This is a genomic window from Runella limosa DSM 17973 (assembly GCF_000482465.1).
GTDB lineage: Bacteria > Bacteroidota > Bacteroidia > Cytophagales > Spirosomataceae > Runella > Runella limosa.
Genome location: NZ_KI519422.1, coordinates 1 through 57,671 on the forward strand (window position 1 = coordinate 1; position 57,671 = coordinate 57,671).

46 protein-coding genes (1 of these 46 running past the window's edge) are annotated in these 57,671 nt (G+C 45.0%); 24 read left to right on the forward strand and 22 right to left on the reverse strand.

Going from position 1 to position 57,671, the window contains the following annotated elements; translation table 11 throughout:
* Positions 1 to 292 (forward strand): transposase (locus tag K339_RS0117900; protein ID WP_028524823.1); only part of this gene is annotated, 292 nt, incomplete at its 5' end.
* A gap of 97 nt (positions 293 to 389) precedes the next feature.
* Here K339_RS0117900 and pheS read toward each other — a convergent pair.
* The 7 genes from pheS to K339_RS0117935 form a co-directional block, all read right to left on the reverse strand.
* A complete protein-coding gene (gene pheS / locus K339_RS0117905; protein ID WP_028524824.1) occupies positions 390 to 1,430 on the reverse strand; it encodes a phenylalanine--tRNA ligase subunit alpha in 1,041 nt (346 codons plus the stop codon).
* Positions 1,431 to 1,476: 46 nt separating this feature from the next.
* Positions 1,477 to 3,087, reverse strand: a complete 1,611-nt coding sequence (locus K339_RS0117910; protein ID WP_028524825.1) for an amidohydrolase family protein — start codon at positions 3,085 to 3,087, stop codon at positions 1,477 to 1,479.
* A 79-nt stretch (positions 3,088 to 3,166) separates the two neighbouring features.
* Positions 3,167 to 3,529 (reverse strand): ribosome hibernation-promoting factor, HPF/YfiA family, encoded by a 363-nt coding sequence (hpf, locus tag K339_RS0117915; RefSeq protein ID WP_310586641.1) that lies wholly within the window; start codon positions 3,527 to 3,529, stop codon positions 3,167 to 3,169.
* A 198-nt stretch (positions 3,530 to 3,727) separates the two neighbouring features.
* Positions 3,728 to 4,564 (reverse strand): 5-dehydro-4-deoxy-D-glucuronate isomerase, encoded by an 837-nt coding sequence (gene kduI, locus K339_RS0117920; protein ID WP_183974395.1) that lies wholly within the window; start codon positions 4,562 to 4,564, stop codon positions 3,728 to 3,730.
* A 9-nt stretch (positions 4,565 to 4,573) separates the two neighbouring features.
* Complete coding sequence (locus tag K339_RS0117925) at positions 4,574 to 5,635, reverse strand: NAD-dependent epimerase/dehydratase family protein (protein WP_028524828.1); 1,062 nt, start codon at positions 5,633 to 5,635, stop codon at positions 4,574 to 4,576.
* A gap of 2 nt (positions 5,636 to 5,637) precedes the next feature.
* Positions 5,638 to 7,593: a KUP/HAK/KT family potassium transporter gene (locus tag K339_RS0117930; RefSeq protein WP_028524829.1), complete on the reverse strand. Its 1,956-nt coding sequence runs from the start codon at positions 7,591 to 7,593 to the stop codon at positions 5,638 to 5,640.
* Positions 7,594 to 7,821: 228 nt separating this feature from the next.
* Entirely contained in the window at positions 7,822 to 9,273 is a 1,452-nt protein-coding gene (locus K339_RS0117935) for an NADH-quinone oxidoreductase subunit N (protein WP_028524830.1), read from the reverse strand.
* Positions 9,274 to 9,312: 39 nt separating this feature from the next.
* Here K339_RS0117935 and K339_RS0117940 point away from each other — a divergent pair, with 39 nt between their 5' ends.
* On the forward strand, positions 9,313 to 9,954 hold the full coding sequence (locus K339_RS0117940; protein ID WP_157607647.1) for a hypothetical protein: 642 nt from the start codon (positions 9,313 to 9,315) through the stop codon (positions 9,952 to 9,954).
* A gap of 77 nt (positions 9,955 to 10,031) precedes the next feature.
* Here the strand turns inward: K339_RS0117940 and K339_RS0117945 are convergent, their stop codons facing one another.
* Positions 10,032 to 11,219 (reverse strand): phosphoglycerate kinase, encoded by a 1,188-nt coding sequence (locus K339_RS0117945; protein ID WP_028524832.1) that lies wholly within the window; start codon positions 11,217 to 11,219, stop codon positions 10,032 to 10,034.
* A gap of 191 nt (positions 11,220 to 11,410) precedes the next feature.
* Here K339_RS0117945 and K339_RS34060 point away from each other — a divergent pair, with 191 nt between their 5' ends.
* The 7 genes from K339_RS34060 to K339_RS0117980 all read left to right on the forward strand — a co-directional run bounded on the left by K339_RS34060 (position 11,411) and on the right by K339_RS0117980 (position 23,686).
* Complete coding sequence (locus K339_RS34060; protein ID WP_084332262.1) at positions 11,411 to 12,109, forward strand: RNA polymerase sigma-70 factor; 699 nt, start codon at positions 11,411 to 11,413, stop codon at positions 12,107 to 12,109.
* Positions 12,106 to 13,113 carry a FecR family protein gene (locus K339_RS0117955; protein WP_028524833.1) on the forward strand — a complete coding sequence of 336 codons (1,008 nt, stop codon included), beginning with the start codon at positions 12,106 to 12,108 and terminating at the stop codon, positions 13,111 to 13,113. The genes K339_RS34060 and K339_RS0117955 overlap by 4 nt, the downstream gene beginning before the upstream one ends.
* A 36-nt stretch (positions 13,114 to 13,149) precedes the next feature.
* Positions 13,150 to 16,647 (forward strand): SusC/RagA family TonB-linked outer membrane protein, encoded by a 3,498-nt coding sequence (locus K339_RS34065; protein ID WP_051398093.1) that lies wholly within the window; start codon positions 13,150 to 13,152, stop codon positions 16,645 to 16,647.
* Positions 16,648 to 16,659: 12 nt separating this feature from the next.
* Complete coding sequence (locus K339_RS0117965) at positions 16,660 to 18,123, forward strand: RagB/SusD family nutrient uptake outer membrane protein (RefSeq protein ID WP_028524834.1); 1,464 nt, start codon at positions 16,660 to 16,662, stop codon at positions 18,121 to 18,123.
* 133 nt (positions 18,124 to 18,256) lie between these two features.
* Complete coding sequence (locus tag K339_RS0117970; protein ID WP_028524835.1) at positions 18,257 to 19,315, forward strand: cellulase family glycosylhydrolase; 1,059 nt, start codon at positions 18,257 to 18,259, stop codon at positions 19,313 to 19,315.
* Between the two features lie 8 nt (positions 19,316 to 19,323).
* Entirely contained in the window at positions 19,324 to 21,030 is a 1,707-nt protein-coding gene (locus K339_RS0117975; protein WP_028524836.1) for an arylsulfatase, read from the forward strand.
* A 157-nt stretch (positions 21,031 to 21,187) separates the two neighbouring features.
* Positions 21,188 to 23,686 (forward strand): glutaminase family protein, encoded by a 2,499-nt coding sequence (locus K339_RS0117980; RefSeq protein ID WP_037301042.1) that lies wholly within the window; start codon positions 21,188 to 21,190, stop codon positions 23,684 to 23,686.
* Positions 23,687 to 23,841: 155 nt separating this feature from the next.
* Here the strand turns inward: K339_RS0117980 and K339_RS0117985 are convergent, their stop codons facing one another.
* The 6 genes from K339_RS0117985 to K339_RS0118010 all read right to left on the reverse strand — a co-directional run bounded on the left by K339_RS0117985 (position 23,842) and on the right by K339_RS0118010 (position 32,170).
* Positions 23,842 to 27,870 (reverse strand): PIN domain-containing protein, encoded by a 4,029-nt coding sequence (locus K339_RS0117985; protein WP_028524838.1) that lies wholly within the window; start codon positions 27,868 to 27,870, stop codon positions 23,842 to 23,844.
* On the reverse strand, positions 27,867 to 28,916 hold the full coding sequence (locus K339_RS0117990; protein WP_028524839.1) for a ComEC/Rec2 family competence protein: 1,050 nt from the start codon (positions 28,914 to 28,916) through the stop codon (positions 27,867 to 27,869). The genes K339_RS0117985 and K339_RS0117990 overlap by 4 nt, the downstream gene beginning before the upstream one ends.
* 91 nt (positions 28,917 to 29,007) lie before the next feature.
* Positions 29,008 to 29,346, reverse strand: a complete 339-nt coding sequence (locus K339_RS0117995; RefSeq protein ID WP_028524840.1) for a HigA family addiction module antitoxin — start codon at positions 29,344 to 29,346, stop codon at positions 29,008 to 29,010.
* Positions 29,346 to 29,645, reverse strand: coding sequence for a type II toxin-antitoxin system RelE/ParE family toxin (locus K339_RS0118000; RefSeq protein WP_028524841.1), 300 nt, complete (start codon positions 29,643 to 29,645; stop codon positions 29,346 to 29,348). The genes K339_RS0117995 and K339_RS0118000 overlap by 1 nt, the downstream gene beginning before the upstream one ends.
* 122 nt (positions 29,646 to 29,767) lie before the next feature.
* The gene (locus K339_RS0118005) at positions 29,768 to 30,373 is read right to left on the reverse strand and encodes an NAD(P)H-dependent oxidoreductase (RefSeq protein WP_028524842.1); all 606 of its coding nucleotides are present in this window, start codon (positions 30,371 to 30,373) and stop codon (positions 29,768 to 29,770) included.
* Positions 30,374 to 30,541: 168 nt separating this feature from the next.
* Positions 30,542 to 32,170 carry an NADP-dependent glyceraldehyde-3-phosphate dehydrogenase gene (locus tag K339_RS0118010; RefSeq protein ID WP_028524843.1) on the reverse strand — a complete coding sequence of 543 codons (1,629 nt, stop codon included), beginning with the start codon at positions 32,168 to 32,170 and terminating at the stop codon, positions 30,542 to 30,544.
* 119 nt (positions 32,171 to 32,289) lie between these two features.
* On the opposite strand from K339_RS0118010, the gene K339_RS0118015 reads away from it, so the two are divergent.
* Positions 32,290 to 33,192, forward strand: a complete 903-nt coding sequence (locus tag K339_RS0118015) for a LysR family transcriptional regulator (RefSeq protein WP_028524844.1) — start codon at positions 32,290 to 32,292, stop codon at positions 33,190 to 33,192.
* Positions 33,193 to 33,262: 70 nt separating this feature from the next.
* Entirely contained in the window at positions 33,263 to 33,985 is a 723-nt protein-coding gene (locus tag K339_RS0118020) for an RluA family pseudouridine synthase (protein ID WP_028524845.1), read from the forward strand.
* A 191-nt stretch (positions 33,986 to 34,176) separates the two neighbouring features.
* On the opposite strand, the gene glyA is transcribed toward K339_RS0118020, so the two are convergent.
* Positions 34,177 to 35,463 (reverse strand): serine hydroxymethyltransferase, encoded by a 1,287-nt coding sequence (gene glyA / locus K339_RS0118025; protein ID WP_028524846.1) that lies wholly within the window; start codon positions 35,461 to 35,463, stop codon positions 34,177 to 34,179.
* Between the two features lie 129 nt (positions 35,464 to 35,592).
* On the reverse strand, positions 35,593 to 36,168 hold the full coding sequence (gene rnhB / locus K339_RS0118035; protein WP_028524847.1) for a ribonuclease HII: 576 nt from the start codon (positions 36,166 to 36,168) through the stop codon (positions 35,593 to 35,595).
* Between the two features lie 75 nt (positions 36,169 to 36,243).
* Here rnhB and K339_RS0118040 point away from each other — a divergent pair, with 75 nt between their 5' ends.
* The 8 genes from K339_RS0118040 (at position 36,244) to K339_RS0118075 (ending at position 44,749) form a co-directional block, all read left to right on the forward strand.
* Complete coding sequence (locus tag K339_RS0118040; RefSeq protein ID WP_028524848.1) at positions 36,244 to 37,020, forward strand: polysaccharide biosynthesis/export family protein; 777 nt, start codon at positions 36,244 to 36,246, stop codon at positions 37,018 to 37,020.
* A gap of 6 nt (positions 37,021 to 37,026) precedes the next feature.
* Entirely contained in the window at positions 37,027 to 37,767 is a 741-nt protein-coding gene (locus K339_RS34070) for a tyrosine-protein phosphatase (protein ID WP_051398094.1), read from the forward strand.
* 24 nt (positions 37,768 to 37,791) lie between these two features.
* Entirely contained in the window at positions 37,792 to 40,236 is a 2,445-nt protein-coding gene (locus K339_RS0118050; protein WP_028524849.1) for a GumC family protein, read from the forward strand.
* A gap of 176 nt (positions 40,237 to 40,412) precedes the next feature.
* Positions 40,413 to 41,108, forward strand: a complete 696-nt coding sequence (locus tag K339_RS0118055; RefSeq protein WP_028524850.1) for a tetratricopeptide repeat protein — start codon at positions 40,413 to 40,415, stop codon at positions 41,106 to 41,108.
* Between the two features lie 107 nt (positions 41,109 to 41,215).
* On the forward strand, positions 41,216 to 42,130 hold the full coding sequence (locus K339_RS0118060; protein ID WP_028524851.1) for a PfkB family carbohydrate kinase: 915 nt from the start codon (positions 41,216 to 41,218) through the stop codon (positions 42,128 to 42,130).
* 26 nt (positions 42,131 to 42,156) lie between these two features.
* On the forward strand, positions 42,157 to 43,137 hold the full coding sequence (gene hemB / locus K339_RS0118065; protein WP_028524852.1) for a porphobilinogen synthase: 981 nt from the start codon (positions 42,157 to 42,159) through the stop codon (positions 43,135 to 43,137).
* A 105-nt stretch (positions 43,138 to 43,242) separates the two neighbouring features.
* Positions 43,243 to 44,181 (forward strand): fasciclin domain-containing protein, encoded by a 939-nt coding sequence (locus tag K339_RS36080; RefSeq protein ID WP_028524853.1) that lies wholly within the window; start codon positions 43,243 to 43,245, stop codon positions 44,179 to 44,181.
* Positions 44,182 to 44,242: 61 nt separating this feature from the next.
* Positions 44,243 to 44,749 carry a hypothetical protein gene (locus K339_RS0118075; protein ID WP_028524854.1) on the forward strand — a complete coding sequence of 169 codons (507 nt, stop codon included), beginning with the start codon at positions 44,243 to 44,245 and terminating at the stop codon, positions 44,747 to 44,749.
* A gap of 78 nt (positions 44,750 to 44,827) precedes the next feature.
* Here K339_RS0118075 and K339_RS0118080 read toward each other — a convergent pair whose 3' ends face one another.
* From K339_RS0118080 to K339_RS0118090, 3 genes are all read right to left on the reverse strand, one after another.
* The gene (locus tag K339_RS0118080; protein ID WP_028524855.1) at positions 44,828 to 46,435 is read right to left on the reverse strand and encodes an ArnT family glycosyltransferase; all 1,608 of its coding nucleotides are present in this window, start codon (positions 46,433 to 46,435) and stop codon (positions 44,828 to 44,830) included.
* 139 nt (positions 46,436 to 46,574) lie between these two features.
* Positions 46,575 to 48,875 carry a penicillin-binding protein 1C gene (gene pbpC / locus K339_RS0118085; RefSeq protein WP_157607649.1) on the reverse strand — a complete coding sequence of 767 codons (2,301 nt, stop codon included), beginning with the start codon at positions 48,873 to 48,875 and terminating at the stop codon, positions 46,575 to 46,577.
* 65 nt (positions 48,876 to 48,940) lie between these two features.
* Complete coding sequence (locus K339_RS0118090; RefSeq protein WP_028524857.1) at positions 48,941 to 49,243, reverse strand: DUF4286 family protein; 303 nt, start codon at positions 49,241 to 49,243, stop codon at positions 48,941 to 48,943.
* A gap of 156 nt (positions 49,244 to 49,399) precedes the next feature.
* Here K339_RS0118090 and K339_RS0118095 point away from each other — a divergent pair, with 156 nt between their 5' ends.
* Positions 49,400 to 50,116, forward strand: coding sequence for an AlbA family DNA-binding domain-containing protein (locus K339_RS0118095; protein WP_028524858.1), 717 nt, complete (start codon positions 49,400 to 49,402; stop codon positions 50,114 to 50,116).
* A gap of 224 nt (positions 50,117 to 50,340) precedes the next feature.
* Here K339_RS0118095 and K339_RS0118100 read toward each other — a convergent pair whose 3' ends face one another.
* Both K339_RS0118100 and K339_RS0118105 read right to left on the reverse strand, forming a co-directional pair.
* A complete protein-coding gene (locus tag K339_RS0118100; RefSeq protein WP_028524859.1) occupies positions 50,341 to 52,032 on the reverse strand; it encodes an amino acid permease in 1,692 nt (563 codons plus the stop codon).
* 73 nt (positions 52,033 to 52,105) lie between these two features.
* Positions 52,106 to 52,735 (reverse strand): TIGR04282 family arsenosugar biosynthesis glycosyltransferase, encoded by a 630-nt coding sequence (locus tag K339_RS0118105; RefSeq protein ID WP_028524860.1) that lies wholly within the window; start codon positions 52,733 to 52,735, stop codon positions 52,106 to 52,108.
* Positions 52,736 to 52,809: 74 nt separating this feature from the next.
* On the opposite strand from K339_RS0118105, the gene K339_RS0118110 reads away from it, so the two are divergent.
* The 4 genes from K339_RS0118110 (at position 52,810) to K339_RS0118125 (ending at position 57,622) form a co-directional block, all read left to right on the forward strand.
* Positions 52,810 to 54,759, forward strand: coding sequence for a DUF3857 domain-containing protein (locus K339_RS0118110; protein WP_084332254.1), 1,950 nt, complete (start codon positions 52,810 to 52,812; stop codon positions 54,757 to 54,759).
* A 58-nt stretch (positions 54,760 to 54,817) separates the two neighbouring features.
* Positions 54,818 to 55,366, forward strand: a complete 549-nt coding sequence (locus K339_RS34080; RefSeq protein ID WP_084332255.1) for an SPOR domain-containing protein — start codon at positions 54,818 to 54,820, stop codon at positions 55,364 to 55,366.
* A gap of 97 nt (positions 55,367 to 55,463) precedes the next feature.
* Positions 55,464 to 56,579, forward strand: a complete 1,116-nt coding sequence (gmd, locus tag K339_RS0118120; protein ID WP_028524863.1) for a GDP-mannose 4,6-dehydratase — start codon at positions 55,464 to 55,466, stop codon at positions 56,577 to 56,579.
* A gap of 107 nt (positions 56,580 to 56,686) precedes the next feature.
* Complete coding sequence (locus K339_RS0118125; protein WP_028524864.1) at positions 56,687 to 57,622, forward strand: Rpn family recombination-promoting nuclease/putative transposase; 936 nt, start codon at positions 56,687 to 56,689, stop codon at positions 57,620 to 57,622.
* 47 nt (positions 57,623 to 57,669) lie between these two features.
* On the opposite strand, the gene rlmB is transcribed toward K339_RS0118125, so the two are convergent.
* On the reverse strand, positions 57,670 to 57,671 hold a 2-nt sliver of the coding sequence (gene rlmB, locus K339_RS0118130; protein WP_028524865.1) for a 23S rRNA (guanosine(2251)-2'-O)-methyltransferase RlmB. 787 nt of this gene lie beyond the right edge of the window; a 2-nt sliver of its 789-nt coding sequence is all that appears in the window; its start codon lies off the right edge, out of view; the stop codon is cut by the window's right edge — 2 of its three bases fall inside, at positions 57,670 to 57,671.

Below are 57,671 nucleotides of genomic sequence, written 5' to 3' on the forward strand. Positions count from 1 at the left end.
ACTTGTGCCAACAACCAAGCAGTCAGGAACTTCCCTAAAAAGTAGAGGCAGATTAGTTAACACTGCTTGCAAACAACTCAGGTCTATTCTCTTTTGTGCAGCTCAATCAGCAGCCAAATTTAACTTGGATTGTAAAGAACTTTATACAAGACTACTGGCTAAAGGGAAATCCAAAAAAGCCGCTAAAATGGCTGTTGCCCACAAATTGATTAGACAGGCTTTCGCTATCGTCAAAAACAATGCTGTATTTCAAAATGACTTTCAGGCTAGCAAAATTGCGCTCGCAAAATAATAGTTGCCTTGTGCTTTGTTTTTTAACACAGTTCATAACCCGACCAATGTTTTGTGTCGAGAGTTGCTCACAACCCGACCGAAAGCAATCAATCTTTTTAAACTCCCTCAAACTGACGCAAGAAACGAACGTCGTTTTCAGAATAAAGACGAAGGTCGCGAACGCCGTAACGAAGCTGGGCAATGCGCTCAACGCCCATCCCAAACGCAAAACCTGTGTATTCTTCGGGGTCGATGCCGCAGTTGGCCAATACGTTTGGGTCAACCATGCCACTTCCCGCAATTTCTACCCAGCCTGTCCCTTTTGAGAGCCGATACGTTTCTTCGGTGTCCGTTCCTAACCAAATGTCAATTTCGGCGCTAGGTTCGGTAAAAGGGAAAAATGAAGGACGCAGACGAATCTTCACGTCTTTGTCGAACATCTCTTTTGAAAAATGGTAGAGCGTATCTTTTAAATCTTTGAAACTTACGTTTTTGTCAATATAAAGCCCTTCAACTTGGTGGAAGAAGCAGTGAGCACGGGCCGAGATGGCTTCGTTGCGATACACCCGCCCTGGCATAATAGCGCGGATAGGTGGTTTTTGACGCTCCATCATCCGAATTTGAACGTTGGACGTGTGCGTACGCAACAGCATATCTTGGGTAGGGTCTTCCGCATTTTTTGCCACAAAAAACGTATCCTGCATTTCGCGCGCAGGGTGGTTTTCGGGGAAATTCAATGCGGTGAAGTTGTACCAGTCTGACTCGATTTCGGGGCCATCGGCTACGCTAAAGCCCATGCGCTCGAAGATTTCGATGATTTTGGCGCGTGCCAACGTCAGCGGGTGAATGCTGCCTAGTTGGTTTGAAGCAACGGGTAGGGTTAAATCAATGGCTGGGCCAGCATTGCCACCGTCGTTTGACTCGAATTCTGCTTGAATGGCCGTAAAACGGTCAGTAGCAAAGTTTTTGAGGGCATTTAATTCTTGCCCTACCGCACGACGGGCTTCTTTTGGGATGTCTTTGAGTCCTTCAAACAAGGCTTCGACCGCCCCTTTCCGACCTACAAATCGCTGGCGGTATTGTTCTAACTGCTCTTTGGTAGCAACTTCAAACTGCTCAATTTCTTGATATATCTCTTTGACGCGTTCTGTTAGCATGGGGGTGATTTGTGACTTTAATAGGTGCAAAGTTAAACATTCTTCCCTATTTATTGCTACCCGATACTTTGCCCGCTTTTTGGGGAATACCAGGCTGGGTGATTTCAAAATTCTCCTCTTTTTTAGCGTCAGCCACAATCTTACGAACATCAGCCAAAAGCTTTTTGGCGTCATAGACAATGCCATCTTTGACGGTATATTTTACGCCACCCGCACGAACCACCTCGTTTTTGTCGTTCAGACGAATTGCGCCTGTGCCGTAAAGGACTTTCAAGTTGGCCAGCGGATTTTCTTCGGTAATGACAAAGTCGGCCAATTTCCCAATTTCAACCGAACCAATTTCTTTGTCCATTCCCAGTGCTTCTGCTCCTTTGATGGTTGCTGCCCGAACGACCTCCATCGGGTGGAAACCTGCTTCACGGAGGAGTTCTAGCTCGCGGATGTACGCAAAACCGTACAGTTGGTAAATAAAGCCCGAATCAGAACCCGTCGTGACGCGTCCACCTCGGTTTTTGTATTCGTTGATAAACGCCATCCACAACCGATAGTTTTCTTTCCACGCTACTTCTTGTTCCGTGCCCCAATTGTGCCAATACGACCCGTGCGAAATGCGGCTTGGACCATAAAACCGCCAAAGCGACGGCAGGGTATATTCGTCGTGCCACTCGGCGCGGCGGGCGAGCATGAGCTCACGGTTGGCTTCGTAGATGTTGAAGGTAGGGTCGAGGGTAAAGTCCAATTTTAACAATTCTTCCATCACGTAATTCCAACGCTCTGAGCCTGGTTTAGCGGCTTGTTTCCACAGTTTTCCTGCTTCTTCAAAACGATTTTGCTCGTTGTTGTAATTGTAGTCGGAAGGGTAATTTTGAACGGTTTTGTCGTCAAAAAGGGCTTCGGGGAGGCCGTACCAGTGTTCCATACTGGTCAAGCCTGCTTTGGCCGTCGCCAGTACGTTCATGCGCGCTACTTCGGTTTGGGCGTGGTGGCACGCCGAGCCAAGGCCGAGTTTTTTGTTTTCTTCCAAAGCCGCTTTAAATACATCGGGTTCGGCTCCAAAAAACTTGATACCATCGGCACCCTTTTGAGCATTTTGACGTACCCATTCGCGGGCCTGTTCGGGGGTCGTGATGAAATCTTTCGCGCCTTGTCCAAACACCGTGTAAGCCTTAATGCGAGGCGCGGTAATTAAGTTTTTGTTGCTTTTTTCTTTTTGGTCGAGTACCCAATCAAGACCATTACCACACGACGGGTCGCGGACGGTAGTGACACCGTGGGCCATCCAAAGTTTAAAAACGTATTCGGCATTAGCACCTTGCTGCACGCCACCGATGTGTCCGTGCATATCCACAAAACCAGGCATCAGGTACATGCCTCGGCAGTTGAGTTCTTTGTCGGTAGAGCTTGCTTTGATGCCGTCTTGGGCGGGCATACCTGGGTAGCCTGCTTGGCGAATTTGGGCAATTCGGTTGTTTTCAACCAAAATATCCATGGGGCCGATTGGCGGTGAACCTGTGCTATTGATGATGGTAACGCCCCGAATAATAAGGCGTTTGTGAGGGCCATCACCTTCGGCGCGGTTGGGGGCTTTTTGGACTTGGGCCAAGAGCCCAAACATTTGAAAGCAAAGAAGAGAGGTTAGGAGAAGTTTATTTTTCATATAGTGTCAAAAAGGTTGATGAGTAAAAATTAAAAAAGAGCGAGGACCGGATCCTCGCTCTTTTTTGTGAAAATCTGACTTATACTTCGTCGATTTCTATTTCTTCTTCTACTTCTGTGCCGCTTTGGGCATCTTTGATGGTTTTATTTTCTACCTCTTGGCGTTTCTCTTTGAACTTCTTGATTTGGCTTTTGAGGGCTTCAAGGGCGAGGTCGGTGGCTTCTTCAAATGATTTGCCCTTTTCTTTGACAAATAGCTCACCGCTAGGTACTTTAATTTTTACTTCTAGGATTTTATCTTTGACTTTACTGCTTTCGCTTTTATCTAATCGGAGATAGACTTCTCCTCCTGTTATTCGGTCATAGAACGTTTCGAGTTTTTCAAGTTTTTTCTGAATGAATTCGAGCAGTTTTGGATCTGCGTCGAAGTGGATAGCGTGCATTTGCAGTCTCATAATTTTACGCTTTAAGTTTAACAATCATTTGCAACCGCATTCGTGGATTTGAAAAGGGTAAAAAATAGCGGTCTGTCACAAACAGACCGCTATTTTCAGGACTTCGGTCCACCTGTTACGATTGTGAGTCTAAACTGTGTATTTATTTTGAGAAAATCAAGGACTACGGCTACTTTTTTTGAAATTTTATTTCAACTCGCTCAGGGCCAACGTATCCATATCGGTATAGACATAGTTCTCTCCAGCCATTGCCCACAAGAAAGAATAACTCGTTGTACCAGCACCCGCGTGAATCGACCACGGAGGTGAAATGATGGCTTGCTCGTTGGCAACCAATAAGTGCCGCGTCTCGGTAGGTTCGCCCATAAAATGGAAAACGCGGTGGGCGTCATCTAAGTCAAAGTAAACGTAGATTTCGGTACGGCGGTCGTGGACGTGCGGCGGCATGGTGTTCCACACGCTGCTGTATTTCATGGAGGTCATGCCCATCACCAACTGACAACTTTCGAGGCCATCGGCATGGATGTATTTATAAATGGTACGGGTATTGGCCGTTTCGGGTGAGCCCATATCGGCTGGGCTTGCATCGGCGGCTTTCATCATGGCCGTGGGTACGGCGCGGTGAGCGGGTGTCGAAACGAGGATAAACTTAGCTGGAAATTCAGGGTCAAGGCTTTTGAAAGTGACGGTTTTATTGCCTTTGCCAACGTACAAGCAGTCACGTTTTTGGAGCGTAAACAACTCATCTTCGACCATCACAAAGCCATCGCCACCGATGTTAAGAATGCCCAATTCGCGACGTTCCAAAAAATAGTCGGAGCGAAGTTCGTCGTAGGTTGGCAATTTGTGCAACTGCCCGACGGGCTTAATTCCGCCCACAATCATGCGGTCGTAGTGAGAATATACAAAATGGAACTGGTCGGGAACGAACATTTTTTCCATCAAAAACTCTTCCCGAATACGTTGAGTCGTGTAATTTTTAAAATCGACGGGATTGGTCGTATGGCGTACCTGAATGTGCATGAGTAAAGGTTATTTTAAAATTGGTTCTAAGGCTTTGTTGTTTTGGTCGAGCCATTCGGTGATTTCTTCTACAATTTGGCGAACTCCAATTTCTGGTTTCCAACCCGTCAGACGAGTCACTTTGCTGTTGTCTGTAATGTACATACGAATGTCAGCCGTGCGAGTCTCGGGTACTTGTTTGATTGGAATGGTTTTGCCCGTTACTTCCTGACAAATTTGGGTTAATTCTTGCAACGACGTGCTGCTTTCTACGCCACCACCCGCGTTCAAAATTTCGCCATTTACTTGGTCGATGTTGTGCAATTGCCAGTCAATCAAACGGTACAAATCTGCCACGTGGAGCATATCGCGGGTTTGTTTTCCCGTACCACCGTAGCCAAAATACCCGAGTTGTTGTTCCCAATAGTGTTTGGCAATCCAAAGTACCATCACACCTTGATCGACTTTTCCCATTTGCCAAGGTCCAGTGATGACCCCACAACGGTTGATGATGGTACGAAGGCCATAAAACTCGTTGTATTCTTGAATCAAAAGCTCCGAAGCGAGTTTAGTGGTGCCGTACAACGAACGCGCGCCGTCGAGCGGGAAATCTTCGGCAATTCCCTTAGACGATACACCTTTTACGGGTTGGTCGTCGGTGAGAGAAAAGCGCGTTTCTTCTTCCACAAAATTCAACGTTTCAATCGTTTTGATGGGATAGACGCGGCTCGTTGAAAGGAATATAAAATCAGCTTTGTGCTTGAGGGCGTAGTTGAGGCAGTTGACCGTCCCGAACAAATTGGTATTGATGAGGTAGTCGGGTGTTCCGTCAAGCCCTGCCAATACCGAAGGCTCGGCCGATGCTTCGATGACCGCATCGACGGCGGGTAGTGAGTCAAAGTCTTCTTTGCTACGAATGTCTCCGTGGACATACGTGATGCCCGCTTGGGTCAATCGAGAAACGTTGAGTTCTGAACCTTTTCTTTTTAAATTATCTAAGCAAAAGATTTCGTACGATGGGTAATTGGTTTTTAGCGCAATGGCCAACGATGAGCCTACAAAACCAGCTCCACCTGTGATTAATATTTTCATTTTTAACTATAAATACGTTTTAATTTGATGTTCTCGGCTGGACGAATAATGAGCGGTACTTTTTCGATTTTTACCGCACTACTGTCAAGTCCAAACCACTTGTCTTCGCTGGTTGTAAAGCCTTTGATAAAGAAATATGCCTTCATAATGGCTTGTTCAAACAGCGGAAGTTCGTTTTCGAACGACAAGAACTTCTCTAATACTACAAACCGAAAATCGCCGATAACATTGTGTCGGTTGAGCGATTCGTAGCGGCTTGTAATGTCCACTTCCTTGTTTTTGACCATTTCTTCAATCACTTTTTTGAAGTAAAGGTTTACCCGTTGTTCGATGCGGAACCCTAGGCGGAAGTTTACCCGAATGACGTCGTCAGGCTCGATGACATTTACTTTGTACTCCATTGTATATGGGTCATCGGTGGTATCGACGTGGACAAACCAGTAAATATCGGCGCGTTTGGGGCGTTTTTGGAAGATAGAATAAATCACTTTCGACTCTATTTCCGACATCCGAGAAGCGTTGCTCATAAAAATGAGGTGAGTAGCGTATTTAGGAATCGAAATGTCGCGACTAAGTTCTTTGAGTGAATCTACGTAATCGTTGAGTTTGACGTATTCGGTCAAGCGAAGTTTGATGTAAAACGCACGGTACCAAACAAACATCAACCCTGCAATTGTGGCACCGATAACGAGCGATACCCAACCTCCGTGCATGAATTTTACGAGGTTGGCTATTAAAAATGAGCCCTCAATGGCAATGTATATCCCCATAAATATAACAACGCCCCACATTTGGAATTTTTTGGCGTAGAGGTAATAGGACATTAAAATCGTGGTCATCAACATGGTCAGGGTAATGGCAAGACCATAGGCCGCTTCCATCGCCGATGATTCTTTGAAATACAGCACCACGCCAACGCAGCCCAACCACAATAACAAGTTGACGCTTGGGACGTATAATTGGCCTTTTTGAAGACTTGGGTAGCGCAACCGAACTTTAGGCCAAAAGTTGAGACGAATGGCTTCGCTCACGAGCGTAAACGAGCCCGAAATCAAGGCTTGGCTGGCAATGATAGCTGCCGAAGTTGCAATCGCAATCCCTGGAAGAAGAAACCAGTCAGGCATGAGTTCGTAGATAGGACGGCGTCCGTCCAACGACTCGCCCGCGTGTGAAAGCAACCAAGAACCTTGACCGAAATATTGGAGAATCAAGCAAAGTTTAACAAACACCCAACTCACACGAATGTTGGCACGGCCACAGTGACCTAGGTCAGAATAGAGGGCTTCAGCCCCCGTCGTACACAAAAATACGGCTCCTAACAGCCAAAATCCTTCGGGTTTTTCAAACAAAAGCTGATACGCATAGTAGGGGTTGACAGCCCGTAAGATAGTCCAATCTTTGGCAATCCAGATAATGCCGAACGTCCCGAGCATCGAAAACCAAATAAACATAATGGGACCAAAAGCGCCACCTACTTTATTGGATCCAAAGACCTGTACCAAAAATAAGGCAGTTATAATCCCTATGACGATGGGAATAGTCTGAATATTAGGATAAATAATGCGTAACCCTTCAATGGCGGAAGATACCGAAATAGGTGGTGTGATAATACCATCGGCCAAGAGAGCTGCTCCCCCAATAATAGCGGGGACGGTGAGCCACTTGGCATGACGACGCACCAAGGCATACAACGCAAAAATTCCCCCTTCACCACGGTTGTCGGCGCGAAGGATAAGTATTACGTATTTGATGGTGGTTTGGAGCGTAAGCGTCCAAAAAACGCAAGAAAGGGCTCCCAAAACCGTTTGAGGCGATATGATAGGATCTTCCTTAAAAATGCTGTCCATCACGTACAGCGGAGAAGTACCAATGTCGCCGTAGATAATCCCAAAAGCAATCAATAACCCAGCCGCTGAAGCTTTGTCAAGGTGGTGGTGATGCCCGTTATTACTTTCCATGAAAAAAATATTGTGAATGAATGATTGGAAACACTATCTGTAAGAGTGATATCGATGAATGAAGACCAAATACATGGAGATGTCCTAAAGCGTAGTTTATCAGTGGGTTTTTAAAAAATCGGACAAATATAAAGGTCTGTAACATCCGTTGTTCTCGGAAGGCCAAAATTATTCGTCATACCTACTAAAACCAAGGTAAATACCTGCTAAAAGTCATAAAATCACGCCCTAAAGCTGCTTTATCCATAGCATTAGCCAGTCAGTTTTTAGAAAAAGCGCAACGATAAGCACCGTCAACGCTACTACCAAGGCCGTTCCAGCAGGCTTTGGGCTCTCGTGGTTAGCTTCGGGTGCCTCCTTGAAAAACAGATAAAAGGGTATTTTGAAGTAATAGACCAAGGAAATGACGGCGTTGAGTAGCCCTACTACCAAGAGCGTGGTAAGCAACGAAGAAGGGGCGGTGGTATTGGCTTCCCAAAGGGCAGAAAAGACCAAGAGTTTGGAGGTAAAGCCCGCCGTGGGAGGTAAGCCTACCAAAGCCACCATGACTACGACAAAACAAACGGCAAGCACGGGCAGTTGTGCCCCTTTGCCTGACAAGGAAAGAAGCGTTGGGCGGCCAGAACTCACCAAGTCAACCAATAAGAACGCAGCGAGGTTGGTCAAGACATAAATAACAATATAAAACGTAGCACTTTCAAAACCTGCTTGGCTGAAAGCCACCACGCCTACGAGTGCAAAACCCGCTTGCGCAATGCCTGAATAAGCCAAGAGTCGCTTGAGGTCGTTTTGCCAAAGTGCCGACAAATTTCCTAGCAAAATGCTACTGAGTGCCAAAATGGCTATGAGTTGCTGGAAATCGGCAGGGAGCGCGCTCAACAAACGCATCAATAAGAGCAACGCAGCGGCTTTGGGGGCGGTTGACAAAAAAGCAACAATAGGTGTAGGGGCTCCTTCGTACACATCGGGTGCCCACACGTGAAAGGGAACCAAGGAGAGTTTGAAAAGAACGCCACCAAGCGTCAGAAAACCAACAATCAATATAATGACGGGGTGGTTTTGGGCAAGATGATTGGCAAAAACTTCGCTTGTGAGGTCGAGTGAGCCCGTCATTCCGTATAGAAATGAAAGGCCATACAGCATAATGCCCGAGCTCAATGCGCCAAAAAGTAAGTATTTAATCCCTCCTTCGGCGGCGAACTTACCTTTGCCAAGGCTCGCCAACAAGTAGGAACCAATCGAGACAAGTTCAATCGACAAGTAGAGGCTAAGGCCATTGATGGCCATGGTCATAAAACAAAGCCCCAGTACAATGGCGAGTAGAATGGCGTAAAACTCAGGCGGTAATTGGGCGTGAGTGACGCGTATATGCAGAAGAACAAAAAGGGTCGTGATGAGTACAAGCCCCTTGAAAAAAACAGCCTTGGTGTCAAGATAAAGCAGGTGGTGAAATAAATAGCCTTCGGGGGCGTTCCATTGGAGAACGACCAACAGCAGCCCCGCCAAACTCAGTCCAAACGCTGAAAACCACAAAACAGTGGATGTCTGCTGCGACCAACGCGTTAGTTTCAACACTAACTCGGCCGTAACCAACAGCAGAAAGGCAAAAGCCAGCCATGTTTCGGGCACAACCCGTGGAAGACTTTCGATGATATGGAGTAAATGCTCTTTGAGTTGCAAGGTCGTTCGATTAATTTGCCAGCAAAAGTACAATTCAACATGAAAAAGTCATTACTCTGTCTCGGATTGATTTTAGCGACCATCGCTGCCCATGCCCAAGGAATGTTCATTCAGGACATCAACGGGCGTCCTATTTTTGAAAACGGCTATACCGAAATCGAAGGCTCGCCTTACCTGAAAGATGAGTGGGCGAGAGGAACGGTGAAGGCCAAACACAATGGCAAAACCTACGAGTTGGCCAAAATGCGGTACGACACGTACAAAGACGAACTGGAGTACGAAGAGAACCAAAAATCGTATCGATTTAGCAGTGAGATTACCGAATTTGTCACCACAGATGGGGTTTTTCGTAACAATTTCCCTGTCTATGAGTCACTTTCTGGCCGTAATTTTTACCAAGTACTTTCCGACGGAAAAGTGAAGTTGTTGAAGCGAACAGTGACAAAAATACAGACTGAAAAGCTGTATAGCTCGGCCACAACGACGAAGCGTTTTGCCAAAGAAGAGTTTTTGTATTTGTTTAAAGACGGAGCAATTATTCGCCTTAAAAAAGATAAGAAGGCGTTATTAGAAGCCCTCAGCGATAAACAAGCCGATTTGGAGGCGTTTATCAAAGAACAAAAAATTAAATTCTCGAAAGAAGAAGATTTTTTGCGCGTGATTGAGCGCTACGAGCAGTAAAATAACTTAGGCGTCGGAGACGCAAAGCCATGCCCGCCCCGACAGTATGTCGGGGCGAGAAAAAGCAAACAAAATAATTAAGCCAATGCTGCTACTCCAGGAAGTACTTTTCCTTCCATGTATTCGAGCAAAGCACCACCACCCGTTGAAACGTAGCTTACGCGGTCGCCATAGCCAGCGTTGTTGATGGCAGAAGCAGAGTCACCGCCACCGATGAGCGAAAACGCATCGTTTTGCTCGGTAGCTTGTACGACGGCTTCAGCGATGGCGTTGGTGCCTGTCGCAAAGTTCGGGAATTCAAATACGCCCATTGGGCCGTTCCAAAGAATCGTTTTAGAATTACGAACGGTTTCTTCAAACAAGGTGATGGTTTCGGGGCCAATGTCCAAACCTTCCCATCCATCTTCGATTTCTCCCGTTTTTACGATTTGGCGATTTGCGTCGTTTGAGAAAGCATCCGCGCAAACGTTGTCCAAAGGCATCAATATGTTTACGCCTTTTTCTTTGGCTTTTGCCAAAATTTCCAAGGCTAATTCTTGCTTATCGGCTTCCAAAAGCGATTTGCCAATCTTCCCACCCAAGGCTTTGGTAAAAGTATAAGTCATACCACCGCCGATGATAAGGTTATCCACTTTGTCTAATAAGCGCTCAATGATGAGGATTTTGTCCGAAATTTTGGCGCCTCCCATGATGGCCGTAAATGGACGTTCGGCTTGTTCTAACACGCGTTGTGCGTTGTCGATTTCGGCTTGCATGACGTAGCCACACACGCGGTCTTCAAAAAACTGACCGATAACGGCCGTCGAAGCGTGGGCGCGGTGGGCAGTTCCGAACGCGTCGTTTACCCAAACATCGCCTAGTTTTGAAAGTTTTTCGGCAAACTCAACGTCGCCTTTTTCTTCTTGTTTGTAAAAACGAAGGTTTTCCAACAACAATACTTCGCCTGGCTGAAGCGCCGCTGCTTGTTCGGTTGCCGAAGTACCGATGCAATCGTCAGCAAATTTGACAGAGACACCCAAAATCACCGAAAGTGGATTGATAAGGTGTTTGAGCGAATATTTTTCGGTCGGGCCATCTTTCGGGCGACCTAAGTGCGACATCAAAATGCAAGAACCGCCGTCTGCCAAAATCTTACGAATGGTAGGTAGCGTAGCTTGAATACGAGTGTCGTCAGTAATTTCAAATTTTTCGTTGAGAGGCACGTTGAAGTCAACGCGAATGAGGGCACGTTTGCCCGTAAAATTGTACGAATCTACGGTTTTCATAGGATTCAAGTGGGTTGAAAGATTGTTTTTCAGGGCAAAAATAGTTTTTTCGCTCTATTAACCCTAGTAAAAGGCCATTTAGCGGTGTTTTTGGTGAAATTCTTGGAAAAAGAAAAAAAAATCTACGAATTGACTAAGGGAAGAAGCTGCTTTTTGTGACTTACCTTATAGAACCCGAAAAAAAACAACCCATGGCCGAAAACCAACCGAGCCAACCCCAGCCTTCCAACCATCCGTTTCAAAGGCCAGACGTTGAGCCAGTACTCCTTGACGTTGAGTATCTTATCCGACAAGCGTTTGAGGAAGATGCACGGCGAGGTTATGAGCTGTTGTTTCGGCGCTACTATCGCCCGCTGTGTAGTCATGCAGTGCGTTTTGTGTATTCAAGGGCGGTGGCCGAAGATTTGGTGAGTGAAGTGTTTTTTAGCTTTTGGAAAAACCAAGCGCAGCTTCATATCACAACCACCTACCAAGCTTATTTGTATTCGGCCGTTCGGAAGCGGGCGTATTCGTACCTACAGCGCGAGTTTCACCAAGAGATGACCATCACCGACGAGAATGCAGAAGGCATCAATAACAATGTAGAGATTGATCCAGAGCAGTTGTTGCAATACACCGAATTATACCAGCGCATCGAAGAAACTGTGCGTACGCTGCCACCGCAGTGCCAGCGGGTGTTTGTGATGAGCCGCTTTGAGGGGAAAAAACACCGCGAAATTGCCGACGAGTTGCAGATTTCCCCAAAAACGATTGAAGCCCATTTGAGCCGAGCCTTGTCACAACTGCGACAAGTACTGCGAATGGGGCTTTTTTGCGGGCTTATGTTCTTTGTCCCAGCCACTTCGCCTTCCGAAATATCCACACCATCACCAACATATTGTCATCAATGAACAAGGCCATAATGAAAGAACTGCTGTTTGCGCATTTTAGCGGACGCTCAACGGCACTTCAGCGAACGACGATTGCCGATTGGCTGCAACATCCCGAAAACCAGCTTTTGTACGTGGCTTGGCTCGACGAATGGGAGCGTCAGCACCTTCAGTACATGGCCGAAGAAGAGACGGCGTTTGAGCTTCTAAATGAGCGCATTGACGCATGGAATCAGCAACAAAATATAGAAGAAACCGAAGAAAGGTCGGAACTGCCCGTTCGCCGAAGGTTTGCCTTTGTCCAGTGGCTGGCGGCGGCTTCGGTGGTGTTGTTATTGGTGGCGGGAATGTATGCGGGAAGAAGCCACATTTTTTACCAAACAATAGAGACGGCTTTTGGAGAGACCCGCCACCTGACCTTGCCCGACGGCTCGCAGGTATCGCTCAATGCCCATTCGTCTTTGCGTTTTCCTCGGTTTGGATTTGGTCCGCGCTCACGGGTAGTGTGGCTGACGGGTGAGGCTGCTTTCTCCGTACAACATACCCCAACGCACCAACGCTTTCTGGTAAAAACAGCCCGTGGAGTGCAGGTGGAGGTGTTGGGAACGGAGTTTAACGTGTTTGATCGCCCCAGCGGAACCAAAGTCGTATTGAGCAAAGGGGCGATTCAGCTCAATTATACGGGAGCTAAAAAAGCGGTGAGGGGCCTGCGGTTGAAACCAGGCGATGCCGTCAACGTGGATGCCAAAGGAAATCTGACGCAGATGCGCATTGATGAGCCCGAAGTAAGTTCGGCTTGGAAAGAACATCGCTTCAATTTTAACAGCACGCCCGTGCGAGAAATTGTAGAATTGCTCCACGACAACTACAACCTGCGGGTTGTTCTTAAAAATCAGGAGATTGGCGAACGAACGGTGACGGGCTCATTCCAAGCCGATAATTCGGATGAGTTTTTACAAGTAGTGGCCGAATTGCTCGAAATCAACTACAAACAAAAAGATTCTACGGTTACTTTTTTTGAATAAGCCCCCAAACTTTACCCTTTTCTAACTATACTTTTTATGCGCTCAATTTTTATCCCAACTACGCTGGTAGGGTTGCTTACTGGCGCGTTGTTGGTCGAGCCTCAACTTGCCAATAGTCAGGCAATGGCGATGGTAAGCTCGCAACAACGCCCCACTTACTCCGCCGCACCAGCGACGACGACTCGCCTTTCGGATGCCTTAAATGGGCTGAAAGCCAAGTACAAAGCTGACATTTTGTTTGAAGACCGAACGGTAGCTAATCTGACGGTTCCGACCGATGTGTTGGCGGGAACCACTTCCCTCGAAAACGCCCTTTCTCGCTTGTTAAAGCCCTTTAACTTGCGTTATAAACAAGTAAAAGCAGGAACTTGGGTGGTATTGGCCAAAAAATCGTCGGCTTCGGTCGGGGAGGCCCGATTTCCAGTTACGCCCATCAATGAAGAAAACCAACCCCAAACCGACCCCGCCTCCAACGGCTCATTGACCACGGTGGTGACGTCAGGGCCACTCGAAACCCGTGCCGAAGAAGTGACCATTAGTGGAACTGTAACCACCGCAGATAATAACGGGGTCATTCCAGGAGCAAACGTGGTTGTAAAAGGAACTGTCCGTGGTACAACCACAGATGCCAACGGGCGTTATCAATTACGTATTCCCGAATCGTTAGGAAAAGCGAGTGGATTGGTGCTGGTGTTTTCGTACGTTGGGTACGAGGCACAAGAAGTGACGGTGGGTAACCGAACGGAAATCAACGTACAATTGAAAGAAAGCGACCAATCACTCAATGAGGTAGTGGTGGTAGGATACGGTACCGTACGCAAAAGCGATTTGACGGGCTCGGTGATGTCGTTGAAAGCCCAAGATTTGACCCGTGGCTCCAATATCAACCTTCAACAAACATTGGCAGGGCGTGCGCCTGGGGTGCAGGTTTACCAAAAAAGTGGTGAGCCAGGTTCGGCCATGAGCGTGCAAATCAGGGGAATAACCTCCATTACGGGAAACAACGACCCGCTTTATGTCGTGGACGGCTTGCCCGTAAACGATGGAACGGCGATTGGCTCCGCGAGCGCGGGAGGAACTACCAGCAACCCCAACAACCGCACGCCGCTCAATAGCTTAAACCCTGCGGATATTGAGTCAATAGAAATTCTAAAAGATGCCTCTGCTACTGCCATTTACGGTTCGCGCGGAGCAAACGGGGTGGTGCTCATTACTACCCGTCGAGGCAAAGATGGGAAGCTCAAAGTAGAATACAACGGAACACATGGCGTGCAGAAAGTGGCCAATACGCAGCGTTTTTTGACGGGAACAGAATACACCGATGTCATCAATTCCATCATTGATTTGGGAAAACTTTCGACCCCAAAAGTGACGGGAACCAATGCCAACACCGACTGGCAAAGTCTATTGCTTCGAGATGCCCCCATTCAGTCGCACGACCTTTCGTTTAGCGGGGCGGGTGGAAATACCCGTTATTATATTTCGGCGGGTTATTTCAACCAAGATGGGATTATGCTCAAATCGGGAACGAGCCGTTATAGTGCCCGTATGAACCTCGAAAATGGCGTGGCCAACAAATACAACGTAGGGGTAAGCCTAAATACAACTTACACCCGAGATTACTACAACGCAACAGGGGTAGGGCTAAACGACAACGCCAGCGCGCTGTACATGGCCCAAAACTACGACCCCACGGTGCCTGCTTATAACCCCGACGGAACGTACTATCGCTCGTCGTTGATGGCACCCATGGACAGTCCTGTAGCAGTGATTAATGGACAGTATGGGATGGGTGATACGTACCGTACGTTTGGAAATATTTATGCCGAATATTATTTCTTGCCTTCGCTTTCGGCTAAAGTCCGCGTAGGAGCTGATTTCAACGACAACCAACGGTATTTCTGGATTGACCCCAGTACGTTGACGGGGCTTTCGTACAACGGTTATGCCGATGTACGCGATGGAAAACGAGGCTACTACCTGACCGAAGGAACGTTGAACTTTAACAAAGAGGTTAAAAATCACCGTATTAGCGCCGTAGCAGGAGCTACCTACGAACGCTATACATCAAGTTCTATCATTGCCAATTCGCGTTCTTTTGCCTTGCCCGACCTCACGTTCAATGCGTTAGGTACGGGTGACAACACCCTCAACGGCGTAGGAAGTGGCCGTCAAGAAAATAAACTGGTGTCGTTTTTAGGGCGGGTGAACTATTCGTTTAACAGTAAGTATTTGCTAACGTTGTCGATGCGGGCCGATGGTTCGGCGCGTTTTGGTCCCAACAAGCGTTTTGGCTACTTCCCGTCGGCGGCTTTGGCGTGGCGGATTCAGGACGAGGCTTTCTTGAAAAATGTAAACTTCTTGAGCGAATTGAAACTACGTGCCAGCTACGGCGCAACGGGCAACCAGCCGACCATCAATTACTTGTATTTCTCTACTTTTTCGGCAGGACGCAATGCCGTTTTCAATGGCAATCGCTACAGTTCGTTGCAGCCATCGCGCAGCGCCAATCCTGACTTGCAGTGGGAGTCGGCCGTGCAAGCTGACTTAGGGGTCGATTTTGGTTTCTTCAACGGTCGCCTTACGGGTAGCATCGACTACTATAACCGCAAAACGTCTAACCTGCTTTACGACATTCCACAACCAGCGAGTACGGGTTTTGGAAGCCGCATCGAAAACGTAGGAAGTATGCGTAATACGGGAGTTGAGCTTGCTTTGAAGGGTATTTTGACCGATAAAAACGGTTTCCGTGTCGATGCTGGTTTTAATATTACCACCCTTAAAAACCGCGTGTTGAGTCTTGGAAAAGTGCCTCAGTTCATTGGGTCAGGTCCAGGGAGCATTGGCCAAGTGAGTATCCTCAAACCAGGCGAATCGATTGGGTCGTTTTATGGGTATTTGGTGGACGGTGTTTGGCAAACGGGCGAAGACTTTACCCAAGCGCAGTCAGGCGTGCGGCCAGGTGATTTGAAATACCGCGACCTCGATGGAAACAAAGTGATTAATGCCAACGACCGAGTGGTGCTTGGAAAATCGCTGCCCGACTTTTTCTATGGTTTCAACACCAGTGCTTCGTACAAAACCTTGGCATTGGATATTTTCTTGGAAGGTTCCCAAGGAGCTAAAATGCTGAATAGTAGCTTTGTGGACGCTTATTATCCAGTAGATTATCGTCGGAATAAATTGGCTGCTCCGTACCTAAACCGCTGGACGCCGACCAATCCTACCAACGATTACCCTTCGTTTTTGCCCAACGACGTGCAAGGCCAGCGTCAAGTAACCAACAAAACCGTCGAAGACGCCTCGTACCTGCGCATTCAGTCGGTGCGGTTGTCGTACAAAATTCCAGTACCTAAAAACCGCTACGTGGGGAGTGCTTCGGTGTTTGTAAACGGTCAAAACCTGTACAATTTTACCAAGTATTCAGGAGCTGACCCAGCAGCCAATGCTTTGGGAGACAATATTTTACGGATTGATTACAACACCTATCCGCTAACGCGTACCTACACCGTGGGGGTTAATTTGCAATTTTAAATGACAAATCAAATGAGACAATCATTCAAATATAGCTTAATCATCGGAGGGTTTCTGATGTTGACTTCGTGCGAAAAAGCGCTGGAAGTATCGCCAAGGTCTGAGTTTTCGCCCGACAACGTACTCACGTCGGAAAGCGGCATCAAAGCCTTGCTTTTTTCGGCTTATGCGCACCAGCAAACCCAATCAAACTCTCGCTACGTTATCAACGATTCGGAAGTTTGTACCGACATGGGTTTTAACACGGGGGGGGCCGAAAATGGGCAACTCATTCAGTTAATCAATTTTACGTGGGATCCGACGCTCGGAACGTTGGCCGCCGATATGTGGGATCCCAACTACCGCGTGGTACGTGATGCCAACGGGGTAATCGAAAACATTGGGAATGTGACTGCGGTGGAGTCAACCAAAAAACTTTATAAAGCCGAAGCGCGGGTCTTGCGGGCCCAAGCGTATGCACTTTTGATGACTTTTTTTGGAACGGTTCCCTTGCGGATTTCCACCACACAACCCGCCGATTTGGCACGGGCAACGGAAGAAGAGCTAAAGGCATTTGTTGAAAAAGAAATCACGGAGTCAATTCCCGATTTACCTGACCCAGGCAAAGAAGAAACCTATGGACGTTTCAGTAAAGGTGTGGCATACAGTATTTTGGCGAAATTTTACCTCAACACCAAACAATGGCAAAAAGCGGCCGATGCTGCCAAAGCCGTGATGGATTTTAATTATTACGCCCTTAATCCTGATTTTGTGGGGATGTTTAGGGTCGAAAATGAAGGTGCGGCCAACCGTGAAATGATTTTGACGCTTCAATGCCGTCCCGAAGACCCATTTGGAAACTGGTACCAAGCAGGAGCATTGCCTCCAGGCTATAAAAGTAGCCCTCAATTTCCAAATTTTACCTACAAAACCACCATGTCGAACTTTGCGACGCAGTACCGCTTGCGGACGGCGTTTACGAGTTCGTATGCTACGGCTGATAAGCGTTTGCAGTTGATTTGTACGAGTTATGTCAATACCAGCAACCAAACTGTAGATTTGTCAACGGGAGATAATGCGCGTAGTTTTAAGTATTGGGATAACAATACCGTGGGGAACAACAGTGGGAACGACGTTCCGATACTGCGTTACGCCGATATTTTATTGACCAGAGCGGAGGCGCTGAACGAGCTCAATGGCCCGACAGCGGAGGCATTTACGTTGATCAATCTCGTTCGTACACGGGCAGGGATTCCCAATTTGACCCAGACAGACACTCCCACAAAAGAGGTGTTTCGTACGGCCATCTTCAGAGAAAGAGGCTGGGAGTTTGTGTCGGAAGGCAAACGCCGCGAAGACCTCGTTCGTCAAGGGACGTTTATCTCACTGGCACAAGCGCGCGGCATCACCAATGCCAAGCCCGAACGCGTGCTGTTTCCCATTCCTCAAAGCGAAATTGATGCGAATAAGCTTTGTGTTCAAAGTCCTGGTTATTAGTGGGTTATTGTATTTTTGGTTTGTGGTTGACAGGTGTGAGCGTTTTTGTACTATTAGTTTTTGACCAAAATTGCCTTAAACTGTTGATTGTAAACTTTTATTGTGAACCAACTATCTAACAATCTATCATTTTATGAAACAAGTAACACTTTTTGCGATTGCGTTGCTCCTCACGGTATCTACCCTCAAAGCGCAACCTCGCTGGACGGCACAACAAGCCAACGATTGGTATAAAAAACAAGGCTGGATCAGAGGTTGTAATTTTCAGCCAAGCACGGCCATCAACCAATTGGAGATGTTTCAGGCGGAGTCGTTTGACCGCCAAACCCTTGACAAAGAACTAGGCTGGGCCGAGCAACTTGGCTTCAACGCCATGCGGGTGTATCTGCACCACGTCGCGTGGACGACCGATGCGCCAGGTTTTAAAAAACGCCTCGACGAGTACCTCGCTATTTCGAGCAAGCACGGTATCAAAACCATTTTTGTGTTTTTTGACGACTGCTGGAACGATGAGTACCACCCAGGAAAGCAGCCTGCCCCTAAAACTGGCGTCCACAACAGCGGTTGGGTACGCGACCCAGGTACAATGATTCACAACCACCCAGATAGCTTGGGAATGTTGGAAAAATACGTGAAAGACGTGATGACTACTTTCAAAAACGACAACCGTATTTTGTTGTGGGATTTGTACAACGAACCTGGCAACAACCAATATTTCGCCAAAAGTTTGCCTTTGTTGAAGTCGGTATTTGCGTGGGCTAAAGAAGTAAATCCTTCGCAGCCGATCAGTGCTGGTGTATGGAGCTGGGGTGAAAAATTCAAAGAATTGAATAAATTCCAAGAGGAAAACTCAGACGTGATTACGTACCACCACTATGGCTACGTGGACAAGCACAAAGAATTGATTGATAAACTTCGCCAGTACGGTCGCCCGTTGATTTGCACCGAATACATGGCGCGTCGCAACGGTAGCTTGTTCCAAACTATCATGCCGATGTTGAAGCAGGAAAATATTGGGGCTATCAACTGGGGCTTTGTGGCTGGAAAAACGAACACGATTTACGCGTGGGGGACACCTATGCCCGATGGGAAAGAGCCTGAGTTGTGGTTCCACGACATTTATCGCACCGACGGAACGGCGTTCAGCCAAGATGAAATCAAAACAATTAAATCCTTGACAGGGAAAAAATAAACAAGAGTATGAAGAAAAAAGGGGTAGTGGCTTCGGTGGGTTTAGCCGTAGCAGTGTCGGTAGGGCTAACGGCGTTTTATTCAAAACCGTCGCGTTCAAAAGCGGATGCGCGTCCGAACATCATTATCATCATGGCCGACGACATGGGGTATTCGGACTTGGGCTGCTATGGCGGTGAAATCAAAACCCCCAACATCGACTACCTCGCCAACAACGGGCTGCGTTTTACTCAGTTTTATAACACATCCCGTTGTTGTCCAACGCGCGCCAGTTTGCTTACAGGTTTGTACAACCACCAAGCAGGCATTGGTAAAATGACCGACGAAGAATCGACACCAGGGTACCGTGGGCATTTGGCCGAAAATACCGTGACGATTGCGGAGGTATTGAAAGCGGCAGGCTACCAAACGGGGATGACAGGGAAATGGCACGTGTCGAACACCATCGTTCAGAAAAACCCCAAAGACCAGCTCGACTGGCTTAACCACAAAAAAGACTTTGGCGATTTTGGCCCGTTGAACCAGTACCCCACTGCGCGTGGTTTCGACAAGTATTTTGGCAATATCTGGGGCGTGGTTGACTTTTTTGACCCTTTCAGTTTGGTGAATGGAACAAAACCTGTGACGCAAGTTCCAAAGAATTATTACCACACGGACGCCATTAGCGACTCTACAGTGGCTTATATTCAATCGTTTGCTAAGTCGTCGTCGCCGTTTTTCTTGTACGTGGCGCACACCGCCCCACACTGGCCGCTGATGGCCTTGCCCGAAGACATTGAAAAGTACAAAGAAACGTACAAGTCGGGCTGGGATGCGATTCGGAAAAACCGCTACGATAGAATGGTAAAAATGGGCTTGATTGACCCCAAAACCACGCCATTGTCGGAGCGTTGGGATAAACAACAAACCTGGGAAGCAAACGCCGATAAAGAATGGGATGCGGGCGCCATGGCCGTTCACGCGGCGATGATTGACCGCATGGATCAGGGCATCGGCCGTATGTTGCAGACGCTACGCGAAACGGGGCAGTTGGAAAACACCCTTATCGTCTTTCTTTCGGACAATGGGGCAAGTCCTGAAAACTGTGCTGCCTATGGCCCAGGTTTTGACCGTCCTAACGAAACGCGCGACGGTCGGCCTATCTCGTACGATTTGAAAAAACAAGTCATGCCAGGGCCTCAAACGTCGTTTGCATCTATTGGACAGCGTTGGGCAAATGTGTCAAATACCCCTTACCAGTATTGGAAAGCCGAATCATCTGAAGGAGGGGTTCGCACGCCAATGGTGGCGTTTTGGCCCAAAGGAATCAAAGCGAAAAAAGGAAGTTACAGCGCTCAAATGGGACACGTAATGGACTTTATGCGTACCTGCGTAGAAATTTCAGGGGCAAAATACCCGCAGACGTTTCAGGGGCGCAGCATTTCGGCCTCAACGGGACAAAGCCTTGTGTCTGCATTTCAGGGAAAAACCAACGGAGGGCATACGAGTCTGTTCAGCGAGCACTTTGGCGCACGTTATGCACGGTCGGGAAATTGGAAATTGGTCTCAGCAAGCCGCGACACAACTTGGCACTTGTTTGACCTTGCCAATGACAAAACCGAAACCAGTGACGTCGCTGCAAAATATCCCGAAAAAGTAAACGAATTGAAAAAACAGTGGCAAGCATGGGCTAAAACTCATCAAGTGCTGCCCAAGCCTAACACGGTCAGACGATAGTCAGACCGCAGCAGCTAACGACAAGTCAGACTAACCTCCTAAGGGAGAGGTGAGCCGTTTGTTTCAACCCAGAATATGAGCAGTTTCTGGTAGAGCAAGCGCCGCCTCTCCTTTTAGTGTATATTAAATTAACCTCTCAAATTTTCATTCTATTCCGATGTTTTACAACAAACCCTCAATCTTGTTATTTGCCCTGAGTGGATGGCTTTCCCTGACGGCTGCTGTCGCACAGACGCTCCGTCCTCCTGCGTACCCGCTCATTACCCATGACCCGTATTTTAGTATTTGGAGCAATACCGATCAGCTCACCGACGGCCCTACTCGTCACTGGACAGGTCGTCCGCATTCGCTGGAAGGCATTGTGCGCGTGGACGGCAAGTCGTATCAGTTTTTAGGAGCTCCACCAACTTTATACCAAGCATTGTTGCCAACGGGCGAAAACAAAGCGTACGACGCATTATATACCACCACCAAACCCTCAGCAGGCTGGGAGCAGCCCGATTTTATCCCCCAAGGCTGGAAAACAGGCTCGGGGCCTTTTGGTGACTCGCCTGCTTCACGCACACCTTTTCACAACGGTAAAATCGACAAAGACGGGATTTTTATCCGTCGCGAGTTTAACTACGACGGGCAAGTGGATGCCTCTAAGCTTTTGCTGACCCTTATCAACGACGACGACCTGACGGTGTATCTCAATGGTACGCGTATCTTTACAAAGCCTTGCTGTGCAGGCGAATACATCTATTCGCCTCTTTCGGCCGAAGCCCAAAAGGCACTTCGCAAAGGGCGAAACGTATTAGCTGTGCATTGTATTAGTCCAGTTGGAGAGTCATTTGTAGATGTCGGCATCGTGAGTGTAGTGCCAACGGCGCAGGCGGTCACAGCTACGCAAAAGAAAGCCACCGTCACGGCGACCCAAACCAGTTATGTATTTACCGCAGGGCCTGTGGAATTGGACGTTAACTTCTTGTCGCCTCTGTTGATGGATGAATTGGAAGTAGCTGCTCGTCCCGTAAGTTATGTGACGTTCTCCACGCGTTCGTTGGACAACAAACCCCACTCAGTACAGGTGTATTTTGGCGAATCGGCCTTGGTCGCTACCAACATACCTTCGCAAGAAGTAGTGGCCGAAACCAAGAAAGACGGCAAGCTCGTTTATGCGTCTGTAGGAACCAAAGAGCAGCCTGTATTGGGCAAAAAAGGTGATAACATTCGCATCGATTGGGGCTATGCGTACTTGGCCGTGCCTGATGCGGCAAGCAGTGTGGTGACGGGGAATCCTGACCAATTGAAAAACGACTTTAAAGCAAAAGGCCAATTGACGGCTACTTCTTCGACGGTCTCAGGAACGGCGGGTGAGTTGGCCATGGCGACGGTCGTAAACTTTGGCAATGTTTCGGGAAAAACCACGGCTAAACACTTGCTTTTGGGCTACGACGATGTGTATTCGGTACAGTATTTTGGTCAAAACCTCCGTGGATGGTGGCGCCGCGACCCTGCTACGACCATGCTGAAAACGTTACAAATGGCCGAAACAGACTACCAACGTTTGTTGACAAAAAGTACTGCATTCGATAAAAAAATGTACGACGACGCGACCAAAGCAGGTGGAAAATCGTACGCTGATTTGTGCCAATTGGCCTACCGACAAGCGATTTCTGCCCACAAAATTGTGGCAGGACCGAAGGGGGAAGTGTTCTTTTTGTCGAAAGAAAACTTCTCGAATGGGTCGATTGGAACGGTGGACGTAACGTATCCGTCGGCACCAATGTTTTTGTTGTACAACAACGAATTGGCCAAAGGGTTACTACGCTTCATTTTTGATTACAGCGAATCAGGACGTTGGAAAAAAGACTTCCCCGCACACGACATCGGTACGTATCCGCTTGCCAACGGTCAAACCTACGGCGAAGATATGCCAGTGGAAGAAGCAGGAAATATGATGATTTTGACGGCGGCATCGGTGAAAATGGACGGCAATCCAAGCTTTGCGCGTGAGCACTGGCCGATGTTGACCAAATGGGTGGAGTTCCTAAAACGCGACGGATTTGACCCCGCCAACCAACTTTGTACCGACGACTTCGCGGGGCATTTAGCGCGTAACGTCAACTTGTCGGCGAAGGCGATTATGGGTATTGCGTGTTATGCTCAAATGGCGGCGCAATTGGGCGAGCAAAAACTTGCCGATGAGCATTTTACGTTGGCGCGTACGTTGGCCCGTCGCTGGATGGAGATGAGTGCCGACGGTGACCACTATGCACTGACGTTCGACAAAACCGTAGGCAGTTGGAGCCAGAAATACAACATTGTTTGGGATAAATTGCTCGGTTTGAACGTGTTCCCGAAAGAAGTTGCGCAAAAGGAAATCGCGTTTTACCTCAAAAAACAACAAGCATACGGTCTTCCGCTCGACAGCCGTAAGACTTACACCAAGTCGGATTGGATTATTTGGACGGCAACCATGGCCGATTCGGACGCCGATTTCAAAGCGTTGGTTGACCCCGTGTGGAAATATGCCAACGAAACCCCAACCCGCGTACCACTTTCTGACTGGCACGAAACTACCAACGCCAAGCAGGTAGGCTTCCAAGCCCGTTCAGTCGTAGGAGGGTATTTTATCAAAATGCTGGCAGAGCGTTTGGAAAAAGGGAAGTAGGCAGTTTACAGTTCACGGTTTGTAGTTTACAGTGTGTCCCTATCGCAGCGCCCTTTCAAAGTTTAATCCTTTGGAAGGGCGTTCTGTTTTTAGTTGAGTTCCCATATTCATTAAGAGCCTTCAAGATATCGTAAACAGTATTACTAAGAAATAGGCTATTCCTTCCACCCTATGATATTGAGTACATAATCCAAATCCTCTAAAATATTCTCACGGTGTTGGCCTAACAAGGAAAAAGTAGTTCTTAACTTTTGTTTGAGAAAATCTATGTTTATTATGTCTTGCGCTCCATTTAATGCGCACTCTAATAAACGTCTTGAAGTAGATTGTTTGAACCATAAATCAGAAGAGTCTGCATATATGTTTTTTAGAAAATCTATAACTATGAAAATGTTTCCTTTACTAGGGTTATAAAAAGGAGACAAACCATGAAGGCTTTTGTGGAATAAAGTGTCTTTTCGAGAGGATTTGATTTTACTTTCTTCATAAAGTGACCATAAAGATGACTTAGTTAAAGTTAAACCTCTGTAATTTAGTGTAAGTAATTGAGGTAATATTTTTGTTTCGTAAATCAATAAGTTAGTTTTTATGAAATAATGTTCTATTGAAATAGTATTTATTGGTTTAATTTTTTTGTAAGATACGTTGTCAGATAATAAAGTTCTATTCGGTTTAGATGATTGGAAAATGTTTTCTGCAATTATTAAGGTGTGTGAGTCATTTTGTTGGCCTTCTTTTCTAATAAACTCAAATATTTCTGGCACAATTTCGATAATAGTATTCTTTATACTCCAATCTAATATTTCTCTTAATTCTTCTGCTTTGAGCTTGAAAAAATTGTCGGGAAAAAAGATTGGATGAATAGAATGTGATGTTATATGCATTCTCATAGATGAATTTTTATCAGCTTCTAAACTCTTTAATTCATCTTCAATCCAGTCAATCATTCTTTGCGATATAATAAATGGTTTTTTGTTTATCCGTACATCTAAATCTAAAATTTTTGATATTTTGTACAAAGTAAATAAAGTAGAAAAGTCTATAACTATTTCAGTATTTTCTTTTAAAGGTCTATCTTGTAAAACAAGAGGTATGATTGGGAATCCGTCATTATAGTCAGATGTAATATGCTTCCATGTATCAAAATAGTTATTTTTAAAAATACCTGAAAATTCTAAAAATCCGATTTGATACTCAGCAAATTTTTTAATTACACTCTCTGTTATTATTTGCCTCTTAGTACCTTCTGGACCATGAGCTTCTTGCATTTTTTTTAAAAGTGAATCAATATCTTCGACGTCTTCTCCATGAATTGTTTCAATATCACTATATGCGGCTGGTCTATTGTCAATATCTTTATAAAAAAGCACTTGTTGTCCTATATATTTGTCAAAAATATCAATAACGGTATAAGTGACATCATTTCCTGATGTTCTTTTATAAATCACTTTCTCTCCCTTTTTTTTGCCAATTAATGATTGAGATAATTTATTGTTTGATAACTCTTCTTTTGATAACTCTAAAAAAGTGCTTTCCTCTTTTGAGTCGTCTCTTAGCTGGACAATACTGTCTTTTTCAATCACTTCAGGTTTAGCACTCTCGCTCTCTTTTTCTAAATTTAAAAAATTGGCAAAATATACTTGTTTTACCGTTGAATTCTGAGAGTTAGATTTTAATGCCCGATAATATATTTCTTTGCCTTTGTCAATTAGCTCATTGTTGATACAAATGAATCCAATCTTAAACTGGTCTTTCCATTCAAAAGAAGATATAATTTCAAACTCTAATTCGTTGAGTATTGATTTTAGTTCAGTAGTTTTACTGGAGTAATTTTGACTATTCAAAGAGTCAATCAATAGATATAAAAAAATATAATTTTCGGGAAAGCGTAATAAGCCATACCTGGCAATTTCTTCCAAAGAAGCATAATCTAGAAGTAAATCTCTGATTTGTACTTCAATGTCTAAGAGCATCAAGTTTGGTGTAAAGTTATAACGCCAGTATTCTAATAATTCTAATAAATGAGAGGCTTCTTGTCTGAGAGAATACAAACAGCGAATATATAGAATCAGCTCTTCTGATTCTTCGGTAAAATTGATCGAACTCTTTAAAATTCTTATTGCACTATTAAAATCATTAATAGTAAAATAGCAAATTGCTAGAGGAAGATTATATGTTGGGTTTAATAGTTTACTTTCCTCAACAGATTTACATAAATCTGCTACGTACTCTTGGTTATTTTTATCATTATGAAAACACAAAGCTTCTAATAAAGTGGCAATCACGGTTGGTTTAAATAACCTTCCGTTTGATATGAAATCCCATATGTCTTTTGGGTTTTCACCTATATGCCCGATTATTCCAATAGCATAAATAAAATTTGCTGCATTTATTTTATTTATTTCTTCAACTCCTTCGATATACTTTTTAATTGATATCACAGCATTTTTTAAATCTTGTAAACCTGTGTAAGCTCGACTTTCAAATATGAATAAATCATTTGGTTGGTAATCTTTGACTTTTTTTAGTGATTTTACTAATTTCTCATAACTTTTTGTCCATAGAAGCGCATCTGCTAATAAATATACTTTTTGAGGAATATTAGTATAAATACCTTCTTTAGTGATTATAAATGGGTTATTTTTGCTTGTTTCAGTTCCAAAAAATAAACGGTACATTTCATCTACTGATTCTGTACTATTTTTAAGTAAATGCTGGCAATACCAATAGTCAAAAAAAGCTAACTGAAATGAAATTTGTTTTTCAATTTGAGTGCCATGAACACATTTGCAAATAAGTTCATATAAAGAATAAGCATACTGTAATTCTGGGCTATTTTGAGGGTCATATTTTTTTGTGTTACTTATGCGTAGCCCATTATTTGTTAAAAAAAATGACAGAGCATATTGCGCTAAATAAAACCAATATGTTAATTCAGATCTACTTAAATCTTTTTTTTCTGGTAATTCTTTTTCTTCTAATTCTGCCAGAAAGAATTTATCAAATAAACTCATTTCAATCATTTTGCCAGTTTTACCTTCATAAGTAATTGAGATAATTTTATAAATATGATCCGTTTCAACAAGTTTCGGAACAGAATAATTGGGTTCTATATGGTGTAAAAAAGCAGATGCTCTTGCATTATAAGGGTCTTTACTAATTAATTCTTCTGCTAACGTAATCGCATTAGCTGTTTCACCGAGTTTATAATAAGCCTGAATAGATCGTTCATGATATTGTATGTTAGGTTGAAGATTATAAGCTTTTATAAATAATTTCCCTGACTCAGTATAGGCATTATTTTCATCCTCAAGTAAGCAAAGTGCCTGTAAATAATATAACTTTGATAGTAATGGGTTTTTTTGACTAGGATTTAATGAAGTCTCGTCAAGTTTTTTAGATAATTGTTGTAAAATTTCATTTGCCTTAAAAGGATAAAAGCTATTATAAGCACTTTCTGCATCATTCAATTGTCCTTGAAAATATGGAATTAGGTTAGTGTTTGGCGAATGCTGATAATTTTTTGTTTCTGACAAATAGTTATTAATTGAAAATATTTCATCCCCAAGTAGTTTATTTAGAGTTGAAAAATCGATTGCTTCAAAGCGATTGAGAGTTGGCAAATATTTTGATATTATACCTACCAATAAAATAGTATCTTCTTTTTCTATAAATACCCCACTTCCTGAAAATCCTTTCACATTTTCTTGAGAAGAAATAGTTGGTTCAGCACCAAAATTTTGAAGAGTAACAATTTTAAATATTTCTTGTATTGAAATATTTGTTTTTCCTTCAACAGATTCAATTTCGTTAGAATCTACAGCTTTGGGGAACCCATAGAAATAACATGTTTCGCCTTGATTAATAGTCAAACTTATAGGAATTGTTGGTATTGGAGATAGTAAGAATGATGTTGAAATTATTAAACAGCTTAAATCACGTTCTTTGTGGTCAATTCTTTTGCACTCATTAGTCAATGTTATTGGTTTAAAACCCTTTGAACTCCCCTGAAAAAAGTCAATTGATAATAAATCCAAAGATTCGCAATCATCCAAGCAATGTTTTGCCGTAACCAAATATACCCATTGTGAATCGGTAGAGGGATTCAACAATACACCTGTACCTACTGGGCTACCCTTTACAGAGATACGTACCGCTAATTTAGTAAAGTCAATTTGTGTCATTTTGGCCAATTGTAAGCGATAAAGCTCTGATTTTCTTTAGGATATACGCATGTGATGGCGTACTTGTCCTGTTCTTCTTTAGTAAAAATGCTATGAATAGTAGGGTCTGAATAATTAAAGAAGAATTGGGTAGTTTTACCATTACGAGCTTTAATTATTCTGGATAAAGTTTCCTTGTGGGGGAAGAAATCGCGGTTTGACGAGTTGCTACTAATACCGAAATGTTGGCAATCAATTAGTTTCAACAGACTGGGGCTAGTATTAGATTTTGAGCTATGATGGGAAACTTTGAAGAAGTCAAGCTTCAACGGATTTGTCTCTGAATACCCTAATGCTAACAAGGAGTTTTCTAATACGGAAGGAGCGCAATCGCCAGTAAAAATAGCTTTAAAATCGTGAAATTCTAACAAAAAGGCAATGCTACTACGATTCTCAAGTGAAGTATCTTCTTGGAAAGGTTTATTGGCTAACTCTTCTACACTAAAGTGAAAATCTCTCCCTTGCTTGGTACTTATTTCAATACTTTTGGTTACTGCTTCTCTTTTCGCTTCTTCAAAGTTCCAGTTTTCCACGAAACTGTCATACTGCTTTCGGTCAGGTGATAGAATGGTAATCTTAATATTAGGAGCGATTTCATGACTTTCGATAGCCATAATTGGCTTTACTGGAAGTTTGTTATGATCAAGAAGGTAGTCCCGAACGTAAACGGCTTTTTGTATTCCAACCTCGGTACTGGTGCCTAGCATGGGTGTAGGAGTTGGAGACCAATTGAACCAAAATTGCTTCACTTTTTCTATCCCAAACTCTTTTAAAAAAGGCTTGATTCCTGATATGTGGTCGTCGTGGGTGTGTGTAACAACAAACAAATCAACGACCTCTTCTTTAGCACTAATTGCTTGAAAGGCCGTTTTTAAGGTTCTTTGGTAGGTGGAAACAAAACCAGCGTCAATTAATAAGTTGAATGGTGGATAGCTTACCGAATTATATATCTTTACCCAAATACAATCTCCATTCAACACTTGAAATAATTTTATCTCAACAGTCATTATGTTGTTTAGTTACTATTCGCTCATAACCAAAGATAGTTTATTATAGGTTATTTTAAAAGTATAAACACTTGACTGCAGTTACGATTTATTACCCCAACATTGCTTCTAACAACTTTATTTGACGAGGCTCGGGAAGGTTAAGTTTTCGGATTGACCTTTGGGCACTGTGGTAAGCTGTTACACGATCGTATTGGCGTTGGAGATTCAACCAAAACTCGGCTGAAATATCCAAGGCCTGTTCTAACCGTAAGGCCATCTCAAGTGATACTCTTCGTTTTTTGTGTAATAATTGGCTGATAATCGCTTGACTTACCCCCATTTGAGTGGCCAGGGTTTGCTGAGTCAAATTTCTTGCCTCTAATTCGTCTGCCAGTAGCTCTCCTGGGTGAGTAGCTATTGCAGGTATCAATTCATTTGCTCTTTTCATTAGTGATAATCAATCAAGTCTTCCAATGTGAGTATCTCTACTGTTCCTTCTTCGTTTAATCTAAAAATTAAACGGTATTGATCATTTATTCTTGCAGCATATTTGCCAGTCAATTCTTTTTTGAGTGGATGAATTCGCAATGAGTTTATCTTTTTGAGCTCATTGAAATTGGGAGCAGCGACCATGTAATTGACTACTTTCTGAAATTGCTTTACCACTGACGATTGAAATGGGAGTTTTCCTCGGTAAGTACCTTCATAATAGGCCACTAATTCATTATTATCAAATTCAACAATCATGTAGTAAAATTATAACATAGTATGTTATAAAACAAAAAAACATATTTGGGAAGACGAAACTGAAGAAATGAATACCAAAAAAGACTTTCCAAGTTTCAAAAACTTGGAAAGTCTAACTGTTTTTACCCCCTAAACACAGTACGAAGGTGCTCAAGATATTCTACTTTGAAAGAAGCGGTCAGCTCAGGCGAGCCGTTTTTTTCAACATCGTGAAAATGTTTGCTCGGCAGCGGTTCTAGTCCACAAAAAGCATTCATGCGGTGGAAGGGAAACAACACACCATCATCGACACTTCGGCCTTGAAAAAACTCTTCGGGTAGTGTAAAAGCAGTTTTAGGAGCATTCCAAGTCGTAGTGACTAAGTAGCGAGTTCCCTGCATCAAGCCGCCCGTTCCGTAGTTTCGTTCGGGGTTACTGGCCTTCCGTCCGTCGCTGTAATACAGCCCTTTCCTATGTCCAGCCGTAAGTACTTTATCGAAATATTCTTTCAATGAAAAAGGAAGGTACATCCACCAAATGGGGAAGTGATAGATGACGATGTCGGCCCACACAAATTTCTCCACTTCTTCGTTGGCGTCGTAGTTTTCTTCTCCTACCTGCGTGATTTTTAGCTCAAAGCCATTTTCAGGGGTAAAAAATTCACTGTCCCATTCGGTAAGCGTAGTGTTGAGGCGGCCACCCGAATGGGCAAACGTTTTTCCGCCGTTGATAACCAATATTTTTTGCATTGTTTTTCGGTGTTGTGAATGACAATGCAAAGGTATTTGAAGAGTATATACAATAAAAATAATACAAATTATGGAAATCTATAAATAATATTATATAAAAACCGTTTACCCGCAGACGTTTGCCAACTATGCGCAAGCATGTACATCTGCGGGTAAAACTAGAAAACCTTAAAAAATGTAATCAGTACTCAAAAAGTTAGAATCGTGGTCTCGTACGATGGTATTCAGCAACACCTTGTTGCTTTCGGTCAATTTGGTGGCTACCAACGAACGAATCGAAAAGGAGCGAAGCGCGTCAAAAACCGAAAGTGTTCCTTCGGCACTGTCTTTGCGCCCCGTGAAAGGAAATACGTCGGGCCCTCTTTGTGCCTGACAGTTGATATTGACGCGGCTAACAAGGTTGACAAAAGAATCAATCAACTGAGCCACTTCTTTAGAATCTTCACTAAAAATACTCACCTGCATTCCGTGCGACGCATTGACTTGGTAGTCAATGGGTTCGTCGATGGTTTCAAAAGGAACGACGGGAATAACGGGGCCAAACTGCTCTTCGTGGTAGAGTTTCATCTGATTGTTGACGGGATACACCACTGCTGGAAACACAAACGACGCTTCGGTATAGCCTCCGTTTTCGTTTTGGACACTTGCCCCGTGCGCAATGGCGTCTTCAATGCACGCTTTTAAATAATCGGGTTTGTCTTCTTCGGGTAGGGGTGTGATTTTGACGCCATTTTCCCAAGGTAAGCCTGGTTTTAAGGCCGATACTGCCGCATTGAGTTTTTCAACAAACTCCGTGGCGATTTCTTTTTGTACAAAGATGAGCTTCAACGCCGTACAACGTTGCCCGTTGAACGAAAGCGCCCCGAGGATACACTCGTTTACGGCCACGTCGATGTTGGCATTTTTGGTGACAATGGCCGCATTTTTGGCGTCAAGGCTCAAAATAGCGCGGAGGCGGTTGACTTTTGGGTGCAACTTTTTGAGGCCGTTGGCTACTTTACTTGAGCCGATAAAAGCCAATACATTCACTTTTCCGCTTTCCATAATGGGCGAAATAATTTCCGAGCCCCTTCCGTACAGCGTGTTGACGGTTCCTTTGGGAAAAGCTTCTTTAAAGGCATTGAGCAAAGGATAGTGAGCTAATACCCCGTGTTTGGGAAGTTTGAAAAGAATGGTATTTCCCATAATCAGGGCAGGAATGAGCGTCGTAAAAATCTCGTTCAACGGATAATTAAAAGGCCCCATGCTCAGTACCACGCCCAGCGGCGCTCGGCGGATTTGGGCAATGGTTCCTTCGGCTTCTTGAAAACGCGACGATTCGCGGTCGAGGTCTTTGAGGGCGTCAATCGTATCATTGATGTAATCGACGGTGCGGTCAAATTCTTTGGTGGCGTCGGACAATGTTTTCCCGATTTCCCACATCAACAACTTGATGACTAAATCCCGCTGTTGAATCATCAAATAAACAAACTTCTGCATACAATTAATCCGTTCGCCGACGGTCATCGTAGGCCATTCGCCCAGCCCATTGTTGTAAGCATTGACAGCGGCATCCAACGCTTCCAAGGCTTCTTTCGGCGAAGTACGCGGAATACTTCCCAAAAGTTTACGTTCCAAACCATTGTCGGTTGGAATGCAAACGGGCGAATAAATAGACGTAACAGGGCCATCCCACTGGACAAGTTCACCGTTTAAGAGGTATTCTCGCTGGTGTACTTCTTCTAATCTAAATTCTTGGGGAATGGCATCTTCTCCTTTAAAAATGGGGGAGAAGGGGAGGTGGGCTGTTGTTGGCATGAGATAGATGTTTTAGTCTCTTTTCAATTAGGTAACAACAACCGCCCAAACTGGGTTCTAAAGCGTTTATATATATTTTTATTTATAGTATATTTGTGTTAATATCAGAAAAATTATAAATGCAAACGAACTTAGAGTGGTTTCGCACCTTTAAAGCAATTTACGAAACAGGAACGCTGAGTGGGGCAGCCAAGCAACTTTTTGTGTCTCAACCTGGGGTTGGGCTTCACCTCAATGCCCTAGAATCTTACACAGGATATGCCTTGTTTGAGCGAACGGCTAGAAAAATGATACCTACCGAAAGGGGGCATCTTCTATACCAACAGATGCAACATTCGCTCAATGTGTTGGAAGATATTGAAAGCCGTTTCCGACGAAAATCAGGCAAAGACCGCCCGACGGTGAGCATGGGAATGTGCGTAGAAACGTTTCAGCAAGCGTTAGAAAAGCATATTCCCGAATTGGATTTTAACTTAATTATGCAATTTGGCGAAAGCGAAAAGCTGATTGATGCGCTGGAAAACGGGGTGATTGATTTGGTATTGGCCTCCCAAAAGAAAAATGCCCTCAACATCGAATGGGAGGCGTTTACGACGGAACAATTGGTGGTGGTAGCGGGGAAAAAAACGGATTTGACCGACTGGCAAACCCTCAATTTGAATGATAAAGAAGCGCTGTTGGGTTGGTTTGGCGAGCAAATCTGGTACAATACCGCCTCCGATATGAAGCTGCTGAGTCGGTTTTGGGAAGCTAATTTTGAGACCCAACCCGAGTTTGTGCCCAATTATATTGTCCCCAATAAGTTTTCCATTATTCGTTGTTTGTCGGTTGGCAAAGGCTTGGCCGTTTTGCCAGACTTTATCTGCCACGAGGCGCTCAAGCAAGGCGACATTACCCTGCTTTGGCGAGGTTACACCGAAGTTACAAACACCCTTTATTTTGGAAAAAGAAAGAATAGTTTACAGGCAGCACCAATTGCCCATATCGAAACCCTGTTGAAAGGCGAATTTAGTGAAGCGTAACTAACTCGTTCAAGGAATTATGACAGAATTGTTGTTGTTTTGTTCTTCTAAGTGAAAAAAACGTCCCAATATGCTCCGTTACGAGTTCAAAGACCTCATATTGTTTGAAAACGAAGACTACATCGTTATCAATAAACCTCCGCACGTCGCTACCATCAACGAACGTACCGCTGATAAGTCGATAAGTATTTTGCGCATGGCCAAAGAATACAGCCATGATGCCCAAGTTGCCCACCGCCTCGACAAAGAAACATCGGGCGTGTTGGCTATTGCCAAAAATCCTGCTGCCTATCGGCACATTGCCATGCAGTTTGAGTACCGCGAAGTTACCAAGCGTTACCATGCCGTTGCCAATGGCGTCCACGATTTTGACAGTATCTCGGTATTTTTACCCATTGCACCGCTCAAAGATGGCACTGCCGTGAAAATAGACCGCCAAAATGGAAAAGCAGCCGAAACCGTTTTCTTTACAAAACAGGCTTTTCGGAAACATACGTTGGTAGAATGTATCCCCATTACGGGCCGAATGCACCAAATTCGGGTGCATTTACAGTGCCTCAAAGCGCCAATCGTTTGCGATCCTACCTACGGCGGGGCAACTGTTTATTTGTCAGAATTGAAACGGAATTACAATTTGAAGAAAGACTCAGAAGAGTTGCCCATCATTCAACGTGTTGCTTTACATGCGTTCTCGCTCACATTCAGGCTTATGAACGACGAAACAGTTGTCATCGAAGCGCCTTATCCTAAGGATTTTGGGGTATTGGTGAAGCTGTTGGAGAAGAATAGTTAACAGCTTTTGTCATACCGACGAAGTTTGTCATACCGATGAAGGAGGTATCTAAACCGTTGGCACTCTTTTGTCGGAATACAACGAAGTGATAGACCTCTCCTTCGTCGAGGTGACAAAATGTTTCGGTTTCCTGTTTAGGGTTTGAGGTTGTGAACCTCCAACAGTAAACCCCAAACAGGAAACCAAAAAAACTACTTATAAAGAGGCACTTCCGCCATCCAGTTGTTTACTTCTTGTTTTACGGTTTCGATTTTTGCTTCGTTTTCAGCGTTCATCAATACCGTATCCATCAAATCCACGATACGCTCCATGTCTGCTTCCTTCAAACCACGGGTTGTCATGGCAGGCGTACCTACCCGCATTCCCGAAGTAACCATCGGCGACTTGGTATCGAATGGAACCATGTTTTTGTTTACGGTAATATCGGCTTTGATAAGCGTATTTTCGGCCAACTTACCTGTCAAACCTTTGCTGCTCAAGTCAATCAGCATCAAGTGATTATCAGTGCCGTTTGAGATGATTTTATAGCCTTTATCGACAAACGCTTTCGCCATTGCTTGGGCGTTTTTGCGAACTTGGTGAGCGTATTCTGTGTAGTCATCGCTCAGCGCTTCGCCGAAAGCGACGGCCTTGGCTGCAATCACGTGCTCAAGTGGCCCGCCTTGTGTACCAGGGAAAACGCCAGAATCCAACAACGAAGACATCGAGCGAATGTCGCCTTTTGGTGTTTTCAGACCAAATGGGTTTTCAAAATCGTTACGCATCATAATCACACCACCACGAGGCCCACGAAGTGTTTTGTGGGTAGTTGTGGTGACGATGTGGCAATGCTCCAACGGGTCGTTCAACAAACCTTTGACAATCAGACCTGCTGGGTGAGAAATATCAGCCAACAACAACGCGCCGATTTGGTCGGCGATGGCGCGCAAACGGATATAATCCCAGTCGCGGCTATAGGCCGACGCTCCGCAGATAATCATTTTTGGGCGCTCTTTCAAAGCCGTGGCTTCTACTTTGTCCCAGTCAATAAGACCAGATTCTTGTTCTACACCGTAGAAAAACGGCTGGAAGTATTTACCCGAAATATTCACAGGCGAGCCGTGTGTCAAGTGCCCACCGTGTGCTAAGTTAAAACCTAAAATTTTGTCGCCAGGCTGCAAACATGCCAAGAAAACGGCCGTGTTTGCCTGTGCTCCCGAGTGCGGCTGCACGTTTGCCCACGTAGCACCAAACAGCTCCTTGAGGCGGTCAATCGCAATTTGTTCGATTTGGTCCACCACTTCGCATCCACCGTAGTAGCGTTTGCCTGGAAGGCCCTCGGCGTATTTGTTGGTCAATACGCTTCCTTGTGCTTCCATTACTTGCGGAGAAGTAAAGTTTTCAGAAGCAATCAGCTCAATTCCAGACTCTTGGCGGTGGTGTTCTTTGGCGATTAAATCAAAAATTTGGGTGTCGCGGGCAATCGTGGTAGAAACCATTGTATGTACGATTTTGGGATGATACAAAATACGATTTGGAAGAAATTTTCCGCAAAGGTACTGCTTCCGAACCACATAGACACACCCAAGCTTGAGAAAATTAGAATTTTGTAGGGGTACTGGGCCGATTTACAACAATCGAAACGACATTCGATGGTAAGAACAGGGGCCAAACTCCCGAATGCCCGCCCGATGCACGGGCGTAGGGTAGCCTACATTTCTTTCCCAACCATAGTGAGGAAACTCCACCGCCAAACGCTCCATGAGGTCGTCGCGGTAGGTTTTGGCCAGTACCGAAGCCGCCGCAATGCTCATAAATTTGGCGTCGCCTTTTATAATGCAGGTATGGGGTAAAAACGGGTAAGGCGTAAAGCGATTTCCGTCCACCAACAAATGCTCGGGGCGCAGTGCCAATTGATCAACGGCACGGTGCATGGCCAAAAAGCTGGCTTTAAGGATGTTAATTTTGTCAATTTCTTCGTTGGATACTTCCGCGATGGCCCACGCCAAGGCGGCCTCTTGTATGTCGTTGCGAAGGGCTTCGCGTTGCTTTTTATTCAACTGCTTCGAGTCGTTGAGCAGTTCGTTGGTGTAGTCTTTGGGAAGAATCACGGCTGCTGCTACCACAGGCCCCGCTAGGCAGCCTCGCCCCACTTCGTCGAGGCCCGCTTCGGTGAGTTCTGCATGGTAGAAAGGTTTGAGCATACATCGGGTATTTTGGACAGGCGGGCAATTTACGTATTTTTGTTTCGAGGTTATCCCTCCTCGCTATTTTTTGCTATGCGTTTTATCGTTTTGCTTCTTCTTTTTTGTGGCCCCCTTTACGCCCAAAAAAGCACCTCAGATACCACAAAAGCCACTCAGACGATTGGTAGTCAGCCTGAGTTGTTGTCAGATACGACAGAGTACCGCCTTAAACCTGGGGATCGTTTGCGAATCCGAAGCCTCAATGCGCTTGAGATTATTTTCCCGCAGGGTGGAAACATCGCCGTGGCCTCCACGCCCATGTCGTCGGGACAGGCAGGGGCGTCTGCCTATTTGATTACCGTTGACCGTTATGGCCAAATCGTTTTACCACAAGTGGGGCGCGTCAAAGTGGCGGGACTTACCAAAACCGATGCCACCAGGGCCATAGAACAGTATTACAAAGACCTTATCAACGACCCTATTTTTGACATTGAGATTTCCAACCTACAAATCAGGGTATTGGGCTCGGTGGCGAAACAAGGCATGATTTATCTTGAAAATGAAAAATTGACCTTGGGAGAGGTCATTGCCATGTCGGGGGGGATTGATTTTGCAACGGCTGAAAAAACGATTAAACTGATTCGGAAACGCTCAGGCGTGCAACAAGAAGTCAATTATGACATCCGCAACCTTGGCGACCCAGCCGTGGCCAACATTCCAGTTTTTGACGGAGATTACGTCTTTGTTCCGCCTTCCAAATGGAGCTTACGGATTGTTAAAAACCAACGATTTGCCAGTATATTGTCCCCAGTGGTGATTGGGCTCAACGCCGTTGCGGTTGTTTTAGGATTGTACCTGACACTTAGATAGCGGCCCATGTTTTCGTTTTTTAAGAAAAAATCTTCGAGCGCAACTGCTCCTTTTTCACTCGATTTCATGGAAAGTGATTGGCATTGCCACGTGCTTCCTGGCATTGACGATGGATCGCCCGATGAAAACGTGACGTTGGCAATGTTGCAGGAGTACGTACAATTAGGCATCAAGAAAATTGTGGCTACGCCCCACGTTCGGGCCGATTATTTCAAAAATACCCTTGAGACCATCCAAGCCGCCGCCGCAAAAACCAACGCACTCATTGAAACTCATTCGCTTCCTTTGGTGCTAGAAGCATCGGCGGAATATTATGCTGACGAAAATTTTGTTCAACTCATTCAAGAAGATCAGCTGTTACCTATCGAGGGCCAGTATATTCTATTTGAATTTTCGATGCAAGCGCCTAGCCTTTGGGGGCACAAATTGATTGAAAAAATTCAACAAAAAGGATACACGCCGTTGCTCGCGCATCCCGAGCGCTACCGATACTGGCACGGAAAGCCGAGGGAATGGCAAAGCCTAAAAAACAAAGGGGTTTCTTTTCAGCTCAATTTGCTGTCGTTGGTGGGTCAGTATGGGTCGGCCGAACGAAAAGCGGCCGAACAATTGATAGAAAAAGGGTATTATGAGGCATTTGGTACCGATGCGCACGGGCTTCATCAATTACAAAAATTGAAGGATTTGGGTCGAAACCCGCACTTTGACACGTTACAACAATTACCTTTGCTCAATCGTTTGGGGTAAACAAATTAGAGGGAAACAGCTATTATGCAAAACGGAAACTGGAGCCAATCACAAGATAGATACACTGAAGTATCCGCCGACATTGACGTTAAGCGGATTCTTAAAGTCATTCTAAGTCGTTGGTATTGGGTGATTGGTGCCTTGGTTTTGACCGTTGGTGGGTGTGCTATCTTTCTTCAAGTGGCCCATCCGCGTTACATGGCGGAGATGGTACTAAAGTACAATGATAAACAAACCGAGCTCGACGAACTGAACCGCCTCATTCAGTCTGATGAATCTAATTTAGAGTACCTTACCGAACTGTATGTTATTAAATCGGAAGAGGTCATCAACGGGGCAATCAAAAAGCTCGATTATCCGTTTACTTTTTATCGTGAACTTACCTTTCGTCACGATGACGTGTATCCATATCAGCCTTTTACGGCACAGGTTATCTCTTACGACCACAGTAAGTTTCAGTTTGGGCTTTTTGAAATAAAACAGTCTGGTCTAATCACCTACAAAACCAAAGACGAAACGGAAAACCTAACCTTCGATTTGTCGAAAGATACCCTAGTTTCGGTACGGGGACTTTCGTTCAGTGTCAAATCTGTCGAGAGGCTTTCGCAGGATTATGTATTTTCTTACAACGACCTTAACGACCTTCGTGGGCGCCTTGACGGTGGAATTAAAGTAACCGAAGAAGGGGCGAGTTTGCCGATTTTGAACGTTTCCTTTTCGTACTATAACCGACAGTTTACGCAAGATTTTTTGCAAAAACTCATTGAATCGTACGAAGAATATAACCTTGAACAAAAAAAGCGGTCGTCGAACTTGACGATTAATTTTATTCAGGAACAAATCAAAATCTACGCGGCAGCACTTCAAAAAGCGTCGTCGGAGTTAGAACGGTACAAACAACGCAGTTCGGTGCCTAGTTTGCAAGCCTCCATGTCGGACGTGATGGGGCAAATGACGCAGCTTGAGGCGCAAAAAAACACTTTAGAGATTGCAAAATCGTACATCAATTTGCTCGAACAAAGCCTGAGCAATCGTTTTGAACCCGTCAATGTGGGTAGTTTAGGGCTTGATGGTACCAGCGACGGTGTCCTTCTCAAGTTGGTCTCAGATCTCAATCGCCTCATTCTTGATCGGAAAGCGTATATTATTGGTAAAAACCTGAGTGTCAACAACCCAATTGTAAAAACTGCCGATGACGAAATTGACCGCGTACGGGAGCAGATTCTCACCAATATCAGGGTTCAGCGCCAAAAAAATGAGAGTACACTGGGCATTATCAGTCAAAATTTGGCGCTAATTAAAAGCCGAATGAATGCTCTGCCGTCGGTAGAACGAGAGCTTGGATATCTTCAAAATGACCGTGATGTTAACGAAAAAATATACCTTTTGTTGATTAACAAAGAGATTGAAACCTCGATTGTAAAAGCGGGTGTTTTGCCGTCGTTTACGGTACTTACCCGCAGTTATGCGTATCAGATTTACCCACAAGCGCCGCGCCTTATTTCGGTGTCGCTCGTTTTGGGGTTATTGATTGGGTTTGGTTCAATCTTTTTAGCCCGTTTTGCCAACGGGAAATTTACCGAAATTTCCAAAATTGGTGCTTCCGAGCACGTCAATTTGCTGGGACTCATTCAGCGATTCCCGCACAAAATCTCCCAAAACGAAAAAGATTTGCTGCATTTTTTGGAAAACCGTTCGTTGTTTTCTGAATCAGTCAACAGCATTCGTACCAACCTCAGCTTTCTGACCGACGCCCCAAGTCAGCAAGGAAAATTGTTGGTGATTACATCGGAACTCTCAGGCGAAGGCAAATCGTTTGTGACGCTGAATTTGGCAACGTCTTTGACCAAAATTGGCAAAAAAGTGCTGGTGGTTGTGTCAGACTTGCGGCGGTCGAACATGCACCGTTATTTTAACCACAACAACAAAATTGGGCTAAGTACGTACCTGTCGGGAAAAGTGGATGATTTTCACCAGACGATACATCATTCAGTCATCGAAAACCTCGACTTTATTCCTGCGGGGCCGTCGCCTTTTAACCCGACTGAGCTTATTCAAAATGAGCGCTTTGAGGCATTTATTGCCAGCGCTCAGCAAGAGTATGATTTTGTGTTGGTGGATACTGCCCCCGTTGGTTTGGTGTCGGACAATGTTCCTCTGTTGAAGAAAAGCGATTTGGTGATTTACATCATTCGTTGGTTGTACTCGCACAAAGAATCGTATTTGTTGGTCAACCAAATTGCGGAAGAATATAAAATCAAAAACGTGGGTGTTATCATCAATGATTTTTACAAAGATGACCTGTATGCCAACCTCATGCCAGCGGCTTATTATTCGTCGAAAGGCTACGGTTACAGCTACAAGCAGACTTACGATTATTACGGCAAGAAAAATAATTACTACCACAACGAGACGCCGTCCAAATCTATTTGGCGAAAAATGATTCGTTGGGTCAAAAAAGAACAGTAAAGAATGCGCAGATTTTGGCTGTTTTTTTGTTCTGACGAAATTTTTGGCACTGTTGTTGTCGAGCAAAAGAACAAAGTAACTTAAATAGGCGCTCAATCCGTATAAAAAATAGCTGAGTTCTTTTTGAGTTTCAAGAGTTTTCCTAATTTTGCACTCCAATTTGAAAATCAATAGTAATGAGCAATAAAGACACAGATTCGGGGCTTGATTTTTTAGAGAGCCCAGAAGGTTTGGCAGGAGAGTTAACCAAATTTGAAAAAAGCATCGAAAAAAACCGCAATATCTTTGTCATTGCGGGGGGAGCAATTGTCGTTGCACTAGCAGGATGGTTCGGGTATCACTACTACGTAAGTAGCCAAGATGAGCAAGCTCAAGCTGCTTTGTACGCTCCTGTTTTTGCCTTTGAATCCGATTCTCTTAATAAAGCACTCAAAGGAAGCGCAGGTAACCCAGGTTTGGCGGCTATTGCTGACGAATACGGTGCGACACCAGCAGGTAACCTTGCGCAGTTTTATGCAGGTGCAGCGCTTTTGAAGCAAGGCAAATTTGATGAAGCCATTGAACATTTGAAGTCTTTCAGCTCGTCTGATTTGTTGGTTCAAGCCCGTGCTTACTCATTGATTGGTGATGCTTACATGGAAAAAAATAGCGTTGAGGATGCCATCAGCTATTACCAAAAAGCGGTTGATTATAAGCCAAATGCGTATTTTACACCTTCTTACATGATTAAGCTTGGTGTGGCTTACGAAAAAGCAAAGAAAAACACGGAAGCGATTGAAGTATATAGTCAGCTTATTGAGAAATACCCTCAGTCGTCAGAAGTGCTAAACGCGAAGAAATTTAAAGGTTTCCTCGAAAGCGCTGCTGAATAAGCATAGCATGAAAAACTTACGAAAAGGATAAGGCTACTACGGCTTTATCCTTTTCCTTTTTTAGAACAATACAATCATCCATCTTTTACTGATTAACAACGAAAACTATGAGTTTACTAACCGTTGGGTCTGTTGCTTTTGATGCCATCGAAACCCCTTTTGGAAAAACCGATAAAATTGTAGGTGGCGCGGCTACGTACATCACACTTACTGCTTCGTATTTTACCAAAAAGAACAACATCATTGGGGTTGTGGGTGGCGATTTCCCAAAAGAAATGATTGAGACCTTAGAACAACACGGTGTCAACACGGAAGGATTGGAAATCAAACCAGAAGGAAAAACATTTTTTTGGTCGGGTAAATACCACAATGACATGAACAGCCGCGATACGTTGGATACGCAGCTCAACGTTTTTGGCGACTTTGACCCCATCATTCCTGCGTCTTACCAAGATTGTACCTACTTGATGTTGGGCAACATGGTGCCTGCGCTTCAAATGGCGGTTTTGGATCGTCTCAATAACCGTCCAAAGTTTGTGATGCTTGATACCATGAACTTGTGGATGAACATTGCCCTCGAAGACCTCAAAGCGGTGATTGCGAAAGTAGATTGCTTGACGGTCAACGACGAAGAAGCACGAATGCTTTCGGGCGACTACTCGTTGCGTCGTGCCGCAAAAACCATCATGGCGATGGGGCCTAAAACGCTCATCATCAAAAAAGGCGAGCACGGTGCGCTCCTTTTCCAAGGCGATGAAGTATTTTTCTGCCCAGCCTTGCCGTTGGAAGAAGTGTTTGACCCAACGGGCGCTGGTGATACGTTCGCAGGTGGTTTTATTGGATATTTGGCAAGTACCGACGACATCAGCTTCGCCAACATGAAGCGTGCGATTGTGTACGGTTCGGCCATGGCGTCGTTTTGCGTGGAGAAATTTGGCCCTGAGCGCATCATCGACCTTACCCAAGCCGAAATCGACGCGCGTGTGCAAGAGTTTGTGCTTTTGTCAACGTTCCATATTTAATTCAATCGACGACCGTCGTTTCTAATATGAGTTACTCAATACCTCGCCGTCCTCGCCGCAATCGTCAATCGGCGGCCATTCGTGCGCTCGCGCAGGAAACTACGCTCTCCGTCAACGACCTTATCTACCCGATGTTTATCGTGGAAGGAAGTGGTGTGCGGAGCGAAGTAAAATCGATGCCGGGCATTTATCGCCACTCGCTCGATACCCTTTTGGAAGAACTGAAAGAGGTTACCGATTTGGGCATTAAGTGCATTGATTTATTCCCGAATTACCCCGAGGATAAAAAAGACAAATACGCCACCGAAAGCTACCGCGAAGGAACGTTGTACCTTGATGCGCTCAAAACCATCAAAGACAAATTTCCTGATTTAGCATTAATGACCGACGTTGCCATGGATCCTTACAGCAGCGATGGCCACGATGGTTTGGTAGAAAATGGAAAAATCCTCAACGACGAAACCCTCGACATTCTAGCCAAAATGGCCGTCGCCCAAGCGCGCGCGGGTGCTGATATTCTTGGGCCGAGCGACATGATGGACGGTCGTGTAGGTTTCATTCGTGAAGCCCTTGATGCCGAAGGTTTTACCGACGTGAGTATCATGTCGTATTCGGTCAAATACGCCAGTGCGTTTTACGGCCCTTTCCGCGATGCGCTTGATTCGGCACCTCGTTTTGGGGACAAAAAAACGTACCAAATGAATCCTGCTAACGTACGCGAAGCCCTGATTGAGGCGGAACTTGATTACCAAGAAGGAGCTGACTTTTTGATGGTAAAACCCGCATTGGCGTACTTGGACGTGATTAAGACGTTGAACCAAAACTTTGATTTGCCGATTGCGGCCTACAATGTTTCGGGTGAGTATGCCATGATTAAAGCGGCGGCTCAAAATGGCTGGCTCGACGGCGATCGGGCTATGTTAGAAACCCTGATGTCAATTCGTCGGGCAGGGGCGAAGATTATTTTGACCTACTTCGCGAAAGAATTTGCGCTATTGCAAGCGTAAAGAGTTACAATTTTCGCCTTTTCTATGCGTTTAGTGAAAAGTCACGCCCGTGTGTATTACCAAGGGCGTGGCTTTTTATTCTCAGCTATAAACTTAATTAGAAAGATGAAAAAACTCATTGGGGGCTTGATGTTACTGATAGTGGGTTTGGTAGGATGCAAAGAAGATGACCCTCAGCCCAAAAGCATTTCCGACGTATTGTTAGACCAGCAAGATCTAACTATTTTGCGCGCGGCCATTAGCCATGCGGGGCTTCAAGACGCGTTTAAGACCAGTTCAGTGACGCTTTTTGCGCCCAACGACGAGGGGTTTAAAGCTTCAGGCTACGCCGATGCGGGAGCTATCACTTCCCTTCCTCCTGAGCAAGTTCGTGCCCTGATTACCAACCACGTCATCACCTCGCCATTGCCTGTAGAGTCGATGCCATTTGGATTGAGTAACCCCGTCAAAATGATGTCGAATGCGCGCTTGTTTTTATCAAATCCCGATGGCGTGCCTTATCTTAATCATGGCAAAAGTGTCAAATCAAACATTTTGGCCAATAATGGGGTGATACACATTATCAATAGGGTGATTCCAATTCCTACGCAATCGTTGGCTCAAATCATCAAAAACACCCCAGATTTTAGTCTATTTCGTCAGGCTACGCGGCGTGCCATTGCGGGCGACCCTCGTTTAGCCACGTTTTACGCCGACACGTTAGGTTCATTTCCCGTTGACCCTGCTTACACGATGTTTTTACCGACTAATCAGGCGATGATTGCGGGGAAATTTTCGCAAGCAGAAATCAACGCCACTAGCCCGATTGTTTTGGCTCGAATTGTGTCTTATCACATCATGTTGAGTCGGCTTTTTTCAAGTTTTATGGGAAATTCTACGGTGAATATGTTCGACGCTTCCTACACGGCCACCCTCGCCTCCAAATCAACGGGGCTGACCATTGCAGGGCGTTCGAATCCCACTCAGCCCGCAAATATTACGAAAACTGACATCACAGCCACCAACGGATTGATTCATGTGATAGATAAAGTTTTGATTCCGTGAGGCGGGAACGTAAATTTGTAAAAAATTGTATTGAACGTACTGTCAATTCATCCACGAACGCATGAAAAGTCTTGTAGTTGCTATTCTGATAAGCGCCGTTGCTTTTACGGGCTTTGTAAGTAACCAAACCTCCGAGCAAAACGAAGGGGGGACGAAGTTTCGGTATCGCGCACTTGCGGGAAATAATCCCGTGAAAATTTCTTGGGAAACACTCCGCGACGTGACTTTCAAGAAAAAATGGTATCCCGAAGAGTCGGTGTATATGTTGTATCCAACGTTTGGCCCCAACATCAACAAACTCAATGGCAAAGAAATATTGTTGACGGGTTATGTACTTCCCATCGACGCTGAGTCGAACCTATACGCTTTGTCGGCTTTTCCGTTTAGCGCTTGTTTCTTCTGCGGTGGTGCAGGGCCAGAATCCGTTGTAGGGTTAAAGTTCAAGAAAAATGGCCGCAAGTTTAAAACGGACGAACGCCATACGATGCGTGGTACGTTAAAACTTAACGCTGATAATATTTACGAGTTGAACTACAACATCGACAACGCCGAAATCTCTGACGAATAAGTCGTAAAAAGATTCAAAAAAGAAGCCCCTGAAACAATATGTTTCAGGGGCTTCTTTTTTGAATGAATAAATAACCGTTTACCGCGCTAATTGATGCCCATCGTACACGGCTAAAATCGTATTTCCGTCCACTTTGATGCTGTGTAGCTCCTTCGTATAAGGCGCGGCATCGGACCGATAGCGAAACTCCGTGATAAAATAATCGCATTCCAAATCGGCGCGCTTCGACGTGTCTCGTACGGAGGGTTTTAGGTAAATACAATCCAGTCGTTCCCGCTCCGATTTATCCAATATCATTCGATTATAAACCCCTGGCGTTAGGTTGGCAATGACCTTAATGTGCGGTCGTTTGTCGTGTTGGACAATCCACTCTAACCCTTGTTTGTAGGATAACCCCCAGTAGTCGATTTCAAAGTTTTTAGCGACGGGCTGGCCCGCAAACATATTGAAGTACGTTTGCTGAAACGGATGGTTGAGGAACATCCACCCGCCAATTACGACCAACTGCACCAATACGAGGGCTTGACTGACCCTCATCACCAACGGCTGCTGTTTCCCCCACCGAAAAACCCCGTCTAAGCCATACAAGGCAATCATCAGAAATGCACCGTAGGTAAAATAGAGCTGTCTCCAGCCGTCGTACAACGTAGAATTTAGCAAAATGACCAGCGCAAACGGAGCGACGCTTATCACCAAGAAGGTGAGTTGCGTACGCCAAGGCTCAAAGTTGTCCCAAAACGCCGAGAATCGTTTCACGCTGTCTTTTAGGATGCTTACCACCCCGAGTATCCACAGTACCAAGTAAAGAAGTGGAGTAGTGATGACGACGTACCCAATGATGTAATACCACGGCAGTCCCATCGCCATCATTCTCTCGCCAAAAAACAAGACCTCGATGTTGGCGCGAAACTTACTCATGTTGGCAAGGGCAAACTGAAAATTGGCCAGCGGTGCCTCCCACAAAAACGGCCAAAACATCACCATAAACGCCGCCGTAAGCACGGCATAAACGCCTAATTTGAGCGCGATGGCGCCAGATTTGTCCCGTAAACGGAATCCATCTATCACGCCCCAACCCAACGTGATGACAGGAATGATGATGCCAGTGAGGCGGATATTGATGGCAATGGCAGTACAAATGCTGAACAGCAGTAAGTGCCGCCAAGCGTAGGTTTTAAGGAATTGGAGCAAAAAATAGGTGCTAATGATAAAGGCCGAAAGGCAAACGATGTCCTTGCTATTGTAAAAAGACTCGGCAAATATCCTCGGACTTAGCATCAAAAAGAGCGTTCCCAGCCACGGAAGCCATTTGTTGGTAAAAATGCTGGCGGCGGTGGCGTAAAAAAAGAGCGTAGAGAGGAAAAAAACCAAGAAGGTCATCAAGTGACGGTAGTGGTACAGTTGTTGGCTTTTGTCGTCGGAGTTGTAGCCGAGGGCTTTTTCGCCAATGACCAGCGGGATGTCAAACACCACCCCGTAGTCTCTATCATAGTACTCCTGCAACTTGGGGATGTCTTTGCTGGGCGCTAAAAACCCCAATTTCTCGCCCACGTATTGAATAGAAACAATTCCATTGGCCCGATTGATAGGCTCATCAAACGAAATACCGTAGTCTTTATACGTGGCCAAGCCGAGCACTAAGTACGCACTAAAAAAAGCAATTATCCGCCAATTGGTTATTTTCATTCTTTATGTGATTTTTGAACAAGTGTACAAAGATACCATCTTTGGTTACAACTGCATCGCTACAATAAAAGCCATTATTTATTGCTCCAGAGGAGCCAAATCTTATAGCCGCTCATTATCTACTCTCTGCTACTACCTATCAATTTACGGCAATTACCTTAATCCTAATATCCGTATTTCGTCCTTTGTCGTCGCTGCATGAGATTTTTACGTTGCCTAAGGGAGGGGTTACAAAAAGGGGCATTTGGGGAGAGGTTTTCTGATACAAACGGTCGTTGAGGTACCAATACACCTCTTTCACGTCGTTGGCCGCTTGGCAAGCGAGTTGTAATTGTTGGCCTTCTAAAAAATACTCACTGCCGTCGTTGGGGCTAGTGATAATCGGAGCACCTACTTCCAATACCCGCGTACACGCAGGATTATGCGGCGGGATTTTGACGTAAGGCACGCGATTAAGTTCGTAGTAAGCAATAAGTTCGGGGGCAAGATTGGGGTATAGTTTTTTGACGTAACCAGTATCAGGTAGGCACTCCGTGCAGTACGAACGCTGTCCTGTCGGGTCGGTAAACACCCATTTTAAGTGTTGGCACTTACGCGTATGCGACACGCCCATGATGGCGTAGTCGAGGAGTTGGTGCGTACAAAACTCGCTCGGCACGTCGCCGCTCTCGGCGCACACTTTTCGGCGGTTGAGGTCAGGGGCGGGTTTAAACCAACCCGTAGGCGAGTTATAATCGAGGGCATTGAAGATATCAAACAGCAAAGGCGTGGCAATATTGGCCCCGTTGAGTTCAGGCACCCCTACTCCCGAAAAATTCCCCACCCACACGCCCACCGTAAAACGGCGGTTGTAGCCAATGCTCCACGCGTCCTTTTTTCCGTACGAGGTTCCCGTTTTCCAAGCAATCCGTGGTAAATGGTAGGTATTATCAAAGTTATTGGGCAAATCGGGGCGCGTTACTTGCGTCAAAATGCTGTTGATGAGGTACGTGGCTTCGGGAGAGATAAGGGAAGTAGATTTCGCCCTTGCCACCTCACTAGCGAGGGACTTAGAAGTGGTGTAATGCAACTCCTTTAATTGACCTTCGTGCGCAAAGGTCGCAAAAAGGCGAGTCAGTTCTTCGAGGGTGACACCGCAGCCCCCCAAAATCATCGACAACCCCAGCCCCGCCGATTGCTTTTTGACGGTCTGAAAGTCGGCTTTTTTCAAGTACTCAATCAATACGCCAGGGGTAAGGTCGGTGAGTACTTTCACGGCGGGAATATTGAGCGAATTGGCCAACGCAAACTCTACCGTCACTTTACCGTTGAACCGTCGGTCAAAGTTTTCGGGTTCGAACCCTCCAAAATTGGTTGGAACGTCGTTCAGGGTGGTTTTGGGCGTCATAAGTCCTTTGTCAAAAGCCACTGCGTACAGCAACGGCTTGAGCGTACTCCCTGGCGAACGCACCGCCCGAATGCCATCTACCTGCCCGCCGTCGTACGGGTTCGTGAAATCGGCAGAGCCTACGTAGGCTTCCACATTCATGGTTTCGTTGTTAATGACCACCACCGCCGCGTTATGGATGTTCATGCTTCGTAGGCGGTTGACGTAGTTGCGGGTGAGCTGCTCGGCTTGGGTTTGGCGCGTGGGCACCAGCGTAGACCGAATAATCGGCGTAGTGGCATAGTGTTTACGCAGCCTAATCGCCAAATGAGGCGCCAACTTGGGTGCTTCCCGACGCTCGGCGCGGAGGGGTTCGCGCAGGGCATCTTCAATCACTTGCGGTTCAAACAACCCCGTCTTTGCAAAGCGTTGCAGCCATTTGTTCCGTTCTTGTACGATGTAGGGGTTTTTACGCCCCAACCGCAAACTAGACGGGCGGTTAGGAATAATCGTCAAGGTGGTGATTTCGGCTAAACTTAGCACTTGAGGCAATTTGCCAAAGTACAACATCGACGCCGACTTAATGCCTTCGACGTTGCTCCCGTACGGAATCAGGTTGAGGTACAGTTGTAAAATTTCATCTTTGGAGTAGTGTGCTTCCAATTGTAGCGCTCGCAACATCTCAACGATTTTACTCCCGTATGTTCGTTTTCGGGGTTCGAGCAGGCGCACCACCTGCATCGTAATGGTCGATGCGCCCGACGTCCGTCGTCCCGTGGTGAGGTTTTTGGCCAACGCCCTTCCTACTGATACAGGGTTGATGCCAAAGTGGTAATAAAAATAACGGTCTTCTTTTTGGAGAATGGTCTGGCGAAGTAGGGGGGTAATCTCGTCGAGTTCGGTGTAGAGCCGCCATTTGTCTTCTTCGTTGAGGAAGGCGTGCAGCACTGTGCCGTCCGACGCCGTCACCAACGTTGAGTAGCGAGGGTTTACCCGAAAAGGAAAAGCTAAATCAGTCAGTAACAACGCGATAAAAAAGCCTACAGGAAGCCAAAAAAACCGTTTTTTTGTCATGCTCAAGGCACTTTTTAACAACTGTTTGGCGGTTTTAGAGGCATTCGGCATGACAAAAAAAAGCGTTAAACTTCTTCCAGAAGTGTTCTAAATGACACGTACTTATTAACGTAACGGTCGTGGTGTTTCTGTTGAAGTTCCGACGAATGAAGTTGTTGATACGTAAAATAAGCCTCCATTGATGGAAAATAGTATTGGCAGGAATAAGTGATTCCTTCACTCTCAATTTCGGTAAGTAAGCGAAGCAATTTGCTACCTTCGAGCAGTCCTGTTGCCATTACTTCGGGCATGTGTATTGCCTTCATCCACTGCAACCAGTCTTGTTCGATGGCTGGGTCAATGTTTACTGTGACGCTATACAGAATCATATTTGCGTTTTTTTTGTTTTAATTGTGGGTGCAATATTTAAAAAAATGAGCAGCTTTTCGGTACCACAAAAAAATAATGTTCAAGCCTTGGGGACTTCGTTAGGAAATAGTAGCTTTAGTCAACACATTCGTTCCTCCGAATTTAGACCCTTTCCCATGGACTACAAAACACTCCGCGAATTGGTCAGACAGGGTGAAGGAAAGCACATTGAGTTTAAACTCAAGACCAATCACCCCGAAAAAATTGTCCGCGAAATCGTAGCTTTCGCCAATTCGGGCGGCGGCTACCTCCTCATCGGAGTGGGCGACGACCGAAGTATCAAGGGCCTCAAGTACGCCGACGAAGACGAATACCTGCTCGTCCGCGCCATTGAGAAGTACTGTTCTCCTGGCATTGAGTACGAAATCGAACGAATTTCGATTGGGGAAGAGCGCGATGTATTGGTATTCACCATTTTGTCCAGCCCCAAACGCCCTCACTACGTTTTGCAACCCGCCGAAACTTCCTTGACCGCCGCAAAAACACCAAACACAGGCACTCAGAAGGGCAAACTACACGCAGCGCCCCAAAATAACCTCGTCAAAAAGACCTACATCCGCGTGGCCGACCGCTCGATTCAGGCGAGTTGGGAAATGCGGGAAATCTTACGCCGTCAAGACGATGACCGCAACGTCAAGTTTCAGTATGGCGATAAGGAGCGAAAACTTATGCAGCACTTAGACCAGCACCAAAGTGTGACGGTAGCAGATTTTGCAAGTGTGGCGGGAATTTCGCGAAATATTGCCTCAAAAACCCTCGTATTACTCGTTTTGGCCAATGTTCTGGATGTTCATCCCGACGAAACGGTTGATCGTTTTACGGTACACGCCTAGCTTAAAAACAAAATCCGCTTTCTCTAAAAAAGAAAGCGGATTCTTGTACTACCTAAACCTCTACCATTATACTACTTTCGATGTCACCAGTTCTATAGTCACATCGAATATGGTACCAATAAAACTTCATTAAGGAGAAAAATGTTCGCCAACTTGGACAAATTTGCAAAAAAAGTTTCGCGAATAGTCGGTTTGAGAACAAGGCTCGACACCCAGTTTTTCTATTATTTCCCAATCAAATTACTTTTCCGATAACCGTAGCCAAAGTAAATCACTAGGCCGATAATCAACCAAATCAGGAACATTATCCAGTTGGAGATGCCCAATTCGGTCATGAGATACAAGTTGGTTAAAATTCCCAAAACAGGGAGTAAAGAAAAGCTTTGCAGAAAACTTGCGATGGCTAAACCCAACCACACCAACCACAGTACAATCAATAATGGCTTTTCAGTGAGGTGTTCTACAAAACCTCCTTGTGAGTAAGTCCAAGCCAAGGCCGCAATCATCAAGACGCCTACGGTATATTTTCCGTTTACATAAGGCACTTTAAACTTAGAGGGAGTTTTATGTTTGTCGAGGTACAAAATACCCGCACACACGATGATAAACGCAAATAACGTTCCTACACTGGTCAGGTCGGTGACGAACTTCATGTTCATAAACAACGACGGAATGGCTACCAATACCCCCGTCAAAATCGTTGAAAATGAAGGAGTTTTGTACTTGGGGTGAATCTTTCCGAATGACTTTGGCAACAACCCATCGCGACTCATCGTCATCCAAATCCGTGGCTGACCGATTTGATAGGCCAACAGCGCACTGGTCATTGCTACCACGGCACTCACGGCAATAATCCCCGATAATGACGACAAAAACGACTTCTGCCAGCCTACCGCATTTTGAGAAACACTTTTGAACACGTAGGCCAATGGGTCATCTACTTTGAGTTCTTTGTGCGACACCATACCGTTCAAAACAAGGGCAATTGTTACATACAAAATGGTACAAATGATAAGCGAATAAATAATCGAACGGGGCAAATCGCGCTGCGGATTCTGGCATTCTTCGGCCGTTGTTGAAACGGAGTCAAAACCAATAAATGAGAAAAACACCGCCGATACACCAAGCAAAACCCCGTTCATGCCATTGGGGGCAAACGGTTCCCAGTTTTCGGGATTTACGTAGAAAGCACCAATGATGATAACCGCTAAAATCACAATCACTTTAAACAATACCAACGCATTGCCCGTCGTACGGGATTCTTTGATACCGATGTAGGCCAATACAGTAATAAAAACCGTCACCAATGCCGCAGGAATATTCATCAATACCTTGAATCCGCCAATCATGGGTGCCGTACGGAATGCTTCTTCCTGAGACACCAAGCGTGGATTAGGTACTCCTCCTGCCTTTATTACTTCCTGAAATTCGTTAAATCCATCGCGGGCTGAGATAAAATCTGTGGCTAAGTATTCGGGGAAATGAATGCCAAATCGCTCTAACATTTCCATAAAATACCCCGACCAACCGATGGCAATCACCATGTTACTAACGGCGTATTCCAAAATCAGTGCCCAGCCAATAATCCAAGCCAATAGCTCCCCAAACGAAACGTAGGTATAAGTATAGGCACTTCCACTGACGGGAATGGTGGAAGCGAATTGGGCATAACACAAACCCGTAAATGCACAGGCAAAGGCAATAAAAACAAACAAAAGCGAGACTGCCGCTCCTCCGTCGTAGCTGGCGTTTCCGATGGTACTAAAAATTCCCCCTCCAATGATGGCCGCAATTCCAAACGAGGTCAAATCTTTTACACTCAAGACTTTGGCCATGCTGCCGTGGCCATCTTCGCCCGTTTTGATGTCGTTCAAAACTTGGCTCACCGATTTTTTTCGAAAGAGAGAGTTACTCATCGTGACTATGATTTAGGGTTTAGTTGTTGAATACGATTGGTAAAAATAGAAATTATTGGGATACCTTCTAGCATTACGGTGACGGAAGCCGTGCAGATTCCCGTAAATAATCCTCCCACGTATCTACGTCCGACAGGGTTTCGCCAATCCAAAGGGAGGTGGAGTGTGCTTGGGTATCCGCCAGAGTTTCTGCCAAAAGCGATGGCTGACTCCATGATTTGTCCTCAAACAAAAAGTGGTACATCTGCCTCATTCCCAGTAAATAGTATCCACCGTCATCGGCAGGGCCAATGACTATATCGTGCTGCTGAAGCTTAGAAAATGCCTGAGAGAGGTGATGCACCCGCAAAGCGAGGCAATCGCTGCCCACAATCACGACGCGTTCGGCGTTTTCGTTTAGTTCTTCTTCAAACGCAGCTTTCATTCGAGCACCTAAATCGGGGACATTAGGTTGCATTTTTTTGAGAAAGCCCAATTCTGACCAGCTACCCTCGGGGTTTATAAAATCTCCGTAATAAATCACCACTTTTTTCTTTTGTGCTGCTTCATCGACCAAAAACCATTCATAAGTCACTCTTTTTGTGTGACTTAGTAGTTCAATATAAACTTCTACGGCCTTTTCATCACCTACCGTAGCCGCCACTCGGGTCTTTACTTTTCCTCGAACTGGATTTTTTACAAAAACAATAAGCGTACAATTCATTCGTTTGCGTTGGATAGTTGACAGAAAGATAGTAAGATTGACAAAAATTAACGTTGTACCCCCTTGCAAATTTCATGAAACGACTCCTTTGGATAGTATTCCTCACCACATCAGTGCTCCATGCTCAAAATGTAGCTTTCAAAAAACTCATTGACAGCAGCCCTCTTGACACCAAACTGGCTACGTTGACCGATAGCGAACAAAAAGAATCAGGCGTGATGCTCCGTCACCAACTTTATGTTGAATATGCCTTCGATTCACTTGGGCAATTATCCTGCTTACAAGGCATTGTGAAGCGCATTCGCATCAATGACTCCAAGGCCATTGAAATGTACAATAAAATCGTACTGCCTGTTCCTAACACCAACGACCTTATTTACCTCAAAGCCCGCAGTATTAGCAAAAACGGTACGGTCAAAGAAGTCGGAATGGAGGCCGTAAAAGAATTAGAAGAACAAGGACGAGTTTATAAGATTTTGGCCGTAGAAGGGCTTGAGATTGGTGGAGAATTGGAATATACCACGCTTTTTCGCCGTAGTAGTTCGCTGTTTGGAGGAGAACTTCTCCAAAGCGATATACCTGTACGGAAGGTAGAAGTAAAAATTATTACCCCTGCTTACCTTCAATTTGAAGCCAAGGTGTATAATGCCTCCGCCACGATTTCGTCGGATACCCTCAACGAAAAGCGTACGCTTTCGGTGGGACTTCAGAATCTCCCGCCAATTTATGAGGAAAAGTACGCCAACCTCAAAGCCAATTTAATCCGCCTCGATTACAAGCTTTCGTACAACCTCAGTCGCGGTCCCGAACGCCTCTATACATGGCAAAGTGCCGCCGAAACGTTCTTTGATTACCTTCGGTCGGGGATAGACGATTCAAAAAAAGACATTGACGCGTTGCTGGCCAAAGAAAAAATAAAAGGATTAGCTCCTGAGTTGGCTGTAAAAAAGTTAGAAAATTACGTCAAAACCAACATTGCGTTGAAAGAAGAAGAGGACGCCGACGTGGCTTCGGATGTACTCAAAAAGCAGTACGCTTCCAAGGCAGGCATGATGAAATTGTACATCGCTGCCCTCGAATCGTTGAACATTCCGTATGAGATTGTGATTGGATGTAGTCGGACTGATGCGGTCTTTGATCCAAAATTTGAATCTTGGAATTTTTTGGATGAATACTTGCTCTATTTTCCAACCACCAAGAAGTTTTTGGATCCAGGAAGTCCGATTTTTCGTTACGGGATGATTGACCAAACGATGGAAGGGAATCAGGCATTGTTTATTAAAAAGAAAAAAGAAGGTAACGACATTGTGCCCGAAAGTGAGATTCGATTAGTACCCTTTTCAACCATCGCCGACAACCACGACGATTTGTTGGTGGACGTGTCGTTTTCTCCTACGATGGATCAAATTCAAGGCAAAGTAACGCGCCAAATGACGGGGCATCAAGCCGCTCAATTGCGCCCGTACTATCATTTTGTCAAGGCCGAAGAAGAACGGAAAGCGCTTACCAATGAAATTGTCAAATCGACCCTCAAGCCTGACGTTACTTATACCAACCCCCAAATCAAGAATACCAATCTCAATTCAGACGAAGCAAACAAACCTTTTATTTTTAGTGTCGATATTGTGCTAAAAAGTGTGGTAGAACGGGCTGGGAAAAAGTATTTGTTTAAAGTAGGAGAATTGATTGGTCCACAGGTAGAAATGTACAACGAACGCGCCCGTCAGTACCCCATTGATATGGGCAACGCTCACGCCTACAAACGCCTAATGAAAGTGAAGATTCCTGAGGGGTATAAAGTGAGTGGTTTGGAAAGCCTTCGCCGCAACATTACGGATGGCAGAACTCCCGCCGTAATGGGCTTTATTTCTGATTATAAATTGGAAGGCAATTTGCTCACAATCACCATTGATGAGTTTTACAAGGAAGTATTACAACCGATTGATATATACGAGCCGTTCCAGAAAGTAATCAATGCGGCAGCTGATTTCAACAAAGTAACGCTCTTATTGGAGAAAAAATAAAACTCTAACGGAGATTCCCTACTTTTGTATTTCAGAAACAGATTAATCGCTTTTGAGCATGATTTTCAAGTATTTGGCATTGGGAATGGCGTCGGCCGTACTCTTGATTGGCTGTGTTACCTCCAAACCCGTCGGCACGAAATCAACCACGACGGTGGATCCTTACAGTACGTACGACGAAGATTTTACGGCGATTCGTCCTCGTTACAAAGAAACCGTAACTTCGGAAAGCGCCACGGCCAAAAAGCCCGAAGTAAAACGCGTACTGTCGGATCAGCCGTTGCACATTAATCGCCAATTAGACGCGGTTGTGGATACAATTGCGCTTCGCAACAAGTCGATTCGGTTTGCGGCGGGTTTTCGCATTCAGATTTACGTTGGAAACACCCGTAAAGAAGCCGACGACGCCCGCTTGTATTCGTACCAGACTTTTCCCGAACTCAATCCTTACATGGTCTATAATCAGCCCACGTATCGGATTCGGATTGGTGATTTTATGACCCGCTTGGATGCCGAGCGTTATCTTCAACAAGTACGTCAACGCTATGAATCAGCGGTAGTTGTGCCTGAGAAAATAGATTTGAAGAAGAGTCTATTGGTAAAATAGTTACTTTTGTCGTTCTGTTTTTGTCAAAAGATTAGATTGATTGCTTAACACAAAGTTTTGCCTCCGCTTAGTGGCACAACTCTTTTTATAAATTACGATGAAAAAACGCGCACTCATTACGGGTATCACGGGTCAGGATGGAGCTTATTTGGCCGAATTTTTACTAAATAAAGGATACGAAGTTCACGGCATCAAACGCCGTAGTTCGTTGTTCAATACCCAACGTATCGATCACCTCTACGAAGACCCCCACGAAAACGACGTTCGTTTGGTGCTTCACTACGGAGATTTATCGGACTCGACCAATATCATTCGATTGATTCAGGAAATCCAGCCTGATGAAATTTATAACCTCGGGGCACAGTCGCACGTACGAGTGAGTTTCGACGAACCTGAATATACCGCTCAAGTTGACGGCTTAGGTACGATGCGAATTTTGGAAGCCGTTCGTTTATTGGGACTTACCAAGAAAACTCGCGTCTATCAAGCTTCTACTTCTGAGTTGTATGGTTTGGTACAAGCCGTTCCTCAATCAGAAGCTACGCCTTTTTATCCACGTTCACCGTATGCTGTAGCCAAATTGTACGGCTACTGGATTACGGTCAACTATCGCGAGGCGTATGATATGTTTGCCGTCAACGGTATTTTATTCAACCACGAATCACCGCTTCGCGGCGAGACATTCGTGACGCGTAAAATCACCCGCGCCGTAGCACGTATCGCTTTGGGCCTTCAAGAGAAGGTATTTTTGGGTAACCTCGACGCCCAACGCGATTGGGGTCACGCCAAAGATTACGTAGAAGCGATGTGGTTGATGTTGCAACAAGAGACCCCTGAGGATTTTGTCATTGCCACTGGTAAAACCACCTATATCCGTGACTTTGTGCGCATGGCGTTTGCAGAAGTAGGCATTGAATTAGAGTTTAAAGGCGAAGGGGCAAATGAAACGGCCGTTGTTACCAAGTGCAACAACCCAAGTTATCAACTACCTGTGGGTAAAGAAGTGGTAGGCATCGACCCCCGTTATTTCCGCCCAACCGAGGTTGATTTGTTGATTGGTGACCCTACCAAAGCCAACACAAAGCTAGGGTGGATTCCTAAGTACGATCTTCCTGCTCTCGTAAAAGAAATGGTAGAAGCTGACTTGGATATTTTCAAGCGCGACCAATTGCTCGAACGCGAAGGTCACCGCACATTGAACTACTACGAATAGTATATATTTTTTCCATAAACAACAACGCCCTGAAGCTTCGGCTTTCAGGGCGTTGTTGTTTATAGGAGCTAGTAACTATTTTTTGATTACACTATCTTTTTTGATGTATGAAACGAGACGATAGTCTATGGAAAGCCATTTTAGAAGACGTTTTCGACGATTTTCTGAGGTTTTTCTTTGATAATGCCGAAGAACTGTTTGATTTTGGAAAACCTTTTGAGTTTTTAGATAAGGAACTCGAACAGCTTTTTCCAATAAATCCTGACGATTTCTCCCCAAAATACGTTGATAAATTGATAAAAGTATTTACTAAAACGGGTGATGAAAAGTGGATTTTGGTACATATTGAAGTACAAGCCAATACCGATAATCTATTTGCTCATCGAATGTTTCAGTATTTTTATCGGATTTATGACAGATACCAGCGCCCGATTACGGCTTTCGCCATCTTAACGGATAAAAACAAGCGCTTTAAACCGCTGTATTTCGAGGAGTCTTATTTGGGAACCAAATTACGTTATGATTTTAACACCTATAAAGTCCTAGAACAAAACCCAGAAGTATTAACCAACAGCAATAATCCTTTTGCCATGGTCGTCTTAACTGTGTTGGTAGCCTTGCAAAAAGGGAAAGTAACCGAAAGCGAACTATTAAACCAAAAAATAGATTTACTTAAACGGTTGATAAGTAAAGGTTACTCTCGACAAAAAATAGAAGCGTTAATGAGCTTTTTAAAGTTGTATGTGCGTTTTGGAAAGAATGAAAATGATGCTAAATTTGATAACGCCATTGAGCAACTCCTAAATAAACCAAAAGAAACAATGGGAATCGTAGAGTTTGTGTTAGAAAGAGAACGTCGCCTTGGAGAGAAAAAGGGCATAAAGAAGGGCATTGAGAAAGGCATTGAGAAAGAACGCTATGAGCGTAACTTTACCTTTGTGAGCAGGCTTCTCAAGGAAACTGGTTTTGATGACGCCAAAATAGCCGAGTTAGCTGGAGTTACCCTTGAGTTTGTTCAAAGTGTACGTCAACAAAACGCATGAGGCGGATCTTGAAATAACCCGCCTCATAACCGTTTGGATATGTATGTTT

Coding starts and splice junctions, on each gene's coding strand:
- pheS (WP_028524824.1), bottom strand. CDS start 1,430: ATGCTAACAGAACGCGTCAAAGAGATATATCAAGAAATTGAGCAGTTT.
- K339_RS0117910 (WP_028524825.1), bottom strand. CDS start 3,087: ATGAAAAATAAACTTCTCCTAACCTCTCTTCTTTGCTTTCAAATGTTT.
- hpf (WP_310586641.1), bottom strand. CDS start 3,529: ATGCACGCTATCCACTTCGACGCAGATCCAAAACTGCTCGAATTCATT.
- kduI (WP_183974395.1), bottom strand. CDS start 4,564: ATGCACATTCAGGTACGCCATACGACCAATCCCGTCGATTTTAAAAAT.
- K339_RS0117925 (WP_028524828.1), bottom strand. CDS start 5,635: ATGAAAATATTAATCACAGGTGGAGCTGGTTTTGTAGGCTCATCGTTG.
- K339_RS0117930 (WP_028524829.1), bottom strand. CDS start 7,593: ATGGAAAGTAATAACGGGCATCACCACCACCTTGACAAAGCTTCAGCG.
- K339_RS0117940 (WP_157607647.1), top strand. CDS start 9,313: ATGAAAAAGTCATTACTCTGTCTCGGATTGATTTTAGCGACCATCGCT.
- K339_RS0117945 (WP_028524832.1), bottom strand. CDS start 11,219: ATGAAAACCGTAGATTCGTACAATTTTACGGGCAAACGTGCCCTCATT.
- K339_RS34060 (WP_084332262.1), top strand. CDS start 11,411: ATGGCCGAAAACCAACCGAGCCAACCCCAGCCTTCCAACCATCCGTTT.
- K339_RS0117955 (WP_028524833.1), top strand. CDS start 12,106: ATGAACAAGGCCATAATGAAAGAACTGCTGTTTGCGCATTTTAGCGGA.
- K339_RS34065 (WP_051398093.1), top strand. CDS start 13,150: ATGCGCTCAATTTTTATCCCAACTACGCTGGTAGGGTTGCTTACTGGC.
- K339_RS0117965 (WP_028524834.1), top strand. CDS start 16,660: ATGAGACAATCATTCAAATATAGCTTAATCATCGGAGGGTTTCTGATG.
- K339_RS0117970 (WP_028524835.1), top strand. CDS start 18,257: ATGAAACAAGTAACACTTTTTGCGATTGCGTTGCTCCTCACGGTATCT.
- K339_RS0117975 (WP_028524836.1), top strand. CDS start 19,324: ATGAAGAAAAAAGGGGTAGTGGCTTCGGTGGGTTTAGCCGTAGCAGTG.
- K339_RS0117980 (WP_037301042.1), top strand. CDS start 21,188: ATGTTTTACAACAAACCCTCAATCTTGTTATTTGCCCTGAGTGGATGG.
- K339_RS0117985 (WP_028524838.1), bottom strand. CDS start 27,870: ATGACACAAATTGACTTTACTAAATTAGCGGTACGTATCTCTGTAAAG.
- K339_RS0117990 (WP_028524839.1), bottom strand. CDS start 28,916: ATGACTGTTGAGATAAAATTATTTCAAGTGTTGAATGGAGATTGTATT.
- K339_RS0117995 (WP_028524840.1), bottom strand. CDS start 29,346: ATGAAAAGAGCAAATGAATTGATACCTGCAATAGCTACTCACCCAGGA.
- K339_RS0118000 (WP_028524841.1), bottom strand. CDS start 29,645: ATGATTGTTGAATTTGATAATAATGAATTAGTGGCCTATTATGAAGGT.
- K339_RS0118005 (WP_028524842.1), bottom strand. CDS start 30,373: ATGCAAAAAATATTGGTTATCAACGGCGGAAAAACGTTTGCCCATTCG.
- K339_RS0118010 (WP_028524843.1), bottom strand. CDS start 32,170: ATGCCAACAACAGCCCACCTCCCCTTCTCCCCCATTTTTAAAGGAGAA.
- K339_RS0118015 (WP_028524844.1), top strand. CDS start 32,290: ATGCAAACGAACTTAGAGTGGTTTCGCACCTTTAAAGCAATTTACGAA.
- K339_RS0118020 (WP_028524845.1), top strand. CDS start 33,263: ATGCTCCGTTACGAGTTCAAAGACCTCATATTGTTTGAAAACGAAGAC.
- glyA (WP_028524846.1), bottom strand. CDS start 35,463: ATGGTTTCTACCACGATTGCCCGCGACACCCAAATTTTTGATTTAATC.
- rnhB (WP_028524847.1), bottom strand. CDS start 36,168: ATGCTCAAACCTTTCTACCATGCAGAACTCACCGAAGCGGGCCTCGAC.
- K339_RS0118040 (WP_028524848.1), top strand. CDS start 36,244: ATGCGTTTTATCGTTTTGCTTCTTCTTTTTTGTGGCCCCCTTTACGCC.
- K339_RS34070 (WP_051398094.1), top strand. CDS start 37,027: ATGTTTTCGTTTTTTAAGAAAAAATCTTCGAGCGCAACTGCTCCTTTT.
- K339_RS0118050 (WP_028524849.1), top strand. CDS start 37,792: ATGCAAAACGGAAACTGGAGCCAATCACAAGATAGATACACTGAAGTA.
- K339_RS0118055 (WP_028524850.1), top strand. CDS start 40,413: ATGAGCAATAAAGACACAGATTCGGGGCTTGATTTTTTAGAGAGCCCA.
- K339_RS0118060 (WP_028524851.1), top strand. CDS start 41,216: ATGAGTTTACTAACCGTTGGGTCTGTTGCTTTTGATGCCATCGAAACC.
- hemB (WP_028524852.1), top strand. CDS start 42,157: ATGAGTTACTCAATACCTCGCCGTCCTCGCCGCAATCGTCAATCGGCG.
- K339_RS36080 (WP_028524853.1), top strand. CDS start 43,243: ATGAAAAAACTCATTGGGGGCTTGATGTTACTGATAGTGGGTTTGGTA.
- K339_RS0118075 (WP_028524854.1), top strand. CDS start 44,243: ATGAAAAGTCTTGTAGTTGCTATTCTGATAAGCGCCGTTGCTTTTACG.
- K339_RS0118080 (WP_028524855.1), bottom strand. CDS start 46,435: ATGAAAATAACCAATTGGCGGATAATTGCTTTTTTTAGTGCGTACTTA.
- pbpC (WP_157607649.1), bottom strand. CDS start 48,875: ATGACAAAAAAACGGTTTTTTTGGCTTCCTGTAGGCTTTTTTATCGCG.
- K339_RS0118090 (WP_028524857.1), bottom strand. CDS start 49,243: ATGATTCTGTATAGCGTCACAGTAAACATTGACCCAGCCATCGAACAA.
- K339_RS0118095 (WP_028524858.1), top strand. CDS start 49,400: ATGGACTACAAAACACTCCGCGAATTGGTCAGACAGGGTGAAGGAAAG.
- K339_RS0118100 (WP_028524859.1), bottom strand. CDS start 52,032: ATGAGTAACTCTCTCTTTCGAAAAAAATCGGTGAGCCAAGTTTTGAAC.
- K339_RS0118105 (WP_028524860.1), bottom strand. CDS start 52,735: ATGAATTGTACGCTTATTGTTTTTGTAAAAAATCCAGTTCGAGGAAAA.
- K339_RS0118110 (WP_084332254.1), top strand. CDS start 52,810: ATGAAACGACTCCTTTGGATAGTATTCCTCACCACATCAGTGCTCCAT.
- K339_RS34080 (WP_084332255.1), top strand. CDS start 54,818: ATGATTTTCAAGTATTTGGCATTGGGAATGGCGTCGGCCGTACTCTTG.
- gmd (WP_028524863.1), top strand. CDS start 55,464: ATGAAAAAACGCGCACTCATTACGGGTATCACGGGTCAGGATGGAGCT.
- K339_RS0118125 (WP_028524864.1), top strand. CDS start 56,687: ATGAAACGAGACGATAGTCTATGGAAAGCCATTTTAGAAGACGTTTTC.